The 42,727-nt window shown below is 61.2% G+C and carries 41 protein-coding genes and 1 riboswitch (1 of these 42 running past the window's edge); of the genes, 21 read left to right on the top strand and 20 right to left on the bottom strand.

Annotated features, from left to right (window positions below):
* The 3 genes from B2J69_RS13170 to hldE form a co-directional block, all read left to right on the top strand.
* The coding region (locus tag B2J69_RS13170) for a CYTH domain-containing protein (protein ID WP_081139847.1) at positions 1 to 979 on the top strand (979 nt) is incomplete at its 5' end.
* A 25-nt stretch (positions 980 to 1,004) separates the two neighbouring features.
* Positions 1,005 to 3,848 (top strand): bifunctional [glutamate--ammonia ligase]-adenylyl-L-tyrosine phosphorylase/[glutamate--ammonia-ligase] adenylyltransferase, encoded by a 2,844-nt coding sequence (glnE, locus tag B2J69_RS13165; protein ID WP_094078512.1) that lies wholly within the window; start codon positions 1,005 to 1,007, stop codon positions 3,846 to 3,848.
* 75 nt (positions 3,849 to 3,923) lie between these two features.
* On the top strand, positions 3,924 to 5,348 hold the full coding sequence (gene hldE, locus B2J69_RS13160; RefSeq protein ID WP_081139845.1) for a bifunctional D-glycero-beta-D-manno-heptose-7-phosphate kinase/D-glycero-beta-D-manno-heptose 1-phosphate adenylyltransferase HldE: 1,425 nt from the start codon (positions 3,924 to 3,926) through the stop codon (positions 5,346 to 5,348).
* 40 nt (positions 5,349 to 5,388) lie between these two features.
* Here hldE and ubiK read toward each other — a convergent pair whose 3' ends face one another.
* Positions 5,389 to 5,694, bottom strand: a complete 306-nt coding sequence (gene ubiK, locus B2J69_RS13155) for a ubiquinone biosynthesis accessory factor UbiK (protein WP_033752486.1) — start codon at positions 5,692 to 5,694, stop codon at positions 5,389 to 5,391.
* A gap of 173 nt (positions 5,695 to 5,867) precedes the next feature.
* Positions 5,868 to 6,015: riboswitch (FMN riboswitch) on the top strand.
* 108 nt (positions 6,016 to 6,123) lie between these two features.
* Between ubiK and ribB the strand changes: the two genes are divergently transcribed.
* Positions 6,124 to 6,780, top strand: coding sequence for a 3,4-dihydroxy-2-butanone-4-phosphate synthase (gene ribB, locus B2J69_RS13150; protein ID WP_081139843.1), 657 nt, complete (start codon positions 6,124 to 6,126; stop codon positions 6,778 to 6,780).
* A 62-nt stretch (positions 6,781 to 6,842) separates the two neighbouring features.
* Here the strand turns inward: ribB and zupT are convergent, their stop codons facing one another.
* On the bottom strand, positions 6,843 to 7,610 hold the full coding sequence (gene zupT, locus B2J69_RS13145; protein ID WP_081139841.1) for a zinc transporter ZupT: 768 nt from the start codon (positions 7,608 to 7,610) through the stop codon (positions 6,843 to 6,845).
* Positions 7,611 to 7,799: 189 nt separating this feature from the next.
* On the opposite strand from zupT, the gene ygiD reads away from it, so the two are divergent.
* Positions 7,800 to 8,585 carry a 4,5-DOPA-extradiol-dioxygenase gene (ygiD, locus tag B2J69_RS13140; RefSeq protein ID WP_081139839.1) on the top strand — a complete coding sequence of 262 codons (786 nt, stop codon included), beginning with the start codon at positions 7,800 to 7,802 and terminating at the stop codon, positions 8,583 to 8,585.
* Positions 8,586 to 8,615: 30 nt separating this feature from the next.
* Here ygiD and B2J69_RS13135 read toward each other — a convergent pair whose 3' ends face one another.
* From B2J69_RS13135 to B2J69_RS24360, 4 genes are all read right to left on the bottom strand, one after another.
* The gene (locus B2J69_RS13135; RefSeq protein ID WP_081139836.1) at positions 8,616 to 9,776 is read right to left on the bottom strand and encodes a glutathionylspermidine synthase family protein; all 1,161 of its coding nucleotides are present in this window, start codon (positions 9,774 to 9,776) and stop codon (positions 8,616 to 8,618) included.
* A gap of 7 nt (positions 9,777 to 9,783) precedes the next feature.
* Positions 9,784 to 10,455 (bottom strand): DUF1190 family protein, encoded by a 672-nt coding sequence (locus B2J69_RS13130; RefSeq protein WP_033792232.1) that lies wholly within the window; start codon positions 10,453 to 10,455, stop codon positions 9,784 to 9,786.
* Between the two features lie 141 nt (positions 10,456 to 10,596).
* Positions 10,597 to 12,063: an outer membrane channel protein TolC gene (gene tolC, locus B2J69_RS13125; protein ID WP_081139834.1), complete on the bottom strand. Its 1,467-nt coding sequence runs from the start codon at positions 12,061 to 12,063 to the stop codon at positions 10,597 to 10,599.
* Between the two features lie 24 nt (positions 12,064 to 12,087).
* Complete coding sequence (locus B2J69_RS24360) at positions 12,088 to 12,369, bottom strand: hypothetical protein (RefSeq protein ID WP_236722729.1); 282 nt, start codon at positions 12,367 to 12,369, stop codon at positions 12,088 to 12,090.
* Between B2J69_RS24360 and nudF the strand changes: the two genes are divergently transcribed.
* From nudF to B2J69_RS13090, 6 genes are read left to right on the top strand one after another with little or no spacing between them, the layout of a single operon-like run.
* The gene (gene nudF / locus B2J69_RS13115; protein ID WP_081139832.1) at positions 12,278 to 12,913 is read left to right on the top strand and encodes an ADP-ribose diphosphatase; all 636 of its coding nucleotides are present in this window, start codon (positions 12,278 to 12,280) and stop codon (positions 12,911 to 12,913) included. The genes B2J69_RS24360 and nudF overlap by 92 nt on opposite strands.
* Positions 12,910 to 13,335, top strand: coding sequence for a DUF1249 family protein (locus B2J69_RS13110; protein WP_081139830.1), 426 nt, complete (start codon positions 12,910 to 12,912; stop codon positions 13,333 to 13,335). The genes nudF and B2J69_RS13110 overlap by 4 nt, the downstream gene beginning before the upstream one ends.
* 45 nt (positions 13,336 to 13,380) lie before the next feature.
* A complete protein-coding gene (gene cpdA, locus B2J69_RS13105; RefSeq protein ID WP_081139829.1) occupies positions 13,381 to 14,208 on the top strand; it encodes a 3',5'-cyclic-AMP phosphodiesterase in 828 nt (275 codons plus the stop codon).
* Positions 14,208 to 14,789, top strand: a complete 582-nt coding sequence (yqiA, locus tag B2J69_RS13100; RefSeq protein WP_081139827.1) for an esterase YqiA — start codon at positions 14,208 to 14,210, stop codon at positions 14,787 to 14,789. The genes cpdA and yqiA overlap by 1 nt, the downstream gene beginning before the upstream one ends.
* Before the next feature lie 47 nt (positions 14,790 to 14,836).
* Positions 14,837 to 16,732 (top strand): DNA topoisomerase IV subunit B, encoded by a 1,896-nt coding sequence (gene parE, locus B2J69_RS13095; RefSeq protein WP_081139826.1) that lies wholly within the window; start codon positions 14,837 to 14,839, stop codon positions 16,730 to 16,732.
* A 22-nt stretch (positions 16,733 to 16,754) separates the two neighbouring features.
* Positions 16,755 to 17,654, top strand: coding sequence for a LysR substrate-binding domain-containing protein (locus B2J69_RS13090; protein WP_081139824.1), 900 nt, complete (start codon positions 16,755 to 16,757; stop codon positions 17,652 to 17,654).
* A gap of 52 nt (positions 17,655 to 17,706) precedes the next feature.
* On the opposite strand, the gene B2J69_RS13085 is transcribed toward B2J69_RS13090, so the two are convergent.
* Both B2J69_RS13085 and B2J69_RS13080 read right to left on the bottom strand, forming a co-directional pair.
* On the bottom strand, positions 17,707 to 18,015 hold the full coding sequence (locus B2J69_RS13085; RefSeq protein ID WP_081139822.1) for a putative quinol monooxygenase: 309 nt from the start codon (positions 18,013 to 18,015) through the stop codon (positions 17,707 to 17,709).
* Between the two features lie 32 nt (positions 18,016 to 18,047).
* Entirely contained in the window at positions 18,048 to 18,626 is a 579-nt protein-coding gene (locus tag B2J69_RS13080) for an NAD(P)H-dependent oxidoreductase (RefSeq protein ID WP_081139821.1), read from the bottom strand.
* A gap of 161 nt (positions 18,627 to 18,787) precedes the next feature.
* Here B2J69_RS13080 and B2J69_RS13075 point away from each other — a divergent pair, with 161 nt between their 5' ends.
* From B2J69_RS13075 to ftsP, 4 genes are all read left to right on the top strand, one after another.
* Positions 18,788 to 19,555 (top strand): transporter substrate-binding domain-containing protein, encoded by a 768-nt coding sequence (locus B2J69_RS13075; protein ID WP_081139819.1) that lies wholly within the window; start codon positions 18,788 to 18,790, stop codon positions 19,553 to 19,555.
* 131 nt (positions 19,556 to 19,686) lie between these two features.
* Positions 19,687 to 21,960 carry a DNA topoisomerase IV subunit A gene (parC, locus tag B2J69_RS13070; protein WP_081139817.1) on the top strand — a complete coding sequence of 758 codons (2,274 nt, stop codon included), beginning with the start codon at positions 19,687 to 19,689 and terminating at the stop codon, positions 21,958 to 21,960.
* Positions 21,961 to 22,006: 46 nt separating this feature from the next.
* Positions 22,007 to 22,744 (top strand): 1-acylglycerol-3-phosphate O-acyltransferase, encoded by a 738-nt coding sequence (locus tag B2J69_RS13065; RefSeq protein ID WP_081139815.1) that lies wholly within the window; start codon positions 22,007 to 22,009, stop codon positions 22,742 to 22,744.
* Positions 22,745 to 22,876: 132 nt separating this feature from the next.
* Positions 22,877 to 24,307, top strand: a complete 1,431-nt coding sequence (gene ftsP / locus B2J69_RS13060) for a cell division protein FtsP (protein WP_081139813.1) — start codon at positions 22,877 to 22,879, stop codon at positions 24,305 to 24,307.
* 36 nt (positions 24,308 to 24,343) lie between these two features.
* Here the strand turns inward: ftsP and dkgA are convergent, their stop codons facing one another.
* Positions 24,344 to 25,168: a 2,5-didehydrogluconate reductase DkgA gene (dkgA, locus tag B2J69_RS13055; protein ID WP_081139811.1), complete on the bottom strand. Its 825-nt coding sequence runs from the start codon at positions 25,166 to 25,168 to the stop codon at positions 24,344 to 24,346.
* A gap of 183 nt (positions 25,169 to 25,351) precedes the next feature.
* Between dkgA and B2J69_RS13050 the strand changes: the two genes are divergently transcribed.
* On the top strand, positions 25,352 to 26,260 hold the full coding sequence (locus B2J69_RS13050; protein WP_081139808.1) for an AraC family transcriptional regulator: 909 nt from the start codon (positions 25,352 to 25,354) through the stop codon (positions 26,258 to 26,260).
* A gap of 10 nt (positions 26,261 to 26,270) precedes the next feature.
* Here the strand turns inward: B2J69_RS13050 and B2J69_RS13045 are convergent, their stop codons facing one another.
* The 5 genes from B2J69_RS13045 to B2J69_RS13025 form a co-directional block, all read right to left on the bottom strand.
* Positions 26,271 to 26,933: a DedA family protein gene (locus B2J69_RS13045; protein WP_081139806.1), complete on the bottom strand. Its 663-nt coding sequence runs from the start codon at positions 26,931 to 26,933 to the stop codon at positions 26,271 to 26,273.
* A gap of 102 nt (positions 26,934 to 27,035) precedes the next feature.
* Positions 27,036 to 28,229 carry a cystathionine beta-lyase gene (gene metC, locus B2J69_RS13040; protein ID WP_081139804.1) on the bottom strand — a complete coding sequence of 398 codons (1,194 nt, stop codon included), beginning with the start codon at positions 28,227 to 28,229 and terminating at the stop codon, positions 27,036 to 27,038.
* A gap of 131 nt (positions 28,230 to 28,360) precedes the next feature.
* Complete coding sequence (locus tag B2J69_RS13035; RefSeq protein ID WP_081139802.1) at positions 28,361 to 29,647, bottom strand: TRAP transporter large permease; 1,287 nt, start codon at positions 29,645 to 29,647, stop codon at positions 28,361 to 28,363.
* A 9-nt stretch (positions 29,648 to 29,656) separates the two neighbouring features.
* Positions 29,657 to 30,163, bottom strand: coding sequence for a TRAP transporter small permease (locus tag B2J69_RS13030; RefSeq protein WP_081139800.1), 507 nt, complete (start codon positions 30,161 to 30,163; stop codon positions 29,657 to 29,659).
* A gap of 45 nt (positions 30,164 to 30,208) precedes the next feature.
* Positions 30,209 to 31,186: a TRAP transporter substrate-binding protein gene (locus B2J69_RS13025; protein ID WP_081139798.1), complete on the bottom strand. Its 978-nt coding sequence runs from the start codon at positions 31,184 to 31,186 to the stop codon at positions 30,209 to 30,211.
* A gap of 334 nt (positions 31,187 to 31,520) precedes the next feature.
* Between B2J69_RS13025 and exbB the strand changes: the two genes are divergently transcribed.
* The 3 genes from exbB to B2J69_RS13010 all read left to right on the top strand — a co-directional run bounded on the left by exbB (position 31,521) and on the right by B2J69_RS13010 (position 33,341).
* The gene (exbB, locus tag B2J69_RS13020; RefSeq protein ID WP_081139796.1) at positions 31,521 to 32,246 is read left to right on the top strand and encodes a tol-pal system-associated acyl-CoA thioesterase; all 726 of its coding nucleotides are present in this window, start codon (positions 31,521 to 31,523) and stop codon (positions 32,244 to 32,246) included.
* A gap of 4 nt (positions 32,247 to 32,250) precedes the next feature.
* The gene (gene exbD / locus B2J69_RS13015; RefSeq protein WP_081139795.1) at positions 32,251 to 32,673 is read left to right on the top strand and encodes a TonB system transport protein ExbD; all 423 of its coding nucleotides are present in this window, start codon (positions 32,251 to 32,253) and stop codon (positions 32,671 to 32,673) included.
* A gap of 230 nt (positions 32,674 to 32,903) precedes the next feature.
* Positions 32,904 to 33,341 (top strand): 6,7-dimethyl-8-ribityllumazine synthase, encoded by a 438-nt coding sequence (locus tag B2J69_RS13010; RefSeq protein WP_081139793.1) that lies wholly within the window; start codon positions 32,904 to 32,906, stop codon positions 33,339 to 33,341.
* A gap of 103 nt (positions 33,342 to 33,444) precedes the next feature.
* Here B2J69_RS13010 and B2J69_RS13005 read toward each other — a convergent pair whose 3' ends face one another.
* Positions 33,445 to 34,350, bottom strand: a complete 906-nt coding sequence (locus tag B2J69_RS13005; protein ID WP_081139791.1) for an alpha/beta fold hydrolase — start codon at positions 34,348 to 34,350, stop codon at positions 33,445 to 33,447.
* A 253-nt stretch (positions 34,351 to 34,603) separates the two neighbouring features.
* Here B2J69_RS13005 and tcuC point away from each other — a divergent pair, with 253 nt between their 5' ends.
* Entirely contained in the window at positions 34,604 to 35,923 is a 1,320-nt protein-coding gene (tcuC, locus tag B2J69_RS13000) for an MFS transporter (protein WP_081139789.1), read from the top strand.
* Here the strand turns inward: tcuC and B2J69_RS12995 are convergent.
* The 5 genes from B2J69_RS12995 to B2J69_RS12975 are packed head-to-tail and all read right to left on the bottom strand — an operon-like array spanning position 35,920 to position 41,166.
* On the bottom strand, positions 35,920 to 36,897 hold the full coding sequence (locus B2J69_RS12995; RefSeq protein WP_081139787.1) for a Csu type fimbrial protein: 978 nt from the start codon (positions 36,895 to 36,897) through the stop codon (positions 35,920 to 35,922). The two genes, tcuC and B2J69_RS12995, sit on opposite strands and share 4 nt — an antisense overlap.
* Positions 36,894 to 39,344 (bottom strand): fimbria/pilus outer membrane usher protein, encoded by a 2,451-nt coding sequence (locus B2J69_RS12990; RefSeq protein WP_081139785.1) that lies wholly within the window; start codon positions 39,342 to 39,344, stop codon positions 36,894 to 36,896. The genes B2J69_RS12995 and B2J69_RS12990 overlap by 4 nt, the downstream gene beginning before the upstream one ends.
* Positions 39,345 to 40,034 (bottom strand): fimbrial biogenesis chaperone, encoded by a 690-nt coding sequence (locus B2J69_RS12985; protein WP_407944744.1) that lies wholly within the window; start codon positions 40,032 to 40,034, stop codon positions 39,345 to 39,347.
* 24 nt (positions 40,035 to 40,058) lie between these two features.
* Entirely contained in the window at positions 40,059 to 40,544 is a 486-nt protein-coding gene (locus tag B2J69_RS12980) for a Csu type fimbrial protein (RefSeq protein ID WP_236722728.1), read from the bottom strand.
* A 52-nt stretch (positions 40,545 to 40,596) separates the two neighbouring features.
* A complete protein-coding gene (locus tag B2J69_RS12975) occupies positions 40,597 to 41,166 on the bottom strand; it encodes a spore coat protein U domain-containing protein (protein ID WP_081139779.1) in 570 nt (189 codons plus the stop codon).
* 535 nt (positions 41,167 to 41,701) lie between these two features.
* On the opposite strand from B2J69_RS12975, the gene B2J69_RS12970 reads away from it, so the two are divergent.
* On the top strand, positions 41,702 to 42,727 hold the 5' portion of the coding sequence (locus B2J69_RS12970; protein ID WP_081139778.1) for a putative bifunctional diguanylate cyclase/phosphodiesterase. 1,020 nt of this gene lie beyond the right edge of the window; the window shows 1,026 of its 2,046 coding nt (coding positions 1-1,026); the start codon lies at positions 41,702 to 41,704; its stop codon lies off the right edge, out of view.

Genomic DNA, 42,727 nt, shown 5'->3' with positions numbered 1-42,727 from the left:
GCTGCAGGCGCGCCTGCAGCCGCTGTTTAGCACCCATTTCCAGCGTGAAACCTGGCTGGTGCAGACCGGCGAAAGCGAAGTTGAAGTGGCGTTCGATCGCGGCGCGGTCGCGACCGAGACCCTGAGCGAAGATCTGTTTGAAGTCGAGCTGGAGCTGAAAAGCGGCCAGCGCGGCGACATGATGACCTTCGCCCAACAGCTGATCGGCATGGGCGGCCTGCGTCTCGGCAGTCTGAGCAAGGCGGCGCGCGGCTATCAGCTGGCGCAGGGCAATCCGCCGCGTCCGCTGCGACCGTTCCCGCTGCTGAAAGCCGCGCCGAAAGCCACGGTGGAAGAGGGGATGGTCACCGCGATGTCGGGCGCGCTCAGCCACTGGCAGTATCATGAAGAGGTGTGGCTGCGCGGCAACGCCGAGGCGCAGCGCAGCGTCGTTGAGGCGCTGGAGGCGCTACGTCAGGCCTTTTCGCTGTTCGGCGCGCTGGTGCCGCGCAAGGCGAGCAGCGAGCTGCGTCAGAAACTCACCACGCTTGAAGAGACGCTCGCCGAGCCGGTTAAAGACGCACAGGCGCTGAGCTTTTCCGCGCTCTCAGTAGAAACCCAGTTGGCGCTCACTCACTGGCTGGTGGAGTCGCAGTGGCGACGCTGGATCGATGCGAAAAACCAGGCGAAGCTCGACGGCTCCTTTAAGCGCTTCAGCGACATTATGCTGAGCCGCATCGCCGCCGATCTGAAAGAGACCTTCAGTGACGTGCAGCAGCCCAACGAATACCACGACAAGGCGACGCGCCTGTCGCGTCAGCTGCTGGCGGTGCATCTGCTGGCTGGCGCCTACGCGCCGGAAGCGGTGGCCGTCTGGCTGGCGCCATGGCAGGAACTGCAAACTTCTATTGCGCAACATCAGGATCGCTGGCTGCAATCGCTGGCGGCTCAGGCGATGCGTCAGCCTGCTTTCTGGCTCAACAGCAGCACGCCGCGATGATCTGACCCATCAGGGAGAGAAGACGTTGTTAGAGTTACCCGCTGAACTACAGGCGCAGGCGGCCAGCGTGGCCGAGCGCCTCGGCGTCGCCGCAGACGCCTTAACCGACGCACAGCGCGCTGCGCTGGCGTTCAGTGATTTCATCGTCGAGAACCTGCAGCGTCACCCGGAATGGTGGCTGGCGATCCAGCAGCAGCCGCCGCAGCCGGACGAGTGGCAGCACTACGCCCGCTGGCTGGATGCCGACATCGCTACCGTTGACGGCGAGGCGGCGCTGATGCGCGCGCTGCGGCTGTTCCGTCGCCGTATGCTGGTGCGGGTTGCCTGGATGCAGTGCCTGCACGAGGCGAGCACTGAGCAGAGCCTGCAGCAGCTCAGCGTGCTGGCGGAAGTGCTGATTAGCCGGGCGCGCGACTGGGTCTATCAGGCGTGTTGTCAGGACTTCGGCACGCCCTGCAACAGCGCGGGCGAGCCGCAGCCCATGCTGATCCTCGGCATGGGCAAGCTGGGCGGCGGCGAACTCAACTTCTCTTCCGACATCGATCTGATTTTTGCCTGGCCGGAAAACGGCACCACGCGCGGCGGCCGACGCGAGCTGGATAACGCGCAGTTTTTTACCCGCATGGGGCAGCGGCTGATCAAAGTGCTGGATCAGCCCACCATGGACGGCTTCGTCTATCGCGTCGACATGCGGCTGCGCCCCTTCGGCGACAGCGGTCCGCTGGTGCTGAGCTTCGCCGCGCTGGAGGATTACTATCAGGAGCAGGGCCGCGACTGGGAGCGCTATGCGATGGTAAAGGCGCGCCTGATGGGCGACGACCAGGATCGCTGGAGCCAGGAGCTGCAGCAGATGCTGCGCCCCTTTATCTACCGTCGCTATATCGACTTCAGCGTCATCCAGTCGCTGCGCAACATGAAGAGCATGATCACGCGCGAAGTGCGGCGGCGCGGGCTGACTAACAACATCAAGCTGGGCGCAGGCGGCATTCGCGAAACCGAATTTATCGTGCAGGTTTTCCAGCTGATACGCGGCGGACGTGAGCGCTCGCTACAGCTGCGCTCGCTGCTGCCGACGCTGTCGGCAATTGGCGAACTGGCGCTGCTGACGGCGGATCAGGTGGCGACGCTGCGCGCGGCCTACCTTTTCCTGCGCCGTCTGGAGAATCTGCTGCAGAGCCTCAATGACGAACAGACCCAGACGCTGCCGACCGATGCGCGCGACCGCGCGCGGCTCGCCTGGGCGATGAACGCCGAGAGCTGGGGCGTCTTAACGGCGCGGCTTGAAACGCATATGGCGGCGGTGCGCGCCATTTTCGACGAGCTGATCGGTGAAGATATCCCGGAAATAAGCGATCAGCCCGAGCTGCTGGAGTTCAGCGGCATGTGGCAGGATTCGCTGGAGGATGCGGAGCTGGCGCCGCTGGTGCCACAGCTCGACGATGAACAGCGCCGGTCGCTACATCGCGCGCTGGAGGATTTTCGTCAGGATATTAGCCGCCGCACCATCGGTCCGCGCGGGCGGCTGGCGATCGACCAGCTGATGCCGCGCCTGCTGAGCGAGGTGTGTCCGCGCAATGACGCCGCCGTTACGTTCAGCCGGCTAGTGCCGCTGCTGCTGGGCGTGCTGACGCGCAGCACCTATCTTGAACTCCTGACCGAATATCACGGCGCGCTGCGGCATTTGATCCGCCTGTGCGCGGCGTCGCCGATGATCGCCAGCCAGCTGGCGCGCTATCCGCTGCTGCTGGATGAGCTGCTCGACCCCGCCACGCTCTATCAGCCGACCGCTACCGACGCCTACCGCGATGAGCTGCGCCAGTACCTGATGCGCATTCCGGTGGATGATGAAGAGCAGCAGCTGGAGGCGGTGCGCCAGTTCAAACAGGCGCAGCTGCTGCGTATCGCGGCGGCCGATATCGCCGGCACGCTGCCGGTGATGAAAGTGAGCGATCACTTAACCTGGCTGGCGGAAGCGATTATCGAATCGGTGGTGCAGCAGGCGTGGCAGATGATGGTGCAGCGCTACGGCCGACCGGGTCACCTGAAAAATGAGCACGAGCGCGGCTTCGCGGTGCTGGGCTACGGCAAGCTGGGCGGCTGGGAGCTGGGCTATAGCTCCGATCTCGACCTGGTGTTTCTGCACGACTGCCCGGCGGACGCGGTAACCGACGGCGAGCGCAGCATCGACGGCCGGCAGTTCTATCTGCGGCTGGCGCAGCGCATTATGCATCTCTTCAGCACGCGCACCGCCTCGGGCATTCTCTATGAAGTAGACGCGCGGCTGCGGCCTTCCGGCGCGGCCGGCATGCTGGTCAGCACCTTCGACGCCTTCGACGACTATCAGCGCCATGAGGCCTGGACCTGGGAGCATCAGGCGCTGGTGCGCGCTCGCGTGGTGTTTGGCGATGATGCGCTGGCCGGGCGCTTCAACGCCATCCGCCGCGCTATTCTCTGCCTGCCGCGCGCGCCGGAGGCGCTGCAAAAAGAGGTGCGCGAGATGCGTGAGAAAATGCGCACTCATCTCAGCAACAGGCACAAAGGGCGCTGGGAGATCAAAACCGACGAAGGCGGCATTACCGACATTGAATTCATTGCGCAATATCTTGTCTTAGCCTGGGCCGCCGAACAGCCTGAGCTGACGCGCTGGTCCGATAACGTGCGGATTTTCGAACTGGCGGCGCGCTATGACAAACTGCCGGAGGCGGAAGCGCAGGCGCTAACCCATGCCTACGTCACGCTGCGCGACGCGCTGCATCATCTGGCGCTGCAGGAGCTGCCGGGCCATGTCGAGCCGGACGCCTTTGCCGCCGAGCGGCAAACCGTGGTGGCGAGCTGGCAGCGCTGGCTGGCGTCGCCTTTAACCCCATAAGCGGCTGTTGATAGCGCAGATCGCATCTGTGCTATCATCCGCGCACTATTTTTACTGCAGTCTGGAGTGTCTGGAATGAAAGTTACTTTGCCCGCGTTCGACCGTGCTTCGGTGCTGGTGGTAGGCGACGTGATGTTGGATCGCTACTGGTATGGCCCCACCAGCCGTATCTCTCCTGAAGCGCCGGTGCCGGTGGTGAAAGTGGACACCATTGAAGAGCGTCCCGGCGGCGCGGCAAACGTGGCGATGAACATTGCGGCGCTGGGCGCGGCGTCGCAGCTGATCGGCTTAACCGGCGAAGATGACGCGGCGCGCGTGCTGAACGACACGCTGGCAAAGGTCAACGTGCGCTGCGACTTCGTTGCGGTCAAAACCCATCCTACGATTACCAAGCTGCGCGTGCTGTCGCGCAATCAGCAGCTGCTGCGCCTCGATTTCGAAGAGGGCTTCGAGCAGGTCGATCCGGAACCGATCCATCAGCGTCTGCGCCAGTCGCTGGCGGCGGCCGGCGCGCTGGTGCTTTCCGACTATGCCAAGGGCGCGCTCTCCAGCGTGCAGACCATGATCCGCCTGGCGCGTGAAGCGAAGGTGCCGGTGCTGATCGATCCCAAAGGCACCGACTTCGAGCGCTATCGCGGCGCGACGCTGCTGACGCCGAACCTGTCGGAGTTCGAGGCGGTGGTTGGCAAGTGTAAAAACGAAGAGGAGATTGTCAGCCGCGGCATGCAGCTGGTGGCGGATTACGAACTCTCCGCGCTGCTGGTGACGCGCTCTGAAAACGGCATGACGCTGCTGCAGCCAGGCAAGGCGCCGCTGCATCTGCCGACGCAGGCGCAGGAAGTTTTCGACGTGACCGGCGCAGGCGACACGGTGATTGGCGTGCTGGCGGCGACGCTGGCGGCGGGCGACTCACTGGAAGAGGCCTGTTTTATGGCCAATGCGGCGGCGGGCGTGGTGGTCGGCAAGCTGGGCACCTCGACCGTGAGTCCGATTGAGCTGGAAAACGCCGTGCATGCGCGCCCGGACGAAGGTTTCGGCATCATGAACGAAGCGCAGCTTAAAATCGCCGTCGAGCAAGCGCGCAAGCGCGGCGAGAAAGTGGTAATGACCAACGGCGTGTTTGACATTCTGCACGCGGGTCACGTCTCCTATCTGGCCAACGCGCGCAAGCTGGGCGATCGCCTGATTGTGGCGGTCAATAGCGATGCGTCGACGAAGCGTCTGAAAGGCAGCAGTCGCCCGGTGAATCCGCTGGTAAACCGCATGATCGTGCTTGGCGCGCTGGAAGCGGTGGACTGGGTGGTAGCGTTTGAAGAAGATACGCCGCAGCGTCTGATCGCCAGCGTGTTGCCGGATCTGCTGGTAAAAGGCGGCGACTACAAGCCTGAAGATATCGCGGGCAGCAAAGAGGTGTGGGCGAACGGCGGCGACGTGCGCGTGCTGAACTTCGAAGACGGCATCTCTACCACCAATATCATCAAGACTATTCGCGGCGAGTAGCCGTGTGGGCGGGCGCCTTGCGCGCCCGCCGTCTGAAAGCTTACTGCGGGGTGTCGATTTTGCCTGCCGGATCGGGCGTCACCACCGCGGGCGCTGGCGCGGAAGGCTGATGGCTTTCCAGCTGTGCCAGGCGCTGCTCCAGCGCGGCCAGCTTTTCACGCGTGCGCAGCAGCACCTGCGTCTGCACGTCGAACTCTTCACGATTGACCAAATCCATACGCGTCAGCTGCGCCTGCAGAACCTGGCGAATTTTCTTTTCGACATCGTCGCCAAATTCACGAATCCCTTTCGGCATCGCCTCGTGCACCTGACGCGCAAGTTGTTCAATTTTTTTCGTGTCGATCATGATGATTTCCTGGTTTCGTGTTGCTGGTGACAGCAGGGGTTGGGGCCTGATAAGGGTTAAGTGTAATGCCTGAAACGAAAAAGGTTAAACCCGAAATCGACACGGCAGGAAATGCAAAAGCATTTGAGGTTTTGTTGATTGCCCGACCTGTGTAATGGCGCTATAGTAATTTTGCTTATTCTCAGGGCGGGGCGAAATTCCCCACCGGCGGTAAATCAGCTACGGCTGAAAGCCCGCGAGCGCTTTCCGGCAACGGAAAGGTCAGCAGATCCGGTGTAATTCCGGGGCCGACGGTTAGAGTCCGGATGGGAGAGGGTAACGACATCTGCCGGGCTACGCCCGCTTCGCGTTATTGCCATGTCTTGATGACATCACTCCTAAGCTCGCCCTGATTCTGGTAACTCATATATTTTATAAGGTTTTATTACCATGAATCAGACGCTTCTTTCTGAATTTGGCACGCCGGAACAGCGTGTAGAACGTGCAGTCGCTGCGCTCCGTGAGGGACGCGGCGTAATGGTGCTTGACGATGAAGACCGTGAAAACGAAGGCGATATGATCTTCGCGGCGGAAACCATGACCGTCGAGCAGATGGCGCTGACCATTCGCCACGGCAGCGGCATCGTCTGCCTTTGCCTCACTGAAGAGCGCCGTCAGCAGCTCGAGCTGCCAATGATGGTCGAGACCAATACCAGCGCCTACGGCACCGGCTTTACGGTGACGATTGAAGCCGCTGAAGGGGTCACCACCGGCGTCTCCGCCAAAGATCGCATTACCACCATCCGCGCGGCCATTGCCGATAACGCGAAGCCGAGCGACCTTAATCGTCCCGGCCACGTCTTCCCGCTGCGCGCGCGTGACGGCGGCGTCCTGACGCGCGGCGGCCACACCGAAGCGACTATCGATCTGGTGACGCTGGCGGGCTTTAAGCCGGCGGGTGTGCTGTGCGAACTCACCAACGACGACGGCAGCATGGCGCACGCGCCGGAAGCGATTACCTTCGCGAAAGCGCACAACATGCCGGTGGTCACCATTGAAGATCTGGTGGCCTGGCGCCGCGCGCACGAAACGCGTCAGGCCAGCTAAGGCAGGCGTTGACCAAAGAGAAACGGGCCGCTTAGCGGCCCGTTTTGTTTTCAGCAGCCGATCTAGCCTACTTCGCTGATCTGCAACAGCGCGAGGCTCGCGCCCATCACCGTCATCCCGCACAGCACGCCGTAACTCGGATTGTTGTGGGGATCGATTTCCCGCGCCAGCGGCATCAGCTCATCTACCGACAGCGCTACCATAATGCCGGCGACGCCCGCCATCACCGCCGCGATAACTACCGGCGACATCATCGGGCCAAGCAGCGCAAATGCCAGCAGCCCGCCGAGGATCTCCGCCATGCCGGAAACGCAGGCCCAGAACAGCGCTTTGCGTTTCGAGCCGGTGGCGGCGTACATGGGGCCGGCCACCGCCAGACCTTCGGGAATATTGTGGATGGCCACCGCCAGCGCAATGCCCAGCCCCAGCTCCATATCGCTGCTGGCGGTAACAAAGGTCGCCACGCCTTCGGGAAAGTTATGCAGGCTGATGCCGAGCGTCAGCAGGATCGCCGTACGGCGCAGTTTCGCCGGGTGGCGCTGCGCCGACATCAGATCCTGCGGATGCTGATGCGGCAGCAAACGATCCAGCGCGAAGTAGCCGAGCAGGCCCAGCATAAACATGCCGTAACCGAGCAGCGGCGAGATCCCTTCGGTGCGTAGCGCGGTCGGCAGCATCTCCATGAGTGAGATCAGCAGCATAATGCCCGCCGCAAAGCCGAGCGCAAACGCCAGCATGCGGTTAGACGGCTTCTGGCCCAGCACGCCGAACAGCGCACCGATAAACGTAGCGGCGCCAGCCAGCACGGTGAGCAATAACGGACCCGACATCGCATTCTCCTTAATGATAATCATTCGCATAAAATTAGCGATAACCCTACGAAACGTCGAGTTATATTTGGTAAAGAAGTGTCGGCTGAAAGTTGTTCAAATTCACTGATGCTCTTCATCATGCTTATGCGCGTTTCCGGCGCTGTTAAAGGGCGTATCGTTAGCCGATAGAGATATGTCTGAGGAGCGATGATGCAACAACCTATGCCCGCGCTGTTTTTAGGTCACGGCAGCCCGATGAACGTGCTGGAAGAGAACCGCTATACCCAGGCCTGGCGCCACGCGGGTGAAACCCTGCCGCGTCCGCGCGCCATTATTGCGGTATCCGCGCACTGGTACACGCGCGGCACGGCGGTCACGGCAATGGAAGATCCGCGCACCATCCACGATTTCGGCGGCTTCCCGCAGGCGCTGTTCGACACGCGCTATCCGGCGCCAGGATCGCCCGCGCTGGCGCAGGAGATCGCTGACGCGCTCGCGCCGACGCCGGTGCGCTTCGACCATGAGTGGGGATTCGATCATGGCTCCTGGGGCGTCCTGATCAAGATGTATCCCGACGCCGACATTCCCGTGGTGCAGCTCAGCGTCGATGCGACGCAGTCGCCCGCCTGGCATTTCGAGCAGGGTAAAAAGCTGGCGGCGTTGCGCGACAGCGGCGTGATGATCGTCGCCAGCGGCAACGTGGTGCATAACCTGCGCAAGGTGCGCTGGGACGAAACCGCGCCAGCCTGGCCCTGGGCGCAGCGCTTCGATCAGTTTGTGCGGGACAACCTGAGCTGGCAGGGCGAAAGCGAGACGCATCCGCTGGTGAACTTTATGCAGCATCCCGACGCCGCGCTGTCGAATCCGACGCCAGAGCACTATCTGCCGCTGCTCTACGTGCTGGGCGCCCGTCGCGGTGACGAGCCGGTCAGCGTGCCGGTGGAGGGCCTGGAGATGGGCGCAATCAGCATGCTGTCGGTGCAGGTAGGCTAAGCGAAGCGGGCCAGCGCGGCCCGCTCTGGTTCACCCGATAAAGGCGTGAGGATAGAAGCGCGAAAGATCCTGGGTGATCAGGTCGCGATCTTCGCGCAGGCCGATGCCGGCCGGCTGATCGTCAATCAGCCAGCTGCCGATCAGCGTATAGCTGTCGCCGAATTTCGGCAGCGGGTGGAACTGCTGCACGATCATGCCCTCTTCGCCGTAAGGCCCGTCGACGCGCGCAATCTCCTGACCGTTTTCCACGATGCGAATATTGGCGCCTTCGCGCGAGAACAGCGGCTTCACCACATATTTGTCCATGTGCGGCACATTGTCTTCGGCGAACCAGGCGGGCAGCAGGTTAGGGTGGTTGGGAAACATCTGCCACAGCATCGGCAGCAGCGCCTTGTTAGAGACGATACTTTTCCACGCCGGCTCCAGCCAGCGCACGCCCGCATCGCCCAGCTTGGTGGAGAAAATCTCGCGCAGCATAAACTCCCACGGATAGAGCTTGAACAGGTTGCTGATCACCTGATCCTGCACGTCGGTGAACTGGCCTTTGTCGCCGAGGCCAATCTCGTCGATATAGAGAAACTCGCTCGGCAGACCCGCCTCGGTGGCGCAGTCCTGCAGATACTGCACCGTGCCGCGATCTTCTTCGGTGTCGCGGCAGCAGGCGAAGTGCAGCCACTGGAAACCGTGCTGCTGATGCAGTGCGGCGAAGCGCTCAATCAGCTTCTCCTGCAGGCTGTTGAACTGATCGCTGCCCGGCGGCAGCTGGCCGGCATTAAGCTGATCCTCTAGCCAGATCCACTGAAAGAAGGCCGCTTCATACAGCGAGGTTGGCGTATCCGCGTTGTTTTCCAGCAGCTTCGCGTCGCTCTGGCCATCCCAGGCGAGGTCGAGGCGCGAGTAGAGCGACGGCTGACGCTGCGTCCAGGAGTCGCGCACGAAATCCCAGGTGTGCTTCGGAATGCGGAATTTCTCCAGCAGCTGCTCGCTGCCGACCACTTTCTCCACCACCTGCAGACACATCTGGTGCAGCTCCGCGGTGGTGGCTTCCAGTTTCTCTATCTGCGCCAGCGTAAACTGATAGTAGGCGTCTTCACACCAGTACGGCTCGCCGTGCATGGTGTGAAAACGAAAGCCATATTCCGTGGCCTTTTCGCGCCAGTCAAGGCGCTCATTGATGGCGATGCGTTGCATAACGGCGTTAGCCTCCCAGCGAACGGCTGGAGGTGCCGGTGGCGCTGCTGCGCGCCATGCTGTTCTGCTTCGCCACCGTTTCGCCGAAGCCGCCGCGCGTAATGGTGGAGGTGGTGGCCGGTTTCGGCGCCAGCGCGGTTTTCGGCACGTTCATGGTGCGGCCAGAGGTGGCGGCGCCGTAGTTTTTGCCCGACGCGTCCACAAACTGGCCGTTAGCCGGGCTATTCGGGGTACGCGGCGAAAAGAGCGGCTGCTGCGCGAAGCCCGCGCCGCCGCCCATCAGGCGGCCCATCATGTAGCCCGCCATCAGCGGCATCCAGAAACTGCCGCTCTGCTGCGCTTCCGCGTTCTGCGTGGTGCCGACACCCGCCTGCGCCGGGGCCTGCTGGCACTGATTCTCGCCAAATTCCGCTACGCAGTCTTCGCGCGAGGCGTATTTCGGCGCGGTGCGTTCCGCCTCTTTCAGCGCGTTGTTGTAAGCGGTGGTGCACTGCGCGCTCTGGCCTGGATTGGCCTTGCTGCAGTCGTCGGCATTTTGATACATCGAGACCGTTTCATCGCTCTGCTCGCAGCCCGCCAGGGTAAATACCGCGGCAATGGCCAGTGCGACCGGCGTTAAATGGCGTGCCTGCCAGCTTTTGCGAAAAGCGGCATGGCGAATATTTTTTGTCCGTTTCATATTTGTCATCCTGTGCCCAAAGGTGATGCTCAGGATAGGGGATCGCTGGTGGAAAATGAAGCTGAGGGCCTGATGCGGAAAGGATCTTTACGTTGTTATACGTTTAACGGAGAGACGGGCCGCAAAGCGGCCCGTTGAGGATTAATTGCGGAACGGATTCGCGCTGCTGCGCTGAGCGGCAGGACGCGCCGCAGGGGTTGCCGGCTCCGCCGCTGGGCCGTTGTCAACGCGCGCGGTCTGCTGCGGATTTTCCGGCGCCACGCTTTCCGGCGAGGTAGAGATCTCTTTGCCGAGCTGGCTGTTAAGCTGCTGCAGATCCTGCTCGTTCAGCGTGCCCAGCGCATATTTGATATTCAGCTGGTTAATCAGATAGCTGTAGCGCGCGTCAGAGAGCTGCTGCTTGGCGTTGTAGAGCGTAGTGGTCGCGTCCAGCACGTCAACGATGGTGCGCGTGCCGACCTGATAACCCGCTTCAGACGCATCCAGCGAGCTTTGCGCAGAAACCACCGCCTGTTTGTAGGCCTCGATGCTGCTCACCGACGCGTTCACGTTGTTGTAGGAGGAGCGTACCGTCTGCACCGCAGAGCGATGCGCGCTCTCCAGCTGTTCGCTGGCGCTGACGTAGTTGAACTGCGCCTGCTTCACCTGCGAGGTGACCGCGCCGCCGCTGTAGAGCGGCAGCGAGAAGCTCAGGCCCACCTGATTGGTGCCGCTGATGGAATCGGTGCTGCCGGTGCTCTGGTTGGCGCGGCTGCCGCCATACTTGCTGTTAGAGAGACCGGTCGACGCGGTCAGATCCAGCGTCGGCATATGGCCGGTTTCCGCAGAGCGGATCTGCTCGCGCGCCAGATCCTGGTTCAGACGGGCTGACAGCAGATTGAGGTTGCGGCTCTCGGCCTGCTTCAGCAGCGCGCTCACCGCGTCCGGCTTGGTGGCCTTAAAGCGATCGATATTCAGCGACGCCAGCGCCAGGTAGTCGTTGCCGGTGATCTGACGCAGCGACTCGACCATATTGTCGAGGTTGTTGCGCGCAGTCACTTCGTTCGCCAGCACGCTGTCGTACTGCGCGCGGGCGTTCTGCACGTCGGTAATCGCCACCAGGCCAACGTTAAAACGCTGGGTGGTCTGATCCAGCTCGCGGTAGATCGACTGTTTTTGCGCTTCGGTGTAAGAAAGGGTATCAATCGCCTTTAATACGTTGAAATAGGCGGTCGCGGTGTTGAGGATTAAATCCTGCTGCGCCACCTGGTAGGTGACGTCCTGAATGCCGGCGGCTTTCTCCTGCAGGGTCAGCGCGCGCCATTTCGACATGTCGAAAATGGTCTGCGTTAATTGCAGCGATCCGCTGGTCGTGTTGGAATGAAGGCCGCTGCTGTCGCGATAACCATTGCTATAGGTGTAATCCGCGCCTAAACCTAACTGAGGCAACAAAGGACTGCGCGCTTCATTGATCTTTTCAAAGGCGGCGTCACGGGTGGCGGCGGAGCTGCGTAAATCCGGGTTGCTGAGACGCGCTTGTTGATAGACCTGCAGCAGGTCCTCTGCCTGACTGGCAAGGCTGAAACCGGCCAGGCTCAGCCCAATAAAAAGTGGGAGCAGTTTTTTCATTTGCATTCCTTTTGTTGCAGCAAATTACAGGGGTAGCGCTGCCGGATAAGCCAAAAAATAATCGCAGATTCTAGCAGAGTGCGACTGTGAGATAAGTTGGCTGAACGTGCCTTCTCCCCCTAATTTACGTAAATAATTCAGAAAGAACCACTCGGATGGAGCCTGTGGGTTGGCTTTTTGCCGCTCCGTCCCAATCTGCATAAGGAGCCCGTCGATGAGCGGCGAAAAAAAATCCCCAGTGACTTTTACAAAAAACGATGTAGAAATTATTGCACGCGAAACCGCCTGGAAAGGTTTTTTTTCCATTGTTCGCTACCGGTTTCGCCACCGCCGTTTTAATGGCGAAATGAGCAACGAAGTGGTGCGCGAAGTTTTCGAGCGCGGACACGCTGCCGTGCTGCTACCCTATGATCCCTTACGCGACGAAGTGGTGCTGATCGAACAGATCCGCATTCCCGCCTTTGACGTCAGCAAAACGCCCTGGCTGCTGGAAATGGTGGCGGGCATTATCGAGCCTAACGAAAGCGCCGAAGAGGTGGTGCGACGCGAAGCCGTCGAAGAGGCGGGACTGAGCGTCGGACGCGTTAAACCCGTGTTAAACTACCTCGCCAGCCCTGGCGGCACCAGTGAGCGCTTATCGATACTGGTGGGAGAAGTGGATGCCAGCCTGGCAAAAGGATGCCACGGCCTGGAGGAAGAGAATGAGGATATTCTTGTGCATGTGGTGAGCCGCGAACAGGCTTACCGCTGGGTGGAAGAGGGGATTATCGACAACGCGGCGTCTGTCATCGCCCTGCAATGGCTGGCGTTGCACCATGAAAAACTACGAGACGAGTGGAAGCTAAAATGAAACAGCGCTATATCCCTGATTTCCCCGAAATGATGCGGCTCTGCGAAACCAACTTCGCCCAGCTGCGTCGTCTGCTGCCGCGCAGCGACGAGGCAGGCGCATCGGTGGTCTATCAGGTTAAGGGCGCCCGCTATCAGTTGACCATCGAAGAGTCCACGCGCTACACCACGCTGGTGGAGATCCGCCAGGTGGCGCCCGTCGTGAGTTACTGGAGCCTGCCTTGCATGTCGGTGCGGTTATATCACGACGCGATGGTCGCCGAAGTGTGTTCAACACAGCAGATCTATCGCTTTAAAGCGCGCTATGATTATCCTAATAAAAAACTGCATCAGCGCGACGAGAAACACCAGATCAACCAGTTCCTTGCTGACTGGCTGCGCTACTGCCTGGCGCAGGGCGCGATGGCGGAGCCGGTCTGCTGATCGCACAGATAATGCATTATTCGGCGTGGAGACGAAGGAAACGCTTTGGATAGCCTGCTAACACTTCCTGCGGCGAATGGGGCCGGGATCAGGATTTTGCAAATCACGGACACCCACCTTTTCGCTGGAAAAAACGAATCGCTGCTGGGCGTGAATACCTGGGCGAGTTATGACGCGGTGCTGGACGCCATTGCGGCGCAGCAGCGCGATTTCGATCTGATCATCGCCACCGGCGATCTCGCTCAGGATCACTCTGTCGAAGCCTATCAGCACTTCGCTGAGGGCATCGCGCGTCTGCCGAAACCCTGCGTCTGGCTGCCGGGCAACCACGATTTCCAGCCGGCGATGGTGGATACCCTGGCCGAGGCGGCGATCGCCGCGCAAAAGCACGTGCTGCTGGGCGAGCACTGGCAGCTGGTGATGCTCGACAGCCAGGTGTTTGGCGTGCCGCACGGCATGCTGAGCGACTATCAGCTGGAGTGGCTGGAGAAGGCGCTGGCGCGCTTTCCGCAGCGCCACACGCTGGTGGTGCTGCACCATCATCCGCTGGCCAGCGGCTGCACCTGGCTCGATCAGCACAGCCTGCGCAACGCGCATCAGCTCGACGCGGTGCTGCAGCACTACCCCTTAGCGCGCACGCTAGTGTGCGGCCATATTCATCAGGAGCTGGATCTTAGCTGGCACGACCGTCGCGTGCTGGCGACGCCCTCGACCTGCGTGCAGTTCAAACCGCACTGCACCAGCTTCACCATTGATACCGTGGCGCCAGGCTGGCGCTGGTTTACGCTGCATCCAGACGGATCGTTCGACACCGAGGTCGAGCGGCTGCAAACCGACGCGTTTCGCCCCGATCTGGACTCGGACGGCTACTGATGGCGGCGCTGCTCTATCTGCACGGCTTCAACAGCTCGCCGCGCTCCGCCAAGGCGACGCAGCTGCAGCAGTGGCTGGCGGCGACACATCCGCATATCGAAGTGATCGTGCCGCAGCTGCCGGCGTTTCCCGCCGACGCCGCCGCGCTGCTGGAAGAGAAAGTGATGGCGCTGAGCGGCCAGCCGCTCGGCCTGGTCGGCTCCTCGCTGGGCGGCTATTTCGCCACCTGGCTTTCCCAGTGTTTTATGCTGCCCGCCGTGGTGGTCAATCCGGCGGTGCGGCCGTTTGAGCTGCTGACGGATTACCTTGGGGTCAACCAGAATCCCTACACCGGCCAGCAATATGTGTTAGAGTCTCGCCACATTTACGATCTGAAAGTCATGCAGATTGAGCCGCTGGAAGCGCCCGATTTACTCTGGCTGCTGCAGCAAACGGGCGACGAAGTGCTCGATTATCGCCAGGCGCTCGACTACTACAGCGCGTGCCGTCAAACGGTGGAGCAGGGCGGCAATCATGCCTTTACCGGATTCGAACGCCATTTCCCGCAGATTCTGGACTTTCTGGGTCTGAATCACGACTAACCTGCGGAAATTGCACCTAATTTCACGCTTCTGATTAGAAATTTATCATGAGTCAATCAAGCTATAACGCGGATGCTATTGAGGTTCTGACTGGCCTTGAGCCGGTTCGCCGTCGTCCCGGCATGTATACCGATACGACGCGTCCTAACCATCTGGGTCAGGAAGTCATTGATAACAGCGTCGATGAGGCGCTGGCGGGCCATGCGAAACGGGTCGAAGTGATTCTGCATGCCGATCAGTCGCTGGAGGTGATCGACGACGGGCGCGGCATGCCGGTGGACATCCACCCGGAAGAGGGTGTGCCCGCCGTTGAGCTGATCCTCTGCCGACTGCATGCGGGCGGCAAGTTCTCCAGCAAAAACTATCAGTTCTCGGGCGGCCTGCACGGCGTCGGCATCTCCGTGGTCAACGCCCTGTCGAAGCGGGTCGAGGTCACGGTGCGCCGCAACGGCGAAGTGTACGACATCGCGTTTGAAAACGGCGAGAAGGTGCAGGAGCTGACTAAAACCGGCACGGTGGCGAAACGCAACACCGGTACCAGCGTGCACTTCTGGCCTGACGAAAGCTTCTTCGACAGCCCGCGCTTCTCGGTCTCTCGCCTGACCCATCTGCTGAAGGCGAAAGCGGTGCTCTGTCCCGGCGTCGAGATCGTCTTTAAAGACAAGGTCAACAACACCGAACAGCGCTGGTGCTATGAAGATGGCCTCACCGACTACCTGTGCGAAGCGATCAACGGCCTGCCGACGCTGCCGGAAAAACCGTTCGTCGGCAGCTTCTCCGGCGACACGGAAGCGGTGGACTGGGCGCTGATCTGGCTGCCGGAAGGCGGCGAGCTGCTGACCGAAAGCTACGTCAACCTGATCCCGACCATGCAGGGCGGCACGCACGTTAACGGCCTGCGTCAGGGGCTGCTCGACGCGATGCGCGAGTTCTGCGAGTACCGCAACATTCTGCCGCGCGGCGTTAAGCTGTCGGCGGAGGATATCTGGGATCGCTGCGCTTACGTGCTGTCGGTGAAGATGCAGGACCCGCAGTTCGCCGGTCAGACCAAAGAGCGTCTCTCGTCGCGCCAGTGCGCCGCCTTCGTCTCGGCGGTGGTGAAAGATGCCTTTAGCCTGTGGCTCAACCAGAACGTGCAGGCGGCGGAACAGCTGGCGGAGCTGGCGATCGCCAGCGCTCAGCGCCGTATGCGCGCGGCGAAGAAAGTGGTGCGTAAAAAGCTCACCAGCGGACCGGCGCTGCCCGGCAAGCTGGCGGACTGCACCGCGCAGGACCTGAATAAAACCGAACTCTTCCTGGTGGAAGGGGATTCTGCCGGCGGATCCGCCAAGCAGGCGCGCGATCGCGAATATCAGGCGATCATGCCGCTGAAGGGCAAGATCCTCAACACCTGGGAAGTCTCCTCGGACGAGGTGCTGGCGTCGCAGGAGGTGCACGACATCTCCGTGGCGATCGGCATCGATCCCGACAGCGAAGATCTCAGCCAGCTGCGCTACGGCAAGATCTGCATCCTTGCCGATGCGGACTCCGACGGCCTGCATATCGCCACCCTGCTGTGCGCGCTGTTTGTGAAGCACTTCCGCTCGCTGGTGAAGGGCGGCCACGTCTATGTGGCGATGCCGCCGCTCTACCGTATCGATCTCGGTAAAGAGGTCTACTACGCACTCGACGAAGATGAAAAAGAGGGCGTGCTGGAGCAGCTCAAGCGCAAGAAGGGCAAGCCGAACGTGCAGCGCTTTAAAGGGCTGGGCGAGATGAACCCGCTGCAGCTGCGCGAAACCACGCTTGACCCTAACACGCGCCGCCTGGTGCAGCTGACGGTGGAAGAGAGCGACGTCGAGCAGACGCTGCGCGTGATGGATATGCTGCTGGCCAAGAAGCGTTCGGAAGATCGCCGCAACTGGCTGCAGGAAAAAGGCGATATGGCCGATATCGAAGTGTGACAGGCGCGCTGCGGGGTCGAGGATGAAAGTCACGCTGGAAGAGCTGCGCGTGCTGGTGGCGGTGGCGGACTGCGGTTCAATCACCGCGGCGGCGGAGCTGCTGGATCAAACCAGCTCAGGCGTAAGCCGCGCCCTGAGCCGTCTTGAAGCCAAGCTCAACAGCACCCTGCTGCACCGCACCACGCGACGGCTGGCCCTGACCGAAGAGGGCCTGCTGTTCCTGTCCCACGCGCGCCAGATCCTGCTCTCTGTCGAACAGGCGGAAGAGCAGCTCGCCCGACGCCGGGAAACCCCGTCGGGCCGCCTGCGCATCAACGCCGCCGCGCCTTTTATGCAGCATGTGGTGGTGCCGCTGATCGGCGCCTTCCGCCAGCGCTATCCGTTAATTCAGCTGGAACTCAATACCGACGATATCGTGATCGATCTGCTGGAGCAGCAGACCGATATTGCGATCCGCATCGGCGAGCTGCGCGATTCCACCATGCGCGCCCGCATGCTCGGCAGCAGCAGGGTGCGGCTGCTGGCCAGCCCGGACTATCTGCAACGGGCGGGCGAGCCGCACAGCGTCGAGGCGCTGGCGCAGCATCAGCTGATCGGCTTTAGCCAGCTGGAGATGCACAACGTCTGGCCCGTCTGGCAGCGCGAAGGCGAAATGCTGCGCATCCAGCCAACCATCGCCGCCTCAAGCGGCGAAATCATCCGTCAGCTCGCGCTGGCCGGGCAGGGCATCGCGCGCATCTCCGATTTCGTCAGCCATCAGGATCTCGCCGCCGGCCGGCTGAAAGAGGTGCTGGTGGCGCAGACCCTGGATGTGCGGCTGCCGGTGCACGCCGTGTACTACCGCAACGCGGAGCTGGCGGCGCGCATTACCTGTTTTCTCGATTTTCTTCACGCCGAGATCGCCGCGCAGGCGCTGTTCTGAAATAAAAAAAGCCGCGGGCCCGAAAGCGCGCGGCTGATCGGCGAGGCGGCGGTCAGGCCGTCGGCTCCAGCACCAGAATCTTCACGTCCACCACATCCGCTTTGATCTTTTCGCGATGCGCCTCCATATGCGGCATCTGCTGATGCTGCTCCAGATGGCGCAGCGACTCCCACTGCTCCAGCATAAAGATGGAGTCAGGTGAATTGTGCTTCCACGGCACCTGCGCCTGATGATCGACCAGCGCGTCATACTGATGGCAGCCCTCTTCGGCCAGCACCGTCGGGATCAGCGAGGCGATCGCGTCCAGCACTGCGTTGCGACGTCCAGGTTTGATACAAATCTCAGCCACTACCGTTAGCATTTACGCCTCCTCATTAACGGACCCGCATTAAGTTAAGCAAAGATCTCGCTGAGATGAGTCCGATAACGCGCGATATCGCGCGGCACGTCCGGCTGCTTGATCACGTCGTTGCAGATAAAGGTCGGCAGCGCGTCCATACCGAGGAACTGGTTCGCTTTATGGAAGTGCAGATAGAGGCCGTCGACGCCGACCCCTTCAAAGAACTGCTCGGGATCGGTAAAGGCTTCCAGCGGCGCGTTCCAGGTGAGCGACAGCATATATTTTTTACCCTGCAGCAAACCGCCTGAGCCATATTTCTTGCCGGCGTCGGCGCGGGTGCGGCCATCGCTGGCGTAGAGCTTGCCGTGGCCTTCGGTAAAGATCTCGTCGATATAGCGTTTCACCGTCCAGGGTTCGCCCATCCACCAGCCCGGCATCTGATAGATCACCACGTCGCTGTCGAGATACTTCTGCACCTCGTCTTCGATGCTGTAGTCGCTGTCGGCGACGGTGACGCTGACCTGATGGCCCAGGTCGCGCAGCTGGCTTGCCGCCACGTCGGTCAGGGTGTGGTTCAGTTCGCCTTTAGAGTGGGCGAAGGTTTTGCCGCCGTCGATAATCAGAATATTCATGCGCTAATCTCTTGTGTGATGCGATAGGGGGCTACTGTACGCGCGTCGCGCCGGGAGAAAAATGGGATTCGGATCACAAGACTTTTGCGCTGGAAGCAATAATCCCGCGCGGTATGACACACTCCGTTCACACTTAATCGCGTGGTAACAGAAGAACAGCTATGTACAAAACCCTATTCAGCGCGCTGCTGCTGGTCAGCGGCGTGGCGCAGGCGGATTCGCGCCTCGATCAAATCCTCGCCAGCAAAACGCTCAAGGTCTGCACCACCGGCGACTACAAGCCCTACACCTATTTGCGCCCGGACGGCCAGTATGAAGGGCTGGATATCAGCATGGCGCAGTCGCTGGCCGCCAGCCTCGACGCGCAGATCCGCTGGGTGCCGACCACCTGGAAAACCCTGTCGCAGGATTTTAAACAGCAGCAGTGCGACATCGCGCTGGGCGGCGTGTCGGTAACGCTGAAGCGCCAGCAGATCGCCTGGTTCGCCCAGCCGGTCGGCGTCGACGGCAAAATCCCGCTGGTGCGCTGCGCCGACAAGGCGAAATACCAGACCATCGCGCAGCTTAACGCGCCTGCGGTGCGCCTGATCGAGCCAGCGGGTGGCACCAATGAAGCTTTTGTTCACAGCCATCTGCCGCAGGCGTCGCTGACGCTGTTCCACGACAACGTCACCATTTTCCAGCAGCTGGTGGACAACAAGGCTGACGTAATGATCACCGACGCCTCCGAGGCGCTCTATCAGCAGCAGCGCTACCCGCAGCTCTGCGCCATCAATCCGCAGGCGCCGCTGCAGTATGGCGAGAAAGCGTACATGATCCCGCGCGACGATATGAGCTGGAAAGCCTATATTGACCAGTGGCTGCACCTGGCGACCGCCACCGGCGAGTATGCCCGTATTGCGGCGCAGTGGATGGGCGCGGCGCGCTGATCGCCGCGCCCGGCAATCGCGCGCCGCGCCGCGCTTCCCTGTGACTAATTCTGGCGATTAAGGTACTATCCTCGCCAAATAACCGCCGGGTGATCCGCCATTGCGGGCCACGAAGTGAGGATAAAAGCTTAATGAGTGAATTGACGCAGGATGGTGCAGAGCGTCTTGCCCTGCACAAATTTACCGAAAACGCGTACCTGAACTACTCCATGTACGTCATTATGGACCGCGCCTTGCCCTATATCGGCGACGGTCTGAAGCCGGTTCAGCGCCGTATCGTCTACGCCATGTCGGAACTCGGCCTGAGCGCCAGCGCCAAATTCAAAAAGTCGGCGCGTACCGTCGGCGACGTGCTGGGTAAATACCATCCGCACGGCGACAGCGCCTGCTATGAAGCGATGGTGCTGATGGCGCAGCCGTTCTCCTATCGCTATCCGCTGGTCGATGGCCAGGGCAACTGGGGCGCGCCGGACGATCCGAAATCCTTCGCCGCGATGCGCTACACCGAATCGCGCCTGTCGAAATATGCGGAAGTGCTGCTCGGCGAGCTGGGCCAGGGCACGGTCGACTTTGTGCCGAACTTCGACGGCACGCTGCAGGAGCCGAAGATGCTGCCTGCGCGGCTGCCAAACATCCTGCTGAACGGCACCACCGGCATTGCGGTCGGCATGGCGACCGATATTCCGCCGCACAACCTGCGCGAAGTGGCGCAGGCGGCGATCGCCCTGATCGACAAGCCGAACACCAGCCTCGACGCGCTGCTCGATATCGTGCACGGCCCCGATTATCCCACCGAGGCGGAGATCATCACGCCGCGCGACGAGATCCGCAAGATCTACCAAAACGGCCGCGGATCGATCCGTCAGCGCGCGGTGTGGAAAAAAGAGGATGGCGAGGTGGTGATCACCGCGCTGCCGCATCAGGTCTCTGGCGCGCGCGTGCTGGAGCAGATCGCCGCCCAGATGCGCAATAAAAAGCTGCCGATGGTCGAGGATCTGCGCGACGAATCCGATCATGAAAACCCGACTCGTCTGGTGATTGTGCCGCGCTCGAACCGCGTCGATCTCGATCAGGTGATGCACCACCTGTTCGCCACCACCGATCTCGAGAAGAGCTACCGCGTTAACCTCAACATGATCGGCCTCGACAACCGTCCGTCGGTGAAAAACCTGCTGGAGATCCTGTCGGAATGGCTGGTGTTCCGCCGCGACACCGTTAAGCGCCGCCTTAACTATCGCCTGGAGCGCGTGCTGCGTCGTCTGCACATCCTTGAGGGCCTGCTGGTCGCCTTCCTCAATATCGACGAGGTGATCCATATCATCCGCAGCGAGGATGAGCCTAAGCCGGTGCTGATGTCGCGCTTTGGCATCAGTGAAACTCAGGCGGAAGCGATCCTTGAGCTGAAGCTGCGCCATTTGGCGAAGCTGGAAGAGATGAAAATCCGCGGCGAGCAGAGTGAGCTGGAGAAAGAGCGCGATCAGATTCAGGCGATCCTCGCCTCTGAACGCAAGATGAACACGTTACTAAAGAAAGAGCTGCAGGCCGACGCCGCTGCCTACGGCGACGATCGCCGTTCGCCGCTGCACGAGCGCGAAGAGGCGAAGGCGCTGAGCGAGAACGAGCTGGTGCCTTCCGAGCCGGTGACCATCGTGCTGTCGCAGATGGGCTGGGTGCGCAGCGCCAAAGGTCACGATATCGACCCGTCCGGGCTGAGCTACAAAGCGGGCGACAGCTATCTGGCGGCGGCGCGCGGCAAGAGCAATCAGCCGGTCGCCTTTATCGACTCCACCGGACGCAGCTACACGCTTGATCCCACCTCGCTGCCGTCGGCGCGCGGGCAGGGCGAGCCGCTGACCGGCAAGCTTCAGCCGCCGCCGGGCGCGGTGGTGGAGCAGGTGCTGATGGAGGCGGAGGAGCAGAAGCTGCTGATGGCCTCCGACGCCGGCTACGGCTTTATCTGCACCTTCGCCGATCTGGTGTCGCGCAACCGCGCCGGCAAGGCGCTGCTGACGCTGCCGGACAACGCGCGCGTAATGACGCCGATGGCGGTGCATCACGAAGATGACATGCTGTTGGCGATCACCCAGGCGGGCCGGATGCTGATGTTCCCGGTGGGCGAGCTGCCGCAGATGTCGAAAGGCAAAGGCAACAAGATTATCTCTATTCCGGCGGCGGACGCCGCGGCGGGCAACGACAAACTCGCCTGGCTGCTGATCCTGCCGCCGGGCAGCGCGGTCACGCTCTACGTCGGCAAGCGCAAGCTGGTGATGCGCAGCGAAGAGCTGCAAAAGTTCCGCGCCGACCGCGGCCGTCGCGGCACGCTGCTGCCGCGCGGCCTGCAGCGTATCGACAAGGTAGAGCTGGATGCCCCAGCGCGTGCCGTCAGCGAAGACGGCGAAGCCTGAGCAACGCGGCGGATGATCTTCTCCGCCGCGCCATAATGAGGGATATATGTTACTAGTACTGCGCACGATATTTGTGGTGATTTACTCGATTCTGGTCTGCGTTTTCGGCTGCATCTGGTGTCTGTTTTCGCCGCGCAACCCGCGCCATGTCGCCACCTTCGGCCATCTGTTCGGCCGGCTCTCCGGGGTGTTCGGCGTCAAGGTCGAGCTGCGTAAACCCGCCGAAGCGGCCCATTACGGCAACGCCATCTATATCGCCAATCATCAGAACAACTACGACATGATCACCGCGGCGAAGATCGTCCAGCCGACCACGGTGACGGTGGGCAAAAAGAGCCTGCTGTGGGTGCCGTTCTTCGGCCTGCTCTACTGGCTCACCGGCAACCTGCTGATCGACCGCGATAACCGCTCGAAGGCGCACGGCACCATCGGCCAGCTGGTGGATCAGTTTAAAAAGAAGCGCATCTCGTTCTGGATGTTTCCGGAAGGCACGCGCAGCCGCGGCCGCGGTCTGCTACCTTTTAAAACCGGCGCGTTTCACGCCGCCGTGGCGGCGGGCGTGCCCATTATTCCGATTGTGGTCTCCAACACCCACGGCAAGATCAACCTGAACCGCCTGAAAAACGGTCTGGTGATTGTGGAAATGCTGCCGCCGATCGACACCAGCGGCTACACCACGCAGTCGGTGCGCAAGCTGGCGACCCACTGCCGCGAACTGATGATGGAGAAACTGGAAGCGCTCAACGCCGAAGTCGAGGCGCGCGAAAAAAGCGGTAAAATCTAGCCGGCCAGCATGTCGCCGGCACCCGCACGGATGCACGCGGCGCGCGTTTCGCCGCCGCGACGCAGCACAGCAATAATCAAGAATAACAATCAGCTGGCGCGCAGGCGCCAGGCGTAAAGGGTTTGACGTTCTATGTCTTTCAGCAGACGACAGTTTATCCAGCTTTCTGCTGGCGCGGCGCTTAGCGCGGGTCTCTTGCCTGGCGCGGCGCGCGCCGCCTCCGTTGCCAACGGCGATACGCCGCTGCCGGTGCCGCCGCTTATTGAATCGCGTCGCGGTCAGCCGCTGTTTCTGACGCTGATGCGCAGCCACTGGTCTTTTCTCGGCGACAGTAACAAAGTGCCGGTGTGGGGCGTCAACGGCCTCTATCTCGGGCCGACGGTGCGCGTTTACAACGGCGACGACGTCAAGCTGATCTACAGCAACCGCCTGAACGAGCCGGTGGCGATGACCGTCAGCGGCCTGCAGGTGCCGGGCGCGCTGATGGGCGGCGCGCCGCGCATGATGTCCGCCGGCGCCGACTGGGCGCCGGTGCTGCCGATCCGCCAGAACGCCGCCACCTGCTGGTATCACGCCAGCACGCCGAACCGCATGGCGCCGCACGTCTATAACGGCCTGGCGGGCATGTGGCTGATCGAAGACGAGGTGAGCAAACAGCTGCCGCTGCCGCGCCACTACGGCGTGGATGACTTTCCGCTGATTATTCAGGACAAGCGGCTCGATAACTTCGGCACGCCGACCTACGATCCGCCGCAGGACGGCGGTTTCCTCGGCGACGTGCTGCTGGTCAACGGCGTGCAGAATCCCTTTGTCGAGGTGTCGCGCGGCTGGGTGCGCCTGCGTCTGCTTAACGCCTCCAACGCGCGGCGCTATCAGATGGTGCTGAGCGATAACCGGCCTTTTACCGTGATCGCCAGCGATCAGGGCTTTCTCCCCGCGCCCGTGGCGGTGCAGCAGCTGTCGCTGGCGCCGGGCGAACGCCGCGAAGTGCTGATTGATATGTCGCAGGGCGATGAGGTGTCGATCACCGCCGGCACGGCGGCCGGTATTATGGATCGGCTGCGCGGCCTGTTCGAGCCTTCCTCAATCCTGACCAATACCCTGGTGCTGACGCTGCGTCCCACCGGGCTGCTGCCGCTGGTAACCGATAACCTGCCGATGCGCCTGCTGGCGGATCAAATCCTCGACGGCATGGCGACGCGCACGCGCGAGTTCCGCATCGGCGACGGCATGGCGGGCATTAACGGCGCGCAGTGGGATATGAACCGCATCGACACCACCGTGCAGCAGGGCACTTTTGAGCGCTGGATCCTGCGCGCCGATCGGCCGCAGGCGATGCATATTCAGGGCGCGATGTTCCTGATCAAGAGCGTCAACGGCGCGCAGCCGATGGGCGAAGATCGCGGCTGGAAAGATACGGTGTGGGTCGATGGCGAGGTTGAGCTGCTGGTGAGCTTCCCGCAAAGCTCGTCCGATCATTTCCCCTTCGTCTACTACAGCCAGACGCTGGAGCTGGCCGATCTCGGCACGGCGGGGCAGCTGCTGGTGCAGCCGACGGCGTAACGGGCGCGCTGCCCGTCAGAGCAGCGCGCATCGCGGTTAGTTAAAGGTTTCCGGATCTGGCCCCAGACGGTTGCCGCGATCCAGCTTCGCGATTTCGCTCAGTTCGGTCTTCTCCAGACGGAAATCGAACACTGCAAAGTTTTCTTCGATGCGCGCCGGCGTCACCGATTTCGGGATCACCACCAGCCCGCTGTCGAGATGCCAGCGGATCACGATCTGCGCTGCGGTTTTGCCATACTTCTTCGCCAGCTGGCGGATAATCTCCTGATCGAACACCCCTTCGCCGCCCTGCGCCAGCGGGCTCCAGGATTCGGTCTGGATCTGATGCATGGCGTTCCACGCGTGCAGCGTGCGCTGTTGCAGCATCGGGTGCAGCTCGATCTGGTTCACCACCGGCGAGACGCCGGTCTCGTCCAGCAGCCGCTTCAGGTGCGCTTCATGGAAGTTGCAGACGCCAATACTTTTGGTTAGCCCCTGCTGCTGCAGCTTGATCATCGCTTTCCACGCGTCAACGTAGTGATCTTTCTCCGGGCACGGCCAGTGCATCAGATAGAGATCGACCTGCTCCAGCTGCAGTTTTTTCAGGCTGGTTTCCATCGCCTGCTGCACATTCTGCTGGTCGTCGTTCCACAGCTTGGTGGTGACGAAAATCTCGTCGCGCGACACGTCGGTATCCTGTAACGCCTGGCCGATCGCCTCTTCGTTCTTGTAGGCCGCGGCGGTATCGATGGAGCGGTAGCCGACCTCCAGCGCCTTAAGCACCGCGCGGTGGGCGTCTTCGTTGCTCGCCTGCCACACGCCCAGCCCCAGCTGCGGCATCATATTGCCGTCGTGCAGTTTGATAATCGGTTGATCTGCCATAGGTGCTCCTTTCTGTTGCAGTGACCCGAGAGTGGTTAAGTCTAGTCAACAAACTTTATTGTGGGCGGCAATTCCGCTTCTCGCCCTGCCTGATCCTGCGGAAGTCTTGCCTGTTTCTCCATTTCAGTGGCGAATTTCGCAGCAGCCTGGCAGACTGGGTTCTTTATCCTGCGAGAGAGATGCATGGCGCACGAAGCTCTGTGTCAGCGCCTGGCCAGCCAGGTGGTGACCCTCATGACCCATGGACGCCACCGCCTTTGCCCGGTGGAAAACGTCGGCCTGATTTACGTTAACCAGTACCAGCCGCGCACGCCGATTATGTATCAGCCCGGTATCGTGATCCTGTTTCAGGGCAGCAAAACCGGCTATCTCGGCAGCACCGTGTTTACCTACGACGCCACCAAATACCTGATGCTCACCGTGCCGCTGCCGGTGGAGTGTGAAACCTGGGCGTCGCCGGAAGCGCCGGTCGCCGGCATGTTTCTGACGGTCGACACCGCCGGGCTGCAGGATCTGCTGATTGAGATCGGCGACGACGAAGATTTCCAGCCGCAGCCGCAGACCTCCGGCATTCACTCCGCCTGGCTGACCGAACCGATGCTGTGCGCGGCGGAGCGCCTGCTCGACGTGATGGTGAACCCGCGCGACGCACGCGTGCTCGGGCCGCAGATCGTGCGGGAGATTATCTATTACGTGCTGACTGGCCCAACGGGCGGCGCACTGCTGTCGCTGGTGAGCCGCCACACCCAGTTCAGCCAGATCGCCCGCGCGCTGCGCCGTATTGAAAATCACTATGCGGATAACCTCAGCGTCGACGCGCTGGCGGCAGAGGTGAACATGAGCGTCTCGGCGTTTCATCACAACTTCAAGGCGGTAACGCAGACCTCGCCGCTGCAGTATCTGAAGCGTTATCGGCTGCATCAGGCGCGGCTGCTGATGCTGCATGACGGGCTGAAGGCGAGCGCGGCGGCGGTGCGGGTGGGCTACGAAAGCCCATCGCAGTTTTCACGGGAGTTTAAGCGCTATTTCGGCGTGACGCCGGGAGAGGAGATCAATCGCGTGCGTCAGACGGTGGCGGAGCCGCAGGCCTGACGCCGCCCGATTACGCCTGCTTTTGCCGGCGTTTTTTCCAGATGACGATAACGCTGCCCGCCAGGCCGACAAACAGCAGCACCACCGGCAGCACCATCAGGATCGCCATCACCTGATCTTCATGGCGTTTGATAAAGGGCACCTGACTGATGCCATAGCCAAACGCCACCACAATCGCCACCCACAGCAGTCCACTCAGCCAGTTGAACAGCTGAAAGCGGCCGTTCTGCAGGCCGGAGATGCCCGCCATGGTAGGCAGAATGGTGCGAACGAACGCCAGAAAGCGGCCCACCAGCAGCGCCATCAGGCCGTGGCGGTTAAACAGCTGCCAGGCGCGCTGATGGTACTGCGCCGGCAGGTGCATCAGCCAGCTCTTCACCAGGCGCGTATTGCCGAGCCAGCGTCCCTGCAGGTAGCTCAGCCAGCAGCCGAGGCTGGCGGCGGTGGTGAGGATCACCATCGTCGGGAAAAAATCCATCACCCCTTTGGCCACCATCGCGCCCGCCAGCAGCAGCAAGCTGTCGCCCGGCAAAAAAGAGGCGGGAAGCAGGCCGTTTTCCAGAAACAGCGTCAGAAACATCACGCCATAAACTACCCAAACCACATTTGGATCGGCCAGCGCGGCGAAATCCTGATGCCAGAGCGCATGAACAATCTCGTGTAAAACACTCATCTGCTATCCCATCGAGTCACAAGGAATCTATTTTAGCGGCAATCCGGCGGAGAGATTTGATCTGCGGCCGGTCGCCATTCTGTGGTTGAGGTTCTGTTTATGTTACGACTGCGCCAGGCGGGCAAAGCCCGCCGTTAAATCGTCAATCAGGTCGTCAACGTGTTCCAGACCAATATGCAGGCGCACCAGGGTGCCGTCAAAGTCGACGCCGCCCGCCGGGCGAATCGCCGCCAGCTCTTCCGGCTGGTTCGCCAGGATCAGCGACTCATAGCCGCCCCACGAGTAGGCCATGCTGAAATGGTGGAAGCGATCGAGATAATGCGCCAGTTTTTCGCCGCCGAGTTTTTCATGCAGCACAAAGGAGAACAGGCCGCTGCTGCCGCTAAAGTCGCGTTTCCAGAAGGCGTGGCCTTTACTCTTCGCCAGCGCCGGATGGTTGACGCGCGCCACTTCCGGCCGTGTCGCCAGCCACTCCGCCACCGTTAACGCGCTCTCTTCATGCTGGCGCAGGCGCGTGGCGAGGGTGCGCAGGCCGCGGCTCGCCATATAGGCGCTGTCGGCGTCTACCGTCTGGCCCATCAGATAGGAGTTTTCGCGCAGCTGCTCCAGGCAGCGCGCATTCGCCACCGCGGTGCCGATCATCGCGTCGCTGTGGCCGATCAGATATTTGGTGCCCGCCTGAATCGAGATATCGACGCCGTGCGCCAGCGCGTTAAAGAACACGCCCGCCGCCCAGGTGTTGTCCATCATGATCACCGCGTCGGGCGCCTTCGCGCGCACGGCGGCGACAATGGCGGGAATATCCTGCACCTCCATGGTGATAGACGCGGGAGACTCGAGAAACACCACGCGGGTTTCCGGGCGCACCAGCGCGGCGATATCGCTGCCGATGGTGTGATCGTAGAAGGTGGTGGCGACGCCAAGTTTGCTGAGGATTTTAGTGCAGAAGTCCTGGGTCGGCTCATAGACCGCGCCGCACATCAGCACATGGTCGCCGGCGTCGACGAAAGAGAGAATGGCGTTAGCCACCGCCGCCGCGCCGCAGGGGTAGAGCACACAGCCCGCGCCGCCTTCCAGCTCGGTCATCGCATCCTGCAGCGAGAAGTGAGTCAGGGTGCCGCGCCGGCCGTAAAAGAGTTCGCCGCTGGCGCGTCCCGCCGTGGCGCGTTTTTTATCGGCAACGCTGTCAAAAACCAGCGAAGAGGCGCGCTGAATGACGCTGTTGACCGCGCCCTGCGTGTAACGTTTGCTGCGTCCTGCGCTGACTAAGGTGGTATCGATTTTTTTGGTTGTCATTCGTGTCTGCCCTGCCGCTTCCTACAAAGGCTTCACGTTACCATGAATTGCCGGTCAGGGTTGACCCCAAATCCTGATATTCAGAACCTGTCCGCTGGCGGGCGACGGCGCGCCGCCCGCCTTGCCGCGCGCTACATCACGCCCATCACATGCGGCAGCCAGAGGGAGATGGCCGGGATGTAAGTGATCAGCATCAGCACCAGAAACAGGATGCCGTAAAAGGGCAGCATCGCGCCCACCACCTGCTCAATCTTCTGCTTGCTTACCGCGCTGGCGACGAACAGCACCGTGCCCACCGGCGGGGTAATCAGGCCGATGCCGAGATTGGTCATCATGATCATGCCGAAGTGCACGGGATCGATGCCCAGCGCGGTCGCCACCGGCAGCAGCACCGGCGTCAGGATCAGGATGATCGGCGCCATATCCATCAGCGTGCCGATCACCAGCAGCAGGACGTTGATGCACATCAGAATGACGTACTTGTTGTCCGACAGGCTGGTAAAGGCGTCGGTAATAATGGTTGGCAGCTGCATAAAGGTCATCACCGCGCCGAAGCCCGCCGCGAAGGCGATCAGCACCATCACGATGGTCACCGTTTTGATGGTGCGGAACAGCAGAATATGCAGCTGGCTCCACTTAAAGTCGCGGTAGATAAACATGGTAACGAAGAAGGCCCAGAGGCAGGCGATCGCCGCCGACTCCGACGCGGTAAAAATGCCGGAGAGAATGCCGCCCAGAATGATGACGATGGTGAAGAGGCCCCAGAAGGCGTCGAAAAAGATCTTCACCGCCTGGCGAAACGGAATGCGCTCGCCTTTGGGATAGCCGCGCTTGCGCGCAAAGGCCAGGCACATCACCATCAGACAGAGCCCCAGCAGCAGGCCGGGAAAAATGCCGGCGACAAACAGCGAGGAGATGGTGACCACGCCGCCGGTCGCCAGCGAATAGATCACCGAGTTGTGGCTGGGCGGCGTCAGCACCGCCTGCACCGAGCCGCTGGCGGTGACCGCTGCGGCGAAGTCGCGCGGATAGCCTTTCTGCTCCATCTGCGGGATCATCACCGAGCCGATCGAGGCGGTGTCCGCCACCGACGAGCCGGAAATGGCGCCGAAAAAGGTCGAGGCGACGATGTTCACCAGCGACAGCCCGCCGCGAATAAAGCCGACGAAGATATAGGCGAAGTTCACCAGCCGTCGCGCAATGCCGCCCTCCGCCATAATCGCGCCCGCCAGGATAAAGAAGGGAATGGTGAGCAGCGAGAATTTATTCACCCCGTTGGTGATTTGAATCACCACCGCTTCGAGCGGCAGATCGATCCACCAGGCGCCGATAAAGGCGCTGAGGCCCACGGCGAAGGCGACGGGAAAGCCTAACAGCAGCAGCACAACCAGGCTGCCGATCAATATCAATGCGTCCATGGTCGCTCCTTAATGGGTGCCGCCTAAAACCACCACTGGCCGCTGGCTTTGATCGCCGTTCAGCAGCCGCTCGATAACAAACAACAGGGTAAACAGCGCGCCGATGGGGATCGGCAAATACATTTCGCCGTAGGTTACCGACGGCAGCGAGGCGAGCGGCTGGATCCACATCGCCGCGCAGAGGCTGTAGCTCGCCTGGAAGATAATCAAACAGGTCGCCACCATCAGCAGATCGCACAGGCGCAGCATCAGACGCTGCGCGCCGGGCGACAGGCGATCCGTCACCATCGAGACGCAGATATGGGTGCCGGCGCGGAAGCCCACCGGCGCGCCGATAAAGGTAAAAATAATCATGCAGACGATGGCCACCGGTTCGGGCCACGCCAGCGCGCCGTTCAACACATAGCGGGCAAAGATGCCGATGGGGATCACCGTCACCATAATCAGCAGCGCGACGGCGGCGATGCCCATGCACAGCAGGTAGAGCCCATCCATCAGACGAGAGTATCGGGTCATATGCGTTACCTGAATAACGCCGCGCAGGACGCGCGGCGGGGGAGGTTATTTAACGTCAGCGATCTGCGTCATCAGATCTCGATATTTACCGCCAAACTCATCGCGCACCGGCTGCGTGGCTTTCATAAAGTAGTCCCGGTCGGTCTCCTGGAAGGTGACGCCACCCGCTTTCATCTTCTCGATCGACTGCTGGGTGTAGGTGGCCCAGAGCTGGCGCTCTTCATCCTGCGCCTCTTTGCCGAGTTTTTTCAGCAGCGCCTGATCGTCTGGCGAGAGGCGCGCCCATGCGCTTTTTGAGAAGAGGATCATCTCCGGCTGGATAAAATGGCCAGTCAGGGTGTAGTACTTCGCCACCGGCAGGTAGTTGTGGGCAACGAACGTGGGCGGGTTGTTTTCGGTGCCGTCTACCACGCCGGTCTGCATGGCGCTAAACACTTCGCTGACGCCCATCGCCACCGGGTTCGCTCCCATCGCTTTTAGCGTTGCCAGCGAGATGGCGCTGTTCTGCACGCGGATTTTCATACCCTTGAGATCCTCGGGCTTGCTGAGCGGCTTTTTGGTGATCATGTTGCGTTCGCCGGCGTCGGTCCAGCCGAGAAACACCATGCGCGCGTTGGCGTCGGCGTCAAACTTCTCAACGATCTGCTTGCCGACCTCGCCGTCCAGCACCTTATGCATATGCTCGACGTCGCGGAAGATATAGGGCAGCGTCAGCACGCTGGTTTCCGGCGCGATGGTGGTGACCGGCGCCAGCGAGACGCGGATCATATCGATGGCGCCGAGCTGCACCTGCTGTAAGGTTTGATCTTCGTCGCCCAGCACGCCGCCTGCGTAGACGCGCATCTCCAGCCGCCCGTCGGTGGCCTGTTTAAGCTTGTCGCCCATATGCTGCAGCGCCACCACGGTGGGATAGCCGGCGGGCTGCACTTCCGCCACTTTCAGCACCTTCGCCGACGCGGCGGTGGCGCTCAGGCCGAGCGCAGCGGAGACGGAAACGGCAAGCATCCATTTATTCATTTTCATTATTTTTCTCCAGGCAGGTAGAGGAGGGCACGGGGAACGATCCAGGTGCTGCCAGAATAGGCAAATGGCGCTGGTTGAAAATGCGACAATGTTGATTGAATGAACAAGCTCACATTCTGAAACGATGTTTTAATAAATTTATACTGGAAATCACATTTCTGAAATGCCCTTAAAAAGGTTCATAAAAGGCCGCTAATAAGGGCAACAACCGGCCGCGCTGTTTGTAAATAGTAATGAGAACTACTATCAATTCGCCCGTTTTTTGCTATTATTCGCGCTTATCCATTATTCCTGCATATGAAGTTGGAGACGCAGCGTGGTAGCCAGTGACTTGATGCAAACGGACCTCTCCGTTTGGGGCATGTATCAACATGCTGATATCGTGGTAAAAGTGGTAATGATCGGCCTGTTACTGGCGTCGGTCGTGACCTGGGCGCTCTTTTTTGGCAAGTTTGCCGAGCTGAGCGCGGCGAAACGCCGACTGAAACAAGAGCAGCTGGCGCTGGGCGACGCGCGCAATCTGGGCGATGCCGCCCGTGCCGCCGCGCAGTTCAAAGGCCATAGCCACAGCGCCGTGTTGCTGAATGACGCGCAAAACGAGATTGAGCTGTCGGCGGGCGTTGAGGATACCGACGGGATTAAAGAGCGCACCAGCTTCCGTCTGGAGCGCCGCGTCGCCGCCTTTAGCCGTCACGCCGGTCGCGGCAACGGTTTTCTCGCCACTATCGGTTCCGTGTCGCCTTTTATCGGCCTGTTCGGCACGGTATGGGGCATCATGAACAGCTTTATCGGCATCGCGCAGACGCAGACCACCAATCTGGCGGTTGTCGCGCCCGGCATCGCCGAAGCGCTGCTGGCGACCGCCATCGGCCTGGTGGCAGCGATCCCGGCGGTGGTGATCTATAACGTGTTCGCGCGCATGATTGCGAGCTATAAGGCGTCGCTGGGCGACGTGGCCGCGCAGATCCTGCTGCTGCAGAGCCGCGATATCGACCTGGGCAATCTCAACGCGAAAAGCGCTGACGCCCGTCCGGCCGCTCAGAAATTACGCGTAGGTTAACGTCATGGCAATGCGATTAAACGACGACCTGGAAAGCGATGGCGAAATGCATGAGATCAACGTAACGCCGTTTATCGACGTTATGCTGGTTCTGCTGATCATCTTTATGGTGGCCGCGCCGCTGGCGACCGTGGATGTTCGCGTTAATCTGCCTGCCTCGACCAGCGCGCCGCAGCCGCGGCCGGAGAAGCCGGTCTACTTGTCGATTAAAGCGGATAAGCAGTTTTATATCGGCAACGATCAGGTGACGCCGGAGACGCTGGTTCAGGTGTTGAACAGCCAGACTCAGGGCAACAAAGAGACGACGATCTTTTTCCAGGCCGATAAATCGGTCGATTATGAAACGCTGATGAGCGCGATGGATAAGCTGCGTGGCGCGGGTTATCTGAAAATCGGCCTGATGGGAATGGAAACCGCCGCGAAGTAAGCGGTTGGGATAAGAAAAGGGCAGCCTGCGGGCTGCCCTTTTTTGTTTTTTTGGGCGGGCGTGGTGTGATAAGTGCTAATGTTTACCGGCACTTCCTGAATGTCGCTGTCGCTCAGCACCGTATAGAATAGTCGCTGGCACATATCAGACGTAAGGTATGAACCAGGCTATCGCCCAGAGTGACCGATTCTCGCCAGCGGCTGGAAAAATAAAATATGACAGGAGTAACCATGAAAGACTTTAAGATCGCCTTTATCAAAGCCAACTGGCATGCAGAGATTGTTAATAATGCGCTGGCAGGGTTTAAACAAGAATTAGCGGCACAGGAGGTGAACGCGGAGTTAAAAACGTTCGACGTTCCCGGCGCGTTTGAGATGCCCTTACTGGCAAAGCGTTTAGCTGAAACCGGCAAATACGATGCGATCGTTTGTGCTGCGCTGGTGGTTGACGGCGGTATCTATCGTCACGATTTCGTTGCCGCGGCGGTGGTTGACGGCCTGATGAACGTGCAGCTCACCACCAATGTGCCGGTCTATTCTGTGTCACTGACGCCGCATAATTTCCAGCCGGTTGAAGCGCTGGAAAATTTCTACACCGAACACTTCATTAAGAAAGGCCAGGAAGCCGCGCGCGCAGCGCTGGCGATTCATAATCTGGCGATTGACTGAAACTGAACGTCCGATGCAATGTCCGCTTTTCGCTTATAGCGGACCTTGTTCCTGACGGAAGCCTGCCTTATGCCAGAAGCGGTGCTGGCGCGCTGCGCATCCTTTACTCCTTTAAAAATGCCTCAACCGCGCTGAAGAACCGCTCAGGCTGATCAAGCATCACAAAGTGAAAACTCTCATCGATGCGCGTGAAATGGATATCGGATGCAGAGGCATAGGCCTGATGGTACATCGCCTCTACGCGAGTTGCCGGTATCCCGAATAAGGGATCATACGCGTATACGATCTCCATCGGCGCTTTAATGCGGCCAAGCTCGGGACGCAAATCGGTCATCATCAGTTCATACAGTGCATCCGCAACGGTTTTGCGATCGGAATGGATGCTCGCCGCCACCAGAGCGGGCCTCACCGTCTCGGTTTTGGCTAAACGGGCTATGGAGGCTGTCTGAAACGCGTCGAACTGCTGCGGCGACTGCTGCAGTAGCCACTCCCGCGTAGCCGCGGCATGGCTGGCAGCCGTTTCGCGGGTCGCCGCAGGGTCCATCATCAACGTATAGAACGGCAACGCATCGACGATCATCAAACGACCGACCATGTCGGGATAGCGCGCCCCCAGCATCAAGGCGATCTCTCCCCCGAGAGAATGGCCAACGATCATCGGGGCGTGGATGTGCTGGGCCTGGATATAGTCAGCGATGGCCTCCACTGCCGGCGCGATGACCTTTCCCTCTGGGCGGGAAACGGCCGGCGTAGTCGCAAAGCCTGCCAGTTCGACAAGATGAACGCGGTGGTTGCTGCGTAAACCTGCTGCGACCTCGGCCCAGACGTCGCGCGACGACGCCAGCCCTGGAATCAAGATGACATCCGTTCCTGCGCCCTGCGTCTGTACAGAGATACGCTGCGAGTGGGGAGAAAGTGGGGTAACAGGCTGAGCGGCGGATGCTGAGAATAAGAGTGACATGAGTAAAAGCGTTGCTCCGAATAGTGCACGAACAGTGGTGGTATGCATGACCTCTCCCTGTTTACGTTAGCGGCTTAAGCCACGACTTATCGCTTTGCGCCTTTTCAACCACTTTGCCTGTTGGCTGCCTGAAAGCAGACTCAGGCAGCGCGAGCGCGCACAAGGGTGAATAATGCTGCATAATTGCCAGGTTAACTGTTTGTTACTTTTAGTTTCAGTATTGTAAAGTGAAATGGTGAGGCGCGTCACGTTAATCCCAGGCCCGTCAGGCTAAAACGGAGGAAAAACGCAGGAAGCCACTATGAGCCACACGTCGTCTTTACAAAAACCTCAGGGCAGCGCCCGAACCATCTTCAACGTTACCAGCGGTAACTTCCTTGAAATGTATGACTTTATGGTGTTTGGCTACTACGCCACCGCCATCGCGAAAACCTTCTTTCCCGGCGACGATCCATTTGCCTCGCTAATGTTAACCCTGATGACCTTCGGCGCCGGATTTTTGATGCGGCCGCTGGGCGCTATCGTGCTTGGCGCCTATATCGACCAGCATGGCCGCCGCAAAGGGCTGCTGCTGACGCTGGGGCTGATGGCGATCGGCACGCTGACCATCGCGCTGGTGCCAGGCTACGCCACGCTGGGCGCCGCCGCGCCGATTCTGATCCTGCTGGGCCGTCTGCTGCAGGGCTTCTCCGCCGGGGTTGAGCTGGGCGGCGTCTCGGTCTATCTGGCGGAGGTTGCGCCGAAAGGGCGCAAAGGCTTCTTCGTGAGCTGGCAGTCGGGCAGCCAGCAGATTGCGGTGATCTTCGCCGCGCTGCTCGGCCTGCTGCTTAACCATCTGCTGGCGAAAGAGGCGGTGACGGAGTGGGGCTGGCGTATTCCCTTTGTCGTCGGCTGTATGATCGTGCCGTTCCTGTTCTGGATCCGCCGCATGCTGGAAGAGACCGAAGCCTTCAGCCAGCGTAAACAGCATCCGACCATGCGCCAGATTATGCGCTCGCTGGCGAGCAACTGGGCGCTGGTGCTGGCGGGCATGTTGATGGTGGTCACCACCACCGTGATGTTCTATATGATCACCGCCTTTACCCCGACCTTCGGCAAAACCGTGCTGATGATGAGCGACAAGCAGAGCTTCCTGGTGACGCTGTGCGTTGGCCTCTCTAACCTGATCTGGCTGCCGCTGATGGGTGCGCTGTCAGACCGCATCGGCCGCCGTCCGCTGTTAATTACCTTTACGCTGCTGATGATCCTCACCACCTGGCCGGTGCTGCACTGGCTGGTGGGATCGCCGACCTTCGCCCATCTGATGGAGGCGGAGCTGTGGCTCTCGTTCCTCTACGCCAGCTACAACGGCGCGATGGTGGTCTATCTGGCGGAGATTATGCCTGCCGAGGTGCGCGCCTCCGGCTTTTCCCTCGCCTACAGCCTGGCAACCGCGCTGTTCGGCGGCTTTACGCCCGCCATCTCCAGCTACCTGATCCACGCCACCGGCGACAAAGCGATGCCCGGCGTCTGGCTTACCTTCGCCGCCGTCTGCGGCCTGATCGGCACATTGCTGATTGGCCGGATGGTGAAACAGTATCGCGCGCGCCACGGCGCTGCCGTCGCCAGCGCCTCGATCTAAAACGAGAGGTCCACCACCACGCTGTCGGTGTAGTCGCCCGCAGGCGGCGTGTTTTGCGTGGTGAGGATGCGCGCGGTGTAGCTGTAGCCGCGCGTCAGCCCATCGCTGCTGACGCTGGTGGAGCTGGCGCTGCTGTAGCGTTCGCTGCCGCTCGGCCCCCAGCGGTTGCTGCTGGTTCCCTTGTAGATCTCATAGCTCAGTCGGTTAGTGCCGCTCGCCATCTGGCGCTGCGTGCCGCTGACGTAGTTGCCGTTGCTCAACCCCACCGTGTAGGTGCTGCCTTTACTGCATACCACGTTAATCGTCTGCGACACGGCGGAGAAGCTGCCGACCAGCGGCGCGCTGCCGAAGCTGATATTGGGCGAGGTAATGGTGGTGCAGTCGTTGCTGACCACCAGGGTGACGCTGATGGGGATCACGCCGCTGCCAGTCTGCGGCGACAGGCAAATATTGCCGACGCCGACGCTGGTGCAGATGTTATAGGTCACCGCCAGGTTGAGCGTGGTGGTATAGGTGCCTGCCGCCACCGTCTGGCCCGGCACGGTGCGCAGATAGACCGGAATGGCGAAGTTAAGGCTGCCCAGCAGGCCGGCGAGGTTGACCAGCACCGACTGGCTGATGACGTAGGCGGCGGCGCCGATGGTGAGTTCGGTGGCGCAGGCGCTGTCGATGCAGAGCTGCACAGGGATATTATCGGTGCCGGTGTCGCCGCTGCGTTTCAAGGTGCCGCGCGTGCCGCTGACGTTGGTGGCGCCGGTGAGCTGAAAGGTGATCTGGTTATTGCCCAGCAGCGACAGCGCCGAGCCGGAGCCGCAGTTGACGTTGGCGTTGGTCGAGGTGTTTTGCACCGTGCTGTTCACCACAAAGGTGGTGACCGAGCCGAAGCTGGCGGTGGAGCTGGGTAGCGTGCAGGCGGCGCGCGCCAGGGTGGGAAAGAAGAGCAGCAGCGCCAGCATCAGCAAAATTTTCTTCATGGCGTGATCCCTGAGGTGGAGTTATCGGGGCTGGGCACCGGCGCGCCTGCTGGCCTGGGCGGCAGCGGGCAGGTGATCGGGCCATAGGTTTTCAGCGCCTGCGGCTGGCCGTTGGCGATAGTCAGCTCGGCGCTGCAGGTGCGTCCATCGGGCGTGGCGACGCGCATTGGGTTGCTGGCGTGCAGGTTCTCCATCCACGCGATGCCGTCCCAGCCGACATACTCTGTCGCCTGACCGTCGCGCAGCACCTGGCTGGAGACCGGCAGCGGCTGGCCGTCGGCGTCGTGCAGGATCACGCTGGCGGCGCGCAGCTTCTCCACCGGGAAGTGCAGCAGATAGCCGCTCTGGCGCTTCACCGCGAAGCGCTGCTCCACCTTTGGCGTGGTGATATCCGCCGGCAGGTCGAGGGTGTCGATATCGTATTTGGCCGGATAGTAGCTGCTGATTGACGGCACCAGCAGATAGCCGTTGCGGTCGGTGCGTCCCATCGACTGATTTTCATAGCGCACGTTGACGTCGGGATAGCTGGTTTTCACCACCACGAAGGCGTCGTTAATGGCGTTGGCGGCGAACACCTCGCTGTCCATCAGCACCAGCGAACCGGTGAGATCCGCCCACTGGGTGTTGTAGTCGTCGTCGCCGTAGAAGCCCGCCGAGGTGTCGATTTTGTTGTTGCGCCAGCGCAGGCTTCCCTGACGGTAATCGCCGCTGTTGCCGCCCTGATTGGCCCAGGAGGCGTCCCAGGCGAAGCCGCCGTCGCTCGGCATCGAGCGCGACAGGTAGAGCCGCTGATTATTCTCGCCCTGCTGGTCACGCTCCATGCTGACCGAGGCGCTGCCGTGCTCGCCGAACGGGATCACCAGCGAAATCGCGCCGCTCCACGCGCCCTGTTGCTGGTCGCGGCTGGCGGAGACGTAAAGGCTGGAGTTGCCCCACAGGGTTTTGCTCCAGGAGAGATTGAGCAGCCGCGTGTGCTGGCCGTCGCCGCCGCTGATATCGATATAAGCCGCGCCGAGGCTGCCATACTGGCTCAGCGACACGCTGGCGTTGTACTGGGCGCTGCGGCGCGCCAGGCTATAGGTGGTATTGCTGGTATCGCTGTTGCCGGTCCGGCTACTGAGCAGCGCCAGGTTGCCGAATTCGCGGCTGCGCAGCGTATGCTGCGTGCCGATGCTGAACCAGCTGTTGTTGTACTGATAGCCCCAGCTGTACTGCGTGCCGGCCGCGCCGTTCATCTGGCTCTGCGCCAGCGCGCCGTTCAATACGCCCAGGCTGCCGACGCGGAACATCGCGCCCGCGCCGCCCATCGCCAGAGTGTCGCTGCCTTCAGCATGGGTTTCCAGCGTCAGCCAGTCGGTGGCGCCGTAGCGCAGCGAGCCACTCGCCGCCGCCTCGCCGTAATCGAAGTTTTTAATGCCGTAGCTGTCACGAAACGCCCCCGCGGAGAAGGAGTAGTCGCTCAGGCCCGCCTTCAGCAGCGTGCTGGAGACGTAAAACGGCAGCGTGGTGGTCACCTGTCGTCCCACGGCGTCGGTGGTGGTGATCACCGCGTCGCCCGCGCCGTTAACGAAAGGCACGTTGGTCAGCGACCAAGGACCGGGCTGCACGTTCGCCTGGCTGGAGCGATAGCCGTTGATAAAGAGATCGACGGTCGAGGGCACCGCCGCCTGGCCGGAAAACGCCGGCAGCGGATAGGTCACCAGATCGGGCCGCACGCTGAAGTCGCGGCCAATCTGGATGCCGCCGAGCCGCACGCTGTTGCTCCAGCTCAGGGCATCGGTGGTGAGATCGCCGACGCGCCAGCTGATGACGTTGTTCTCATCCTCGTTGCTCCACCAGGTGTCGTAGCGGATATAGCCGTCATCCTGCGCGGGCGCACGCCCCTCCATCTGCTGCTGCCAGACGCCGTTGCTGGAGAACTGGCCCGCCGCGCCGAAAAGCCGCAGCTCGTTCCAGGCCGACAGCCGCGTGCCGGCGTTGGTGGTGCGCGTGGCGTAGAAATCGTAGTTGAACAGCGCGCCGGTGCTGGTGCGGCCGGGATAGCGCGGGCCGTTCTGCGCCTCGCCGATCACCTGGCCCGACAGCCAGTCGGGCGGCACCGTCAGCAGCAGACGCTGACGACGATCGTCGTAGTCCGCTTTTACCTCGCGCCACTGGCTGACGTCGACCTGCTGCGGGTCCGGCAGTTTTTCCGCCGGAATGCCGGCGCGCTGCAGGTCGCCGGCGCGCAGCAGAAAGTGGCCGTCGCGCCGCTCGACCGGCACGATAGCGCCGCTTTCGCGCTGGTTAACCACCAGCTCCAGCATATAGCGCTGCTGCTCGCCGCTGCTCGCCAGCGACGGCGGCGGCGGCAGAGACGAAAAGGTCTCCGCCAGCGCGGCGGCTGACGTCAAACAGGCGCAGACGCTGGCCACCGCCAGCGCGCAGGGGCGAAGGGAGCGTGCCATTTAGCGGCTGGACGCGCTGCGCCAGGCGCCGGCGTTGGTCTCTGCCGTCAGCTGACCGCCAACGGCGGCTTTCAGCGGCCAGCGGTTTTCGCTGCGCGCCAGCACGTAGCCGAACAGACCGTCGCCCAGCTTACGTCCGCCGATGACCACATTGCTGAGGCGCGCATGGCCGCTGCCGCGGTTGGCGATAAGCAGCCAGGATTTGCCGCCTTCGCTGATCGTCCGCCAGCTCAGATCGGGCTTTGCCGCGTCGCGCGTCAGCCCGTCGCCGTAGACAAACAGCGGCACCGAGTAGCGCATCTGAAAGTTGAGGCCCGCCTGGTTTTCCCCTGGCGTGCGCGGCGTCGGGATCTCGTCGAGCACCACGCGGTAGGCCAGCTCCTGACCCGCGCCGGGCGGCGTTTGCTTAATCAGACGCACCAGCTGTTTCTGACCCGGCTCGATGCGTACCAGCGGCGGGCTGGCGACCACGCTTTGCTGGGTGGCGTACTGCTCCTGGCCACCAACCTGCTGCCAGCTAAAGATGCGCACCTGCATCAGCGTCGTGACGCTGCCGCGATTCTCCAGCCACAGCTCGCTGGCTTTTTCATCCGGGTTGATGCTGGGATCGATGGGCCAGATCATCAGCGAATTGGCCGCCTGGGCGCTGGTCGCCAGCAGGGATATAAAGAACAACAGGGCGCGCATCATCACATTTCTCCTTTAAGCATGCGGCTACCAGCTCAGCGTCACGGTCAGTGTGTCGGTATAGACGCCAGCGCGCGTCGGCCCAGGCAGTTGCAGCAACCCGTAAATCGGCAAAGTGATGTTATTGGCGTTGCTGTAGCTCAGCGCGACGGCGCTGTTGACCGGGATCGCGGTAGTACGGCTGGCGTTGGAATAGAGGGAATAGGCCACGGTATTGGTGTTGCTGGTGTGTTTCAGGTTGCGCGTGGTGGTGTAGTTAGTGCCGCCGTTGATGCTCATGCTCAGGGTGGTGCCGGGCGTGCAGGCGAGCGTAATCGCGGTGCTCTGCACAAAGCTGGCGCTGACGCTGCTGCTGGCGACGCCCGACTGCGAGCCGAAATCAAGCGTGCCGAAGACCCCGGTATTGGTACCGGAGACGACGCAGCCCGCCACGATGGAAGCGGACACCTGAAACGTGCTGGTAGGCAGGCTCCAGGCGTGTAGACTTCCTGTCAGCAGGGGCAGCGTGCAGATTAGCGTGCGCAACGCGCGCGGCACTGCCACCCAGAGGCTCCCGACCGCGCGATCAGTAATTCACGGCGACGTTGATGGTGTCGGTGTAGGTCCCTGCCGGGATCAGCGGGTTGAAGCCGCCGCCGACCACGCGACCGTAGATGGCGTAGTTGGTGCCCAGCGTCGGATCGGTGGTGCCGCTGGCGGCGATATTGGTGTTGTTAGCGATAGCGGTGGTAAAGGCCGCGTCGCTGTAAAGGGTGTAGGCGATCCCCTGCGTATTGTTGGAGCCGAGGATCAGGTAGCGCGGCTGGCCAGAAACGGTGCCGAAGATGGTGGCGGGCGCCGCGTTGCTGCTGGTGACCTGCACGTTGTAGGTCTGACCGGTGGTGCAGCGCACGTAGATGCCGTTGCCGGAGGCGCCGACCAGCGTGGCGTTCAGGGTATCGAACGTCGCCGCGCTGCTGCCGAAGTTCAGGGTACCGAAGTTAACGCCGGTGGTAGCGGACTGGCCGTTGACCAGACAACCGGTGGTGAGCGTCAGGGTCGCATTAATGGTCCCTGTGGTGGTGGCGCCAAAAGTCACAGAAGGCAGTACGGTGGTCAGTCCCGCAGCGGCAAACAGAAAAAGCTTGAGTTTCATAATCAATCCTTACCGATTATCCAGAGTCAGTGCTTTTTCACCCGGTGACCAATTAGCAAATCCAGCAAAATATCTCAGTGGCGGCTCTGGCTGCGCCAGAAATTACCTGTCTTCTTAGAATCTTCTTAGTTTTTGGCTAAGGGATTTTTATAAATTTTACTTACTATAGATCAGCGTACAAGACTCAGTGAAGCGATACGTTAATTTTTCATTAATCAATTCGCTTATCCGGTCGATAAACCAGTAATACCAATATGTTGTGTCAGATGAAAAAAAGCAAAGCGGGTAACATTTCGCCCTCTATCGTCGCTTCGCTAACAGTGATATGTTCATGCATTAATCAGACATAGTTACGCTTTTTTCAGCCAGACCAGGAAAGGTCTTACTTATCTCCCGCCCGAGCGGGACGGCGGCATTCGGCCCTGAAAATAATAAACCGCACGGCTGGCCGATATTTTATCCGTCTGTTGTTGTTTGAAATCGTTGTTGATGACAACACCCCGCCTGCTGACAGACGGGGTGTGAGGAGTTGCACATGCTGCTGGTCACCTGGGATAGCGTTCTGGTCGGCGTTTCGCTGATCGTCGCTTTTATTGCCGCGTTTACTGCGCTGGATACGGCAGGGCGCGTCGCGGTGTCGCAAGGCTGGCAGGCGCGTTTATGGCTGATGGTCGGCGGCGTCGCGATGGGCATCGGCATCTGGGCGATGCACTTTATCGGTATGCTGGCGATGATGATGCCGATGCATTACGACAGCGGCCTGACGGTGCTATCGCTGCTGGCGGCCTGCGGCGCCTGCGTGCTGGCCTTTGCCCAGACCCAGGGCGGCTCGCGCTTTAGCCGACGCCGCTGGCTTAGCGGCAGCGCCATGCTCGGCAGCGGCGTGGCGGCGATGCACTACATTGGCATGCGCGCGCTGCTGATCTCGCCCGCGCCGCACTGGCGCCTGTCGCTGGTGGCGCTCTCCGTCGCCATCGCTTATCTCGCCTCCGCCGCGGCGCTCTGGCTGGCGTTCCACCTGCGTCAAAGCGAAAAAAATCTTCTGACGATGCGCGCGCTCGGGGCGCTGGTGATGGGCGTCGCCATCGCCGGCATGCACTATACCGGCATGGCGGCGGCGCAGTTCGATCGCCACAGCATGACGCTGGCGCAGGGCGTCAGCAGTCAGGGGCTGGCGGTGTGGGTGGCGCTGGTGACGCTCTCTATTCTCGGCTTTACGCTGCTCGCCTCGATGCTGGACGCGCAGCTGCGCGCGGCGCGGCTGGCGCAGCGTCTGAAACAGGCGAACCAGGAGCTGCATCAGCTGGCGATGCACGACAATCTGACCGCGCTGCCCAACCGCGTGATGCTCGAGCAGCGGCTGGACGCCGCGCTGCGTCAGGCGTCGCGCGACGGCGCGGGCTTCGCCCTGATGTATATGGATCTCGACGGCTTCAAGGCGGTGAACGACACCTGGGGCCACTTTGTCGGCGACCGCCTGCTGATTGCTGTCGCCGACCGCCTGCGCGGCCAGCTCGACGACGACATGCTGCTGGCGCGCCTCGGCGGCGACGAGTTTGTG

The organism is Pantoea latae (assembly GCF_002077695.1).
GTDB lineage: Bacteria > Pseudomonadota > Gammaproteobacteria > Enterobacterales > Enterobacteriaceae > Pantoea > Pantoea latae.
Note: the sequence above shows the minus strand (reverse complement) of the source record. Positions and strands in the feature narration are given on the sequence as shown.

Coding starts and splice junctions, on each gene's coding strand:
- hldE (WP_081139845.1), top strand. CDS start 3,924: ATGAAAGTTACTTTGCCCGCGTTCGACCGTGCTTCGGTGCTGGTGGTA.
- ubiK (WP_033752486.1), bottom strand. CDS start 5,694: ATGATCGACACGAAAAAAATTGAACAACTTGCGCGTCAGGTGCACGAG.
- ribB (WP_081139843.1), top strand. CDS start 6,124: ATGAATCAGACGCTTCTTTCTGAATTTGGCACGCCGGAACAGCGTGTA.
- zupT (WP_081139841.1), bottom strand. CDS start 7,610: ATGTCGGGTCCGTTATTGCTCACCGTGCTGGCTGGCGCCGCTACGTTT.
- ygiD (WP_081139839.1), top strand. CDS start 7,800: ATGATGCAACAACCTATGCCCGCGCTGTTTTTAGGTCACGGCAGCCCG.
- B2J69_RS13135 (WP_081139836.1), bottom strand. CDS start 9,776: ATGCAACGCATCGCCATCAATGAGCGCCTTGACTGGCGCGAAAAGGCC.
- B2J69_RS13130 (WP_033792232.1), bottom strand. CDS start 10,455: ATGAAACGGACAAAAAATATTCGCCATGCCGCTTTTCGCAAAAGCTGG.
- tolC (WP_081139834.1), bottom strand. CDS start 12,063: ATGAAAAAACTGCTCCCACTTTTTATTGGGCTGAGCCTGGCCGGTTTC.
- nudF (WP_081139832.1), top strand. CDS start 12,278: ATGAGCGGCGAAAAAAAATCCCCAGTGACTTTTACAAAAAACGATGTA.
- B2J69_RS24360 (WP_236722729.1), bottom strand. CDS start 12,369: ATGGAAAAAAAACCTTTCCAGGCGGTTTCGCGTGCAATAATTTCTACA.
- B2J69_RS13110 (WP_081139830.1), top strand. CDS start 12,910: ATGAAACAGCGCTATATCCCTGATTTCCCCGAAATGATGCGGCTCTGC.
- yqiA (WP_081139827.1), top strand. CDS start 14,208: ATGGCGGCGCTGCTCTATCTGCACGGCTTCAACAGCTCGCCGCGCTCC.
- parE (WP_081139826.1), top strand. CDS start 14,837: ATGAGTCAATCAAGCTATAACGCGGATGCTATTGAGGTTCTGACTGGC.
- B2J69_RS13090 (WP_081139824.1), top strand. CDS start 16,755: ATGAAAGTCACGCTGGAAGAGCTGCGCGTGCTGGTGGCGGTGGCGGAC.
- B2J69_RS13085 (WP_081139822.1), bottom strand. CDS start 18,015: ATGCTAACGGTAGTGGCTGAGATTTGTATCAAACCTGGACGTCGCAAC.
- B2J69_RS13080 (WP_081139821.1), bottom strand. CDS start 18,626: ATGAATATTCTGATTATCGACGGCGGCAAAACCTTCGCCCACTCTAAA.
- B2J69_RS13075 (WP_081139819.1), top strand. CDS start 18,788: ATGTACAAAACCCTATTCAGCGCGCTGCTGCTGGTCAGCGGCGTGGCG.
- parC (WP_081139817.1), top strand. CDS start 19,687: ATGAGTGAATTGACGCAGGATGGTGCAGAGCGTCTTGCCCTGCACAAA.
- B2J69_RS13065 (WP_081139815.1), top strand. CDS start 22,007: ATGTTACTAGTACTGCGCACGATATTTGTGGTGATTTACTCGATTCTG.
- ftsP (WP_081139813.1), top strand. CDS start 22,877: ATGTCTTTCAGCAGACGACAGTTTATCCAGCTTTCTGCTGGCGCGGCG.
- dkgA (WP_081139811.1), bottom strand. CDS start 25,168: ATGGCAGATCAACCGATTATCAAACTGCACGACGGCAATATGATGCCG.
- B2J69_RS13050 (WP_081139808.1), top strand. CDS start 25,352: ATGGCGCACGAAGCTCTGTGTCAGCGCCTGGCCAGCCAGGTGGTGACC.
- B2J69_RS13045 (WP_081139806.1), bottom strand. CDS start 26,933: ATGAGTGTTTTACACGAGATTGTTCATGCGCTCTGGCATCAGGATTTC.
- metC (WP_081139804.1), bottom strand. CDS start 28,229: ATGACAACCAAAAAAATCGATACCACCTTAGTCAGCGCAGGACGCAGC.
- B2J69_RS13035 (WP_081139802.1), bottom strand. CDS start 29,647: ATGGACGCATTGATATTGATCGGCAGCCTGGTTGTGCTGCTGCTGTTA.
- B2J69_RS13030 (WP_081139800.1), bottom strand. CDS start 30,163: ATGACCCGATACTCTCGTCTGATGGATGGGCTCTACCTGCTGTGCATG.
- B2J69_RS13025 (WP_081139798.1), bottom strand. CDS start 31,186: ATGAAAATGAATAAATGGATGCTTGCCGTTTCCGTCTCCGCTGCGCTC.
- exbB (WP_081139796.1), top strand. CDS start 31,521: ATGCAAACGGACCTCTCCGTTTGGGGCATGTATCAACATGCTGATATC.
- exbD (WP_081139795.1), top strand. CDS start 32,251: ATGGCAATGCGATTAAACGACGACCTGGAAAGCGATGGCGAAATGCAT.
- B2J69_RS13010 (WP_081139793.1), top strand. CDS start 32,904: ATGAAAGACTTTAAGATCGCCTTTATCAAAGCCAACTGGCATGCAGAG.
- B2J69_RS13005 (WP_081139791.1), bottom strand. CDS start 34,350: ATGCATACCACCACTGTTCGTGCACTATTCGGAGCAACGCTTTTACTC.
- tcuC (WP_081139789.1), top strand. CDS start 34,604: ATGAGCCACACGTCGTCTTTACAAAAACCTCAGGGCAGCGCCCGAACC.
- B2J69_RS12995 (WP_081139787.1), bottom strand. CDS start 36,897: ATGAAGAAAATTTTGCTGATGCTGGCGCTGCTGCTCTTCTTTCCCACC.
- B2J69_RS12990 (WP_081139785.1), bottom strand. CDS start 39,344: ATGGCACGCTCCCTTCGCCCCTGCGCGCTGGCGGTGGCCAGCGTCTGC.
- B2J69_RS12985 (WP_407944744.1), bottom strand. CDS start 40,034: ATGATGCGCGCCCTGTTGTTCTTTATATCCCTGCTGGCGACCAGCGCC.
- B2J69_RS12975 (WP_081139779.1), bottom strand. CDS start 41,166: ATGAAACTCAAGCTTTTTCTGTTTGCCGCTGCGGGACTGACCACCGTA.